54 protein-coding genes, 1 tRNA gene, 3 pseudogenes and 1 riboswitch (1 of these 59 running past the window's edge) are annotated in these 56900 nt (G+C 59.8%); of the genes and pseudogenes, 34 read left to right on the plus strand and 24 right to left on the minus strand.

Features of this window, described 5'->3' with window-relative positions; genetic code table 11:
• Positions 1-368 precede the first annotated feature (368 nt).
• The 7 genes from AAIH70_RS26360 to AAIH70_RS26390 form a co-directional block, all read right to left on the minus strand.
• Positions 369-1178, minus strand: a complete 810-nt coding sequence (locus AAIH70_RS26360) for an inositol monophosphatase family protein (protein ID WP_132279818.1) — start codon at positions 1176-1178, stop codon at positions 369-371.
• Positions 1175-2011, minus strand: a complete 837-nt coding sequence (locus tag AAIH70_RS26365) for a glycerophosphodiester phosphodiesterase (protein ID WP_132279821.1) — start codon at positions 2009-2011, stop codon at positions 1175-1177. Before AAIH70_RS26365 ends, AAIH70_RS26360 begins: the two co-directional genes overlap by 4 nt.
• Positions 2008-3048 (minus strand): ABC transporter ATP-binding protein, encoded by a 1041-nt coding sequence (locus AAIH70_RS26370; protein ID WP_132279824.1) that lies wholly within the window; start codon positions 3046-3048, stop codon positions 2008-2010. The genes AAIH70_RS26365 and AAIH70_RS26370 overlap by 4 nt, the downstream gene beginning before the upstream one ends.
• An 8-nt stretch (positions 3049-3056) precedes the next feature.
• Complete coding sequence (locus AAIH70_RS26375; protein ID WP_132279827.1) at positions 3057-3881, minus strand: ABC transporter permease; 825 nt, start codon at positions 3879-3881, stop codon at positions 3057-3059.
• A 1-nt stretch (position 3882) separates the two neighbouring features.
• A complete protein-coding gene (locus AAIH70_RS26380; RefSeq protein WP_245519374.1) occupies positions 3883-4704 on the minus strand; it encodes an ABC transporter permease in 822 nt (273 codons plus the stop codon).
• A 59-nt stretch (positions 4705-4763) separates the two neighbouring features.
• Complete coding sequence (locus tag AAIH70_RS26385) at positions 4764-5915, minus strand: extracellular solute-binding protein (protein WP_132279833.1); 1152 nt, start codon at positions 5913-5915, stop codon at positions 4764-4766.
• A gap of 220 nt (positions 5916-6135) precedes the next feature.
• Positions 6136-7149 (minus strand): LacI family DNA-binding transcriptional regulator, encoded by a 1014-nt coding sequence (locus AAIH70_RS26390; protein WP_132279836.1) that lies wholly within the window; start codon positions 7147-7149, stop codon positions 6136-6138.
• A 515-nt stretch (positions 7150-7664) separates the two neighbouring features.
• Between AAIH70_RS26390 and AAIH70_RS26395 the strand changes: the two genes are divergently transcribed.
• The 17 genes and pseudogenes from AAIH70_RS26395 to AAIH70_RS26475 all read left to right on the plus strand — a co-directional run bounded on the left by AAIH70_RS26395 (position 7665) and on the right by AAIH70_RS26475 (position 24827).
• A complete protein-coding gene (locus AAIH70_RS26395; protein WP_165932137.1) occupies positions 7665-8177 on the plus strand; it encodes an RNA polymerase sigma factor in 513 nt (170 codons plus the stop codon).
• A gap of 87 nt (positions 8178-8264) precedes the next feature.
• Entirely contained in the window at positions 8265-9248 is a 984-nt protein-coding gene (locus AAIH70_RS26400) for a FecR family protein (RefSeq protein WP_132279842.1), read from the plus strand.
• Positions 9249-9362: 114 nt separating this feature from the next.
• Complete coding sequence (locus AAIH70_RS26405; protein ID WP_132279845.1) at positions 9363-11801, plus strand: TonB-dependent siderophore receptor; 2439 nt, start codon at positions 9363-9365, stop codon at positions 11799-11801.
• Between the two features lie 5 nt (positions 11802-11806).
• A complete protein-coding gene (locus AAIH70_RS26410) occupies positions 11807-12712 on the plus strand; it encodes an ABC transporter substrate-binding protein (protein ID WP_132279848.1) in 906 nt (301 codons plus the stop codon).
• Positions 12705-14690 carry a Fe(3+)-hydroxamate ABC transporter permease FhuB gene (gene fhuB / locus AAIH70_RS26415; protein ID WP_132279851.1) on the plus strand — a complete coding sequence of 662 codons (1986 nt, stop codon included), beginning with the start codon at positions 12705-12707 and terminating at the stop codon, positions 14688-14690. Before AAIH70_RS26410 ends, fhuB begins: the two co-directional genes overlap by 8 nt.
• A complete protein-coding gene (gene fhuF / locus AAIH70_RS26420; RefSeq protein WP_165932138.1) occupies positions 14687-15397 on the plus strand; it encodes a siderophore-iron reductase FhuF in 711 nt (236 codons plus the stop codon). Before fhuB ends, fhuF begins: the two co-directional genes overlap by 4 nt.
• Before the next feature lie 138 nt (positions 15398-15535).
• A tRNA-Lys gene (locus AAIH70_RS26425) sits at positions 15536-15611 on the plus strand.
• 136 nt (positions 15612-15747) lie between these two features.
• The gene (locus AAIH70_RS26430; protein WP_132279857.1) at positions 15748-16236 is read left to right on the plus strand and encodes an ATP-grasp domain-containing protein; all 489 of its coding nucleotides are present in this window, start codon (positions 15748-15750) and stop codon (positions 16234-16236) included.
• A gap of 31 nt (positions 16237-16267) precedes the next feature.
• Entirely contained in the window at positions 16268-16855 is a 588-nt protein-coding gene (locus AAIH70_RS26435; RefSeq protein WP_245519365.1) for a metallophosphoesterase family protein, read from the plus strand.
• Positions 16856-16885: 30 nt separating this feature from the next.
• Positions 16886-17515: pseudogene (locus tag AAIH70_RS26440) on the plus strand (TetR/AcrR family transcriptional regulator); the annotation flags it as partial.
• A 619-nt stretch (positions 17516-18134) separates the two neighbouring features.
• A pseudogene (locus AAIH70_RS26445) lies at positions 18135-18299 on the plus strand (ring-cleaving dioxygenase); the annotation flags it as partial.
• 126 nt (positions 18300-18425) lie between these two features.
• Positions 18426-19118: a hydrolase gene (locus AAIH70_RS26450; protein WP_132279869.1), complete on the plus strand. Its 693-nt coding sequence runs from the start codon at positions 18426-18428 to the stop codon at positions 19116-19118.
• A gap of 64 nt (positions 19119-19182) precedes the next feature.
• Positions 19183-19473 carry a XapX domain-containing protein gene (locus AAIH70_RS26455; protein WP_132279872.1) on the plus strand — a complete coding sequence of 97 codons (291 nt, stop codon included), beginning with the start codon at positions 19183-19185 and terminating at the stop codon, positions 19471-19473.
• The gene (locus tag AAIH70_RS26460; protein WP_132279875.1) at positions 19473-21455 is read left to right on the plus strand and encodes an amidohydrolase; all 1983 of its coding nucleotides are present in this window, start codon (positions 19473-19475) and stop codon (positions 21453-21455) included. Before AAIH70_RS26455 ends, AAIH70_RS26460 begins: the two co-directional genes overlap by 1 nt.
• A 185-nt stretch (positions 21456-21640) precedes the next feature.
• Positions 21641-22084: a DoxX family protein gene (locus tag AAIH70_RS26465; RefSeq protein ID WP_132279878.1), complete on the plus strand. Its 444-nt coding sequence runs from the start codon at positions 21641-21643 to the stop codon at positions 22082-22084.
• Positions 22081-23679, plus strand: a complete 1599-nt coding sequence (locus tag AAIH70_RS26470; RefSeq protein WP_132279881.1) for an MFS transporter — start codon at positions 22081-22083, stop codon at positions 23677-23679. Before AAIH70_RS26465 ends, AAIH70_RS26470 begins: the two co-directional genes overlap by 4 nt.
• A 311-nt stretch (positions 23680-23990) precedes the next feature.
• On the plus strand, positions 23991-24827 hold the full coding sequence (locus tag AAIH70_RS26475; RefSeq protein ID WP_430036692.1) for an alpha/beta fold hydrolase: 837 nt from the start codon (positions 23991-23993) through the stop codon (positions 24825-24827).
• Positions 24828-24835: 8 nt separating this feature from the next.
• On the opposite strand, the gene AAIH70_RS26480 is transcribed toward AAIH70_RS26475, so the two are convergent.
• Complete coding sequence (locus tag AAIH70_RS26480) at positions 24836-25435, minus strand: hypothetical protein (protein WP_132279887.1); 600 nt, start codon at positions 25433-25435, stop codon at positions 24836-24838.
• Positions 25436-25676: 241 nt separating this feature from the next.
• Between AAIH70_RS26480 and AAIH70_RS26485 the strand changes: the two genes are divergently transcribed.
• Positions 25677-26480, plus strand: coding sequence for an AraC family transcriptional regulator (locus AAIH70_RS26485; RefSeq protein WP_245519366.1), 804 nt, complete (start codon positions 25677-25679; stop codon positions 26478-26480).
• Between the two features lie 403 nt (positions 26481-26883).
• On the opposite strand, the gene AAIH70_RS26490 is transcribed toward AAIH70_RS26485, so the two are convergent.
• The 4 genes from AAIH70_RS26490 to AAIH70_RS26505 form a co-directional block, all read right to left on the minus strand.
• Positions 26884-27051, minus strand: a complete 168-nt coding sequence (locus tag AAIH70_RS26490) for a hypothetical protein (RefSeq protein ID WP_165932139.1) — start codon at positions 27049-27051, stop codon at positions 26884-26886.
• A gap of 81 nt (positions 27052-27132) precedes the next feature.
• A complete protein-coding gene (locus AAIH70_RS26495; RefSeq protein WP_245519367.1) occupies positions 27133-29178 on the minus strand; it encodes a response regulator in 2046 nt (681 codons plus the stop codon).
• Between the two features lie 690 nt (positions 29179-29868).
• Positions 29869-30198 carry a hypothetical protein gene (locus tag AAIH70_RS26500; RefSeq protein WP_245519368.1) on the minus strand — a complete coding sequence of 110 codons (330 nt, stop codon included), beginning with the start codon at positions 30196-30198 and terminating at the stop codon, positions 29869-29871.
• Positions 30195-30371, minus strand: coding sequence for a hypothetical protein (locus AAIH70_RS26505; RefSeq protein ID WP_165932140.1), 177 nt, complete (start codon positions 30369-30371; stop codon positions 30195-30197). The genes AAIH70_RS26500 and AAIH70_RS26505 overlap by 4 nt, the downstream gene beginning before the upstream one ends.
• A gap of 291 nt (positions 30372-30662) precedes the next feature.
• Between AAIH70_RS26505 and AAIH70_RS26510 the strand changes: the two genes are divergently transcribed.
• The 3 genes from AAIH70_RS26510 to AAIH70_RS26520 all read left to right on the plus strand — a co-directional run bounded on the left by AAIH70_RS26510 (position 30663) and on the right by AAIH70_RS26520 (position 32539).
• Positions 30663-30848 (plus strand): hypothetical protein, encoded by a 186-nt coding sequence (locus AAIH70_RS26510; RefSeq protein WP_132279893.1) that lies wholly within the window; start codon positions 30663-30665, stop codon positions 30846-30848.
• Between the two features lie 468 nt (positions 30849-31316).
• Complete coding sequence (locus AAIH70_RS26515) at positions 31317-32126, plus strand: cyclase family protein (RefSeq protein WP_132279896.1); 810 nt, start codon at positions 31317-31319, stop codon at positions 32124-32126.
• A complete protein-coding gene (locus AAIH70_RS26520) occupies positions 32126-32539 on the plus strand; it encodes a carboxymuconolactone decarboxylase family protein (protein ID WP_132279899.1) in 414 nt (137 codons plus the stop codon). Before AAIH70_RS26515 ends, AAIH70_RS26520 begins: the two co-directional genes overlap by 1 nt.
• Positions 32540-32606: 67 nt before the next feature.
• On the opposite strand, the gene AAIH70_RS26525 is transcribed toward AAIH70_RS26520, so the two are convergent.
• Positions 32607-33620, minus strand: a complete 1014-nt coding sequence (locus AAIH70_RS26525; RefSeq protein WP_132279902.1) for an NADP-dependent oxidoreductase — start codon at positions 33618-33620, stop codon at positions 32607-32609.
• On the minus strand, positions 33617-33892 hold the full coding sequence (locus AAIH70_RS26530; RefSeq protein ID WP_132279905.1) for a hypothetical protein: 276 nt from the start codon (positions 33890-33892) through the stop codon (positions 33617-33619). Before AAIH70_RS26530 ends, AAIH70_RS26525 begins: the two co-directional genes overlap by 4 nt.
• Between AAIH70_RS26530 and AAIH70_RS26535 the strand changes: the two genes are divergently transcribed.
• The 8 genes and pseudogenes from AAIH70_RS26535 (at position 33891) to thiD (ending at position 42270) form a co-directional block, all read left to right on the plus strand.
• A complete protein-coding gene (locus AAIH70_RS26535; RefSeq protein WP_132279908.1) occupies positions 33891-35309 on the plus strand; it encodes a phosphomannomutase in 1419 nt (472 codons plus the stop codon). The genes AAIH70_RS26530 and AAIH70_RS26535 overlap by 2 nt on opposite strands.
• A gap of 63 nt (positions 35310-35372) precedes the next feature.
• Complete coding sequence (locus tag AAIH70_RS26540) at positions 35373-36800, plus strand: mannose-1-phosphate guanylyltransferase/mannose-6-phosphate isomerase (protein ID WP_430036700.1); 1428 nt, start codon at positions 35373-35375, stop codon at positions 36798-36800.
• Between the two features lie 72 nt (positions 36801-36872).
• A pseudogene (locus AAIH70_RS26545) lies at positions 36873-37982 on the plus strand (glycosyltransferase family 4 protein).
• 137 nt (positions 37983-38119) lie between these two features.
• A riboswitch (TPP riboswitch) is annotated at positions 38120-38222 on the plus strand.
• A gap of 136 nt (positions 38223-38358) precedes the next feature.
• The gene (locus tag AAIH70_RS26550; RefSeq protein ID WP_132279915.1) at positions 38359-39123 is read left to right on the plus strand and encodes an ABC transporter permease; all 765 of its coding nucleotides are present in this window, start codon (positions 38359-38361) and stop codon (positions 39121-39123) included.
• Between the two features lie 16 nt (positions 39124-39139).
• Positions 39140-40084, plus strand: a complete 945-nt coding sequence (locus AAIH70_RS26555; RefSeq protein ID WP_132279918.1) for an ABC transporter substrate-binding protein — start codon at positions 39140-39142, stop codon at positions 40082-40084.
• A 2-nt stretch (positions 40085-40086) separates the two neighbouring features.
• On the plus strand, positions 40087-40824 hold the full coding sequence (locus AAIH70_RS26560; protein ID WP_132279921.1) for a hydroxyethylthiazole kinase: 738 nt from the start codon (positions 40087-40089) through the stop codon (positions 40822-40824).
• Positions 40814-41473, plus strand: coding sequence for a thiamine phosphate synthase (gene thiE / locus AAIH70_RS26565; protein WP_132279924.1), 660 nt, complete (start codon positions 40814-40816; stop codon positions 41471-41473). The genes AAIH70_RS26560 and thiE overlap by 11 nt, the downstream gene beginning before the upstream one ends.
• Positions 41470-42270, plus strand: coding sequence for a bifunctional hydroxymethylpyrimidine kinase/phosphomethylpyrimidine kinase (thiD, locus tag AAIH70_RS26570; protein WP_132279927.1), 801 nt, complete (start codon positions 41470-41472; stop codon positions 42268-42270). The genes thiE and thiD overlap by 4 nt, the downstream gene beginning before the upstream one ends.
• A 21-nt stretch (positions 42271-42291) precedes the next feature.
• On the opposite strand, the gene AAIH70_RS26575 is transcribed toward thiD, so the two are convergent.
• Positions 42292-42693, minus strand: a complete 402-nt coding sequence (locus AAIH70_RS26575; RefSeq protein WP_245519369.1) for an ArsR/SmtB family transcription factor — start codon at positions 42691-42693, stop codon at positions 42292-42294.
• A gap of 124 nt (positions 42694-42817) precedes the next feature.
• Between AAIH70_RS26575 and AAIH70_RS26580 the strand changes: the two genes are divergently transcribed.
• The 5 genes from AAIH70_RS26580 to AAIH70_RS26600 are packed head-to-tail and all read left to right on the plus strand — an operon-like array spanning position 42818 to position 47353.
• Positions 42818-43687, plus strand: a complete 870-nt coding sequence (locus tag AAIH70_RS26580; RefSeq protein WP_430036706.1) for an ABC transporter substrate-binding protein — start codon at positions 42818-42820, stop codon at positions 43685-43687.
• Entirely contained in the window at positions 43684-44817 is a 1134-nt protein-coding gene (locus AAIH70_RS26585; protein ID WP_132279933.1) for an LLM class flavin-dependent oxidoreductase, read from the plus strand. Before AAIH70_RS26580 ends, AAIH70_RS26585 begins: the two co-directional genes overlap by 4 nt.
• Positions 44810-45649, plus strand: coding sequence for an ABC transporter permease subunit (locus AAIH70_RS26590; protein WP_245519370.1), 840 nt, complete (start codon positions 44810-44812; stop codon positions 45647-45649). Before AAIH70_RS26585 ends, AAIH70_RS26590 begins: the two co-directional genes overlap by 8 nt.
• On the plus strand, positions 45646-46350 hold the full coding sequence (locus AAIH70_RS26595) for an ABC transporter ATP-binding protein (RefSeq protein ID WP_132279936.1): 705 nt from the start codon (positions 45646-45648) through the stop codon (positions 46348-46350). Before AAIH70_RS26590 ends, AAIH70_RS26595 begins: the two co-directional genes overlap by 4 nt.
• A 49-nt stretch (positions 46351-46399) precedes the next feature.
• Positions 46400-47353, plus strand: a complete 954-nt coding sequence (locus tag AAIH70_RS26600) for an aliphatic sulfonate ABC transporter substrate-binding protein (protein ID WP_132279939.1) — start codon at positions 46400-46402, stop codon at positions 47351-47353.
• A gap of 75 nt (positions 47354-47428) precedes the next feature.
• Here the strand turns inward: AAIH70_RS26600 and AAIH70_RS26605 are convergent, their stop codons facing one another.
• The 9 genes from AAIH70_RS26605 to AAIH70_RS26645 all read right to left on the minus strand — a co-directional run.
• Positions 47429-48154 (minus strand): SDR family oxidoreductase, encoded by a 726-nt coding sequence (locus AAIH70_RS26605; RefSeq protein WP_132279942.1) that lies wholly within the window; start codon positions 48152-48154, stop codon positions 47429-47431.
• Positions 48155-48184: 30 nt separating this feature from the next.
• Positions 48185-49819 carry an FGGY-family carbohydrate kinase gene (locus tag AAIH70_RS26610; RefSeq protein WP_132279945.1) on the minus strand — a complete coding sequence of 545 codons (1635 nt, stop codon included), beginning with the start codon at positions 49817-49819 and terminating at the stop codon, positions 48185-48187.
• A gap of 72 nt (positions 49820-49891) precedes the next feature.
• Positions 49892-50623 carry an SDR family oxidoreductase gene (locus tag AAIH70_RS26615; RefSeq protein ID WP_132279948.1) on the minus strand — a complete coding sequence of 244 codons (732 nt, stop codon included), beginning with the start codon at positions 50621-50623 and terminating at the stop codon, positions 49892-49894.
• Between the two features lie 41 nt (positions 50624-50664).
• On the minus strand, positions 50665-51651 hold the full coding sequence (locus AAIH70_RS26620) for an ABC transporter permease (protein WP_132279951.1): 987 nt from the start codon (positions 51649-51651) through the stop codon (positions 50665-50667).
• On the minus strand, positions 51641-53143 hold the full coding sequence (locus tag AAIH70_RS26625) for a sugar ABC transporter ATP-binding protein (protein WP_132279954.1): 1503 nt from the start codon (positions 53141-53143) through the stop codon (positions 51641-51643). The genes AAIH70_RS26620 and AAIH70_RS26625 overlap by 11 nt, the downstream gene beginning before the upstream one ends.
• 67 nt (positions 53144-53210) lie before the next feature.
• The gene (locus AAIH70_RS26630; protein ID WP_132279957.1) at positions 53211-54122 is read right to left on the minus strand and encodes an ABC transporter substrate-binding protein; all 912 of its coding nucleotides are present in this window, start codon (positions 54120-54122) and stop codon (positions 53211-53213) included.
• A 108-nt stretch (positions 54123-54230) separates the two neighbouring features.
• A complete protein-coding gene (locus AAIH70_RS26635) occupies positions 54231-55115 on the minus strand; it encodes an AraC family transcriptional regulator (protein WP_430036715.1) in 885 nt (294 codons plus the stop codon).
• 429 nt (positions 55116-55544) lie between these two features.
• Positions 55545-56615: an ABC transporter ATP-binding protein gene (locus AAIH70_RS26640; RefSeq protein ID WP_132279963.1), complete on the minus strand. Its 1071-nt coding sequence runs from the start codon at positions 56613-56615 to the stop codon at positions 55545-55547.
• Between the two features lie 22 nt (positions 56616-56637).
• A protein-coding gene (locus tag AAIH70_RS26645; protein ID WP_132280142.1) for a carbohydrate ABC transporter permease crosses the window boundary here: on the minus strand, positions 56638-56900 show its 3' portion. It continues 535 nt past the right edge of the window; only the last 263 of its 798 coding nucleotides appear in the window; its start codon lies off the right edge, out of view — the gene reads right to left on this strand; it ends in the stop codon at positions 56638-56640.

Here is a 56900-nt window from a genome sequence, read left to right on the forward strand (position 1 = left end):
ACTTCGATCCGCTGCAGATCCCGCTCGCTCATCGCTATCAATCCCATCTGCTCGTCTCCGCGTTATCAAACGCGGGGGTGTGACACTCTAACTTTGCTAAAATAGGACATTCTAACTTTGCGGCTACAGATACAAAATTGATAATATATATTATGGAACAATTAAATCCTTATCGCATGTTCAATACTGGTTCCCACCGCGCTGGCATCCATGCTGATCGAGCGTCCTAGGATCTTCAATGTGGCGGGCCTGATCTTAATATTTCGGAGATAACGAGCGACGCCGCCGCAATGGGTGCGGCTGTCATGCCGTTTCGCCGGATGTTCTGTTAGAGCAGTTCCGTTTAACGATGAACAACCCGAAGTGTTTTAACCTGCATTTTTGGGTGGCGCGCTGCGCAGATGTTCCATCAGGTAGGCGTGTGTCGCGGGGTTTGCCACGATCAGCGTACCGGTTTTTTCATAAACTTCCGGCCCGCGGCCCCACCAGTCAGTCACGATGCCGCCCGCTTCCTGCACGAGAAGAATGCCGGCCGCCGTATCGATAAAGCCGGTTTCTTCGTAATAGCCGGTGAGCCTTCCGCAGGCGACATAGGCACAGGAATTGGCGGCACTGCCGACAATGCGCACAGCGCCGATGGGCGCGCGGATGGCATCGAGGCGCTGATAGGCGCCCGTATGCAGTGACAGGTTCGGCGTGGGGAGGCCCGTGCCGACGCACATCAGCGCGACATCAGTCGATGCGCTGACGTTCAGGCGTGTGCCATTGAGATAAGCGCCCTCGCCCTTGATAGCGGTGAACATCTCGTCGGATACGGGATTGTAGACCAGCCCGCACATCGTTTCATTGCCGCGACGCAGCGAGATGGTGATGGTGTAATGCTGGCCGTAGATGAAATTGGTGGTGCCATCGATCGGATCCACCAGCCAGCGATGCTCATCGTCGGCGCCTTCGACGGGGGCGAATTCCTCACCGGTCAACCCCCACGGATACTGGCTCAGCAGGCGGTCGCGGATCAGCGTCTCGGAATCCTTGTCCGCGTCGGACACGAAATCGCCCGGCCCCTTGATGCCGATCTCGATATCGCGAAACCGTGCAAAATGCTCGAGTGTCAGGGCGCCGGCCTCACGGGCGGTGGCCACCATGTGGTCGAGGATGCTGCTGTAGTTGACTGTCATGAACTGAATGCCCTGGCTAACCCTTCCGGGTCATCTGTGGTGATCTGGTCGACCTTGAGCGCCAGAAGGCGCTCGATCTGGAGAATGCTTTCGGGAGTAATGTGATTGATCGTCCAGGCATCGACCCGGCGGCCGGCGGCGTGGACGGGTGCGATGATGTCGATGCCGGCGTCATCAGCCGCAAGAACGATACGGTAATCCAGATAGATCATCGCAGCATTTGGTGCCGTAACGAGCGCCTGTTCGATGAAGGTACGATAGTCGCCCGTCGCGTTCAGTCTCGCCAGGCTTTCTCCGTAACAAGGATCATAACCCGTCGCGATGCCGGGAGCAGCCTTCGCCAAAGCATCGATGGCACTGAAATCGCCGCCCGACAGGATCAATGAACCGGCGATCGAAGTGGCACGCTTCCCGAAATTGGTAATTACCTGCGGAGTGAGCGCCGAAAGATCTTCCTTGTAATCTAGCTGCAGCAGAGCATCGGGATGCACGCCTTGCCCAACGAGAAGGGCGCAGAGATCTTCCAGCAACAGTACCCGGTCGGCGATGGGGTTGCCGTCATTGCCGCGCAGATGAAGATCGCGCAATGCGGCGGCAGACGTCTCGCGCACTTTGCCGCCACCGGTGGTTTCCCGTTCCAGCGTCAGGTCATGCAGAACCGCAAAGCCGTCATCGCCATGGACAACCAGATCGACTTCGACACTTGCGCCGAGGCGCATCGCTTCGAGAATAAGCTCTCCGGTAAAAACCGGATCGGTGACACGCCGACGGCCGCGATGCCACTTGATGGCGGTACGATGGCCGTCGCGATCGACATGGATGGGTGCACTCACATTCCGCTCCGGAATATCTGCTGGTTGTCACGATAGGCGGCCACGGCTTTTGGCAGAAGATCGACGCCCTGCCCTGCCCGAAACAGATCCGGATGGGCTACCATCGATTTCAGCCTGGTGCCATCGGCGAGATCAAGATCGACAAGCCCATGCGAGCCGTAATCGGTGACGCGGTGCACCTGTGCTTTCGGGGTATCCGAGACCGTCAGTTCGAGCGCTTCAGGCCGAATGGCAAGGGTTGCCGGTCCGTCGATGATGGGCAGCGCGAAGGTGAAATCCGAACGCACGAATTGGCCGTTTTGCACCTCGCCTTCGATCAGATTCATCGTGCCGATGAAGCCGGCGACGAAAGGTGTCTTCGGATCGCGATACACGACATCGGGGCGGCCGATCTGCTCGGTCTTGCCGTTGGCCATCACGACGATGCGGTCTGCCATCGAAAGCGCCTCGTCCTGACCATGCGTCACGAACAGGGTGGTGATGCCGAGACGCTGCTGGATATCGCGCACCTCTTCGCGCAGGCGCTCACGCAAGTGCTGGTCGAGGCTGGCAAAGGGTTCGTCGAGCAGCAGGATCTTTGGCTCCAGCACCAGCGAACGGGCGAGCGCCACGCGCTGCTGCTGGCCGCCGGAAAGCTGCGTGGTCATGCGGTCACCATAACCGGCGAGACCGACGAGTTCGAGCACGGCCTCGACCTTTTCCTTGATCTCTGCCGCCGGCATGCGGCGCAGTTTCAGGCCGAAGGCGAGGTTCTTGAAGACGTTCATATGGGTCCAGAGCGCGTGGCTCTGGAACACCATGCCGGTCGGCCGGCGCTCCGGCGGCAGATGCGTGACGTCTTCGCCATCGATGGTGATGCGGCCGCTGGTCGGCTGTTCAAAGCCGCCGACCATGCGCAAAAGCGTGGACTTGCCGGAACCGGAAGGGCCGAGAAGGCAGACGAGTTCGCCATCGGCGATATCGAGAGAGAAGCTGTTTACGGCGTGGGTGCCGCCGGAAAAGGTCTTGGTGACCTCGGAGATATGAAGAACGGACATGATAATTCCTAACCGCCGAAACCGCGGGCAAATGCGCCGCCACCGATGACACGGCGTGCGAACATGAGGGCGATGAACGAGGGCACCCAGAGAAGGACAGAGAGAACGGCACCGTACTGGATGACCATCTGGTTGTTGATGTAGCTGATCATCAGCACCGGCATGGTTCGGATGCCGGGCGCTCCGATCAGCCACGCGCCTTCGGTTTCATAAAAGGTGCCGACAAAGCTCAGCAGGACGGCGGCGAAAATCGTCGGCCCCGCCTGCGGCAGGGTGATTGACCAGAAGACCCGCAAAGGGCTGGCGCCGACATCGCGTGCCGCCTCTTCCATGCGGCGATCGACCGCCTGAAAGGCTGCGACCGGAATCCAGATCATGAACATCAGCGTACCGACGAGCTGGATCAGCACGACGCCCCAGAAGGTTCCGATGAGATTGAGCTGCAGGAAGATCGCGGCAATCGCCACCAGCAGGCCAAATTTCGGAAAGGCGTGGCCGGCCAGGAAGGAGAAGAATAGGATATCCCGACCCGGAAATTTCATGCGCGCGAAGGCGTAGGCTGCCGGAAGGCATATCAGTGCCGACAGAAGCGTCACCACTGTAGACAGTTTCAGGCTCAGCATCAGCGCGTTCCAGACATCCGGTCGCCCGAGCGTCTGCCCCCAGAAACGAAAGCCGAATTTCTGCGGAATGATGTTGGGATAACGCCAGACCTCGGTAAAGGCCCATGTGGCGACAACAACGAGCGGCCCGACGATAAGGAGTGTCAGAACGATTGCGAAGGCAATGCCCGACCAGTCGAGGCGCGCGCGTTTGAGGGGAAGCGAAGTCATGTCATTTCCCCCGGCTTCTGGCGACCGAACGCACATAAAAGAGCCCGAACAGGATGCAGAAGCCGAAGGCGACGACGGCCTGGGTCATGGCACCGATAGGATCCTGAAGATCGCGTAGCGTGCGCTGCATGAAGGGGCCGAGCATTTCCGGCGAAGCCGGTCCGAGCAGGTAGGGAAGCGTGAAGGAAGAAAAGATACCGAGCACCGAAAAGGAAAGCGCCACGAGGATGGAATTGGAAATGCGCGGCAGGATGATGTGCCAGAAAACGCGAAACGCGTTGGCGCCGACATCGCGCGCAGCCTCGATGGACTGGTTGGCGACACTGCCGAGACCCGAAAGCAGGATCAAAACGGTCAGCGGGATATTGTCCCAGACGAGACCGATCACCGGCCCCCAGGGGGTGAGATAGGGCGTGCGGATTTTTGGCAGCCCCACGGCATTCAGCAGGATATCGACCATACCGTTCGGACCGAGCACGCGAATGAAGGCGAAGGCCAGAATGATGGACGGCACGAACATCGGCAGAATGGCGAGCGCCTGAACATAGGCCGGCAGACGGCCATGAGCAAAACGCAGGTACAGCGCGATCGGCAGGCAGATGACCAGAAGCAGCACCGCGCAGATCAGCGTCGTCCAGAGCGTCACGGCAAGATTGTCGAGGCTGTAACGATCCGAAAAGAAGAATGCGTAGCTCGACAGATCGAAGCTGGAATTGCCGTCGGTGTCCGTGCGCCAGATCGTGCGGCTGATTGCGTTGATCGCCGGCCAGATAACCAGCCAGATCACCAGAAAAACAGGCAGGGCGACAAGCAGGAGGCCGATCGGCCTCCTGCTTGCTGCGGTTTCAGCGGGCGCTGAAACCGATCTTTCGACGAATTCGCTCACGCTTTGCGATCGACGTTCGGAGCCACGTGGCGATACCAGCCGTCGTTGATGGCCGCTTCCCACTTGCCGCCCGGGAAGGTCGGGATCGACTTCGGGATGATGTCGGCGAACTTCTTGCGCAGATCTTCCGAAACATGGTCCCAGGAAACGCCCGGGAAGCCGCCGAGTTCGGTGAGGATGGCGCTCTGCATTTCTTCCGAAAGCATGAAGTCCGCCAGTTTCAGCGAAGCTTCGCGGTTGGCACCGTTCTCGATGACGACGGAACGGGTGAAGCCGCCGCAAAGCGCCAGATCCTGCAGCTGCACCAGACCGGTTTCAGCCGGTAGAACGCCCTGCTCGATCGCCTGCAGAACCTGGTCGGACCAGACCGGGATCATGGTGACGACGCCCTGGGAGAGAAGCTGCAGTGACTGGGTGTTTCCGGAGGAATAGGCGCCCTTGTCATAGAGATGCGGGGCGATATCGGCCAGAAGCTTCCAGGCCTTGCCGAGCGCTTCATCACCGAATTCCTGGGTGTAGTTGTCGACCTTGAAGGCCTTCGGATCGAGGCCGTTCGCCTGATGAATGGCACGACGCACGAAATTGCCGCCGGAACCGCCCTTGTCGGGACGGTTATAGACGAACTGGCCCGGATTGGCCTTGATCCAGGTGACGAGCGCGTCCCAGGTTTTTGGCGCATCGGCCGGCTTCAGCTTGGTCGTGTCATAAGCGAGCAGCACCTGCGAACCACGATAAGGCAGGCTGTACTCGCTTTCGATGGCAAGCGGGTTGACCTTGGAATAGTTGGAAAGGCCGGCGGCCTTGATATTGGTGTAAACGCCGGCCTTGATGGCGCCGGCCGGCAGCAGGGCATCGGCGGATTCGAAATAATCTGCCTGCGGATCAGCCTTGGTCTGCTTTGCTGCAATGGCGCGCTCACCGATGGCGATGATGCCGGCACCATCGCCTGCGTCCACGAGATTAAGCTTCAGGCCGGCATGTGCTGCCTCAAAGGCCGGCTTGACCGTATTGGTCCAGAAATCGAGAATGTTGGTATCCGAGCTGGTGTACCAGTCGATCGTGCCCTTGGCTGCAAAGCTCATGCGGGGCGCAAGCGCGAGACCGGCGGCGGCGCCGGCAGCGGACATCATAAAAGTACGGCGTTTCATCTTTGTCTCCGATTCGGTCGGCGCGTTGAATTGGCTGAAGCGCGGACCCGATCGCGAAAAGACGAAGGGTCGACGCCAGCCCTGGCGATACACACGTGTGCATTCATCTGCAGGGTTGGCGGTGTTTCTAGTATCGGTACGTAACGCTTTCATGACAAGAAAGAGAATGGGCACGTGTGCAAGGCAATGCACAGCGACGCTCCCTTATGCGCGATAGCCGTTATCGCCCTGCAGGTCTTACGGAATTCCGCCACACCGGCATTGGTTCGAAAACGCGCCTTCCCTCTCCCGCAAGTGCCGGGTTGGCGATCAGTGCAACCACATGTTCAGCCATCTCTGCCAGCGGCTGAGAGAAGGTGGTCAGACGATAAGAGCGCCAGTCCGCCTCGGCGATATCGTCAAAGCCGATGACGCAAAGATCACCCGGAATATCGAGGCGGAACTCGTCTCTGGCGCCATCCATGAAGCCAAGGGCGAGGAGATCCGTGACGCAGAACACCCCGTCGGGCGCTTGCGACCGGCCGAACAGGCGCCGCGCCGCCTCCAGCCCGGAACCATAGCTGGTCGGCCCCGCCGCCGTGACCGACACCGGAATGCCGGCCTCTTGCGCCGCTTCGACAAAAACGCGCTCGCGCTCGATCAGGCTTGCGGTACGAGCAGTCGAGGTCACGATGCCAAGGCGCTTGCAGCCGGCCCGTTGCAGTAGAAAAAACGCCTCACGCCCGGCCATCGCATTATCCACACCGAGATTGTGACCGCCGGACAGCCGATCATCGCGATTGATCAGCACAACCTGCTGGCCATTGGCAAGGCATGTCTCGATCAGGGAGGCAGACGGCGTACCGGACAGGACCACTGTTGCATCGGCCCGGTAGTTGAGTGTCATGCCGAGTGCTGCTGACACGCTTTCCGTGTCGGTTTCGCTATTGATCACCATGGTGATCTTGCCAGCAGCCTGCAGCTTGCGGGTCAACTCATCGACCAACTTGGCGCGGATCGGCGTAGTGATGTCGGCGACCACAAGGCAAACGATATTGCTGCGCTCGCGCAGCCCGCGGGCCAGATGGTTCACGTGGTAGCCAAGTGTGCGCGCCGCTTCGAGCACCTTTTTCCGTGTTTCGTCCGAAACGCTTGCGCCATCGGTAAAAGTCCGTGACACGGCCGAACGAGATACGCCTGCCCGTTCGGCAACCATACGCGCGTTGACGAAAAGACGGCGTTCCTGCTCGCTCATGATTGGTCCCGCTCGTTTCGAGGTTTCGCGCGATAGTCACCATGACGGGATGCGGGTCAAGAGAAGGTTATAGAGACGCGCAGCCGACGGCCTTGCGAAAGCGGTCAGGGTTTGTTCTTTCGACATGAATATTGCGGGTGCCGGCAAGAGCGTCCGCAAGTCCGTTCTGATCCCGATCGAGAGCGGCGGTGACCAGAGTTTCGTCACCGTTGCTTTCGCAATCGGCTGGCCGGCATCTACAGCATTCCAGCCCTGCCCGATGGCATACGCGGGGCCAATCTCTCATTTCGCTGCCGGCCGTAAATCATAACTTTTTGCAAGTCCGCTAGCGCATTTGGTGACATTGAAAAATCCGAACACTTCGATGATGCAGGTTTGCAACGGCCACAAAAGAAGACAAATTCACTCAATTTAAATATTGGCGTCGGGCTAGCACCGACTTTGACCATGCTTTAGCGATCTCATGCGCACGTTGGCGACTTTCGCCAGCAACGGAAATGGCCGGCTTGATCCCGATGACGACTAAAATCGCTCGACTGCTGAATTCCTTTGTTAATCTGAAACCCCAGCTGATCGCCACCGCGCGTCAGCGCCGGATCGATCAGGCGCTGGCGGAAGATCTCATCCAGGATGCCTGGATCAAGGTTCAGACTGCGATGCCGGAACACCGTATCGAGAATCTTGCCGGCTACATTCACCGAACGGTTTCCAACACGACGATAGACCACCTGCGCCGGGAAAGACGTCGGCGGGAAATCGATGCCGAGGTTCAGGATATCCTCAGCGAGGAGATGGAAGACCGGTCACCGGAACGTGCCATCATGGCGCGGCAGACCCTCGATGCCGTCACGGAAACTCTTGAGGCCATGCCGGAACGCTCCCGCCGGATATTCCTGATGAACCGGATGGATGGCCTCAGCCACAGGCGAATAGCGGAACTCGAGAATATCACGGAGGAGGCCGTCTATTATCATATCAGGCGGGTTTTAGAACGTCTGGCCGTCTTGCGCGGCGAGATGGATGCATAAGATCGCTTCGGCGGATCGACCTTTGTTACCCGTGTGATAAGACCATCGATATTCAGACCCTTTCAAAAAACGTTTCGATATCTGAGCATGAGCGATACCGACCACGATCGACCGGACAACAATCGCGCGTCACACGATGCGCGTGACTGGCTCGTGCGCCTGACATCCGGCTCGCTGAGCGCTGGCGAGCTTGAACAGTTCAAGCTCTGGCGGGACTGTCGCCCCGAACATCGCGCGGCGTTCGAGCACGAGAAGCGGTTCTGGAAACAGCTCGACCGTCTGGCGCAGCCGGCCGGCAATGTCGCGCGACAGCAGAGTTCGGGGATGACGCGCCGGTCCTTGCTTGGTGGCGGGGCAGCCATTGCCGCTGCGTCCGCTGGCTTTGTTGCTGCTCCGCGCGTCTCGATCTGGTGGCAGGCCGATTTTATCGTGCCAGCCGGAAGCCAGCGCGAATTGCCACTGCCGGACGGCACGATCGCCGCGGTGAATACCGGCGGAGCAATCAAGGTCGATTTTCGGGTGGGCTTGCGTCTTGTCCATCTCCTGCGCGGCGAAGCGGAGTTTCGCATCCCACCTGCCGCCGATGGCAGCCCATTCCGGGTCGCCGCAGGTGGCGGCAACACGGATATGTCGGATGGTCATCTGACGATCGGCAATGCCGACGATCTGACGACCGTCGCCGTCGTTGCCGGGCACGCCGCCGTCTACAGTCCACTTGCGCCGGATGAAACCGTCCTGTCGCAAAGGCCCTATGTCGATCTCGCGTCATCCCAGCAAACGACATATCTGTCCGGGGCCAATCCCGGCCAGCCCGGTGCTGCCGATCTCGAAATGCTGCTTGCCTGGCGGCAGGGAAAGATCATCTTCGAAGGAAAACCTTTTGCCGCCGCCATTTCCGACATCGGCCGTTATGTTGCGGAACCGGTCATTTTGCGGCCCGGCATCGATCGCGATCTTGCCGTCAGCGGCATCTTCTCCACCGCCCAGCCTCTCGCGGCATTGCAGTCGCTTGCCAAGACGCAGGCGCTGTCGGTCCGCCGTATTCCCGGCATCGCGATCATTCTTGCCTGAAATCGAAAAATTTCTGCAAACCTGTTTAGGTGAAACCTTCCGTCAATCGTCAAGAATTCGAAAGCGGCAAAAAAGCCGGTGTCGGAATGATGATCTGTGCGTAGGGGCGACGGAATGAGGGACTATAATAACGGCAGACAGCATCAGGCGGTTGGGGCCAGGATGCTGCAGACGCTGATGGCGGGTGTGGCGATCACCGTTGCAGCCATGACAACTGCCGGCATCAGCACGCCGGCCATGGCGCAGACGAGCCAGACCGTCAGCTTCGACATCCAGTCCACCTCGCTATCGCGGGCACTGCGCCAGTTTTCACAGCAGTCTGGCATCCAGGTCGCCTACAGGACGGCAATTGCAGCCAATGCCACCGCACCGTCCGTGAAGGGACAAGTGACGCCACAGCAGGCGCTTTCGACTTTGCTCGCCAATTCCGGGCTGCGATACAGCTTCACCGGCAGCGGCGCCGTCACCATCCTTGCGGCGGATTCTGCAGCCGGTTCCAACGACAGTTCGGGATCGACTGTTCTCAATACCATCGTCGTTGCGGGTGCCGGCGGCGCCTTCGATCGCGTTGACGGCTATCGTGCCGACAGTTCGTCTTCCGGCGCGAAGACCGACACGCCGATCATCGAAACGCCGCAGTCGATCAGCGTTGTGACGGCGGATCAGATCGCCAACCAGCGTGCGACCTCGCTGTCCGAGACACTCGCTTACACGCCCGGCATCGCGACTCAGTCCGGCGGCTTCAGCCGCATGGTCGACGATTTCATGATCCGCGGTTTCAACACCGCCAGCGGCAATACCGGCACGCTGCGGGACGGCATGAAGTTCCAGTCGAGCGTCTATGACGGCGGCCAGGAGCCTTACGGGCTGGAACGTGTCGAGGTTCTGCGCGGCGCCTCTTCCGTCCTTTACGGCCAGGTCGCACCGGGCGGTATCGTCAACGCCATTTCCAAGCGCCCGACGGCGACGCCGCTGCACGAGGTCAATGTCGAATACGGCAGCTATGACAGGAAGCAGATTTCAGCCGATTTTGGCGGCCCGATCGATGCCGAAGGGGTTCTGTCCTACCGTCTCACCGGCCTTTACCGCGACGCGGACAACTGGGTCGACAACACGCAGGACAACAAAGCCTATATCGCGCCAGCGCTCACCTGGAAACCGGAGGAAACGACCTCTCTGACGCTGCTCGGCAGCTACCAGAATGTCGATACAGGTTTTGCACCGCCCTATTTTCTATCGGACATCACCTCCGGCAAGCTGTCGCGAGACACATTTACCGGTATCGACAACTTCGACACCTACCAGTCCGACACCTACACGATCGGCGGCATTTTCGAGCACGAGTTCGATAACGGCCTGAAGCTGCGCAACTCTGCCCGTTATTTCCATGCCGATATCCAGTGGAACTACATGATGCCCAACGTGGTGCCGATCAGCGCCGGCGGCGTCATGACACGCCTGGCATCGGAGCGTGCCGAAACCTCCTACGGCATCACCTCCGACAATTCGCTGGAATATACGTTCGATGCATTCGGGGCGGAGCACACCTTGCTGGCCGGTCTCGATTTCTACCGGCGCTCCTACGATAGCCACCGTTACCGTGGCACTGCCAGCACGCTCAACCTCAACACCGGCGTCAACACCGGCGGCCCGAATGTCAACTATGCGGTCGATCGCGGCTCCGACAGTATCGGTGATCAATACGGGATCTATTTTCAAGACCAGATCAAGTTCGACGATCACTGGATCCTGCTGCTTGGCGGCCGCCACGACTGGGCCGACAGCAGCACGAAGAGCTATCAGACCGGCAAGATTACTCCCCAGCGCGACAATGCCTTCACCGGACGCGCCGGCCTTGTCTATCTCTTCGATAACGGCTTTGCGCCATATGTCAGCGTCAGCCAGTCATTTCTGCCGCAGGTCGGCGAAGATGACAAAGGCAACCCTCTCAAGCCCAATGAAGGCCTGCAATACGAAGCCGGTGTCCGCTACCAGCCGGTCGGCACCAACCTTCAATTCAGCGCTGCCGTTTACGACCTCAATCAGAAGAATGTTGTTTCCTACAACGCATCGGGTGTCGCTTCCCAATTTGGCGAGGTCCATTCCCGCGGCCTCGAACTGGAAGCACGCGGCGAAATCGGCAATCTGGGCCTCGTTGCAGCTTATACCTTCACCGATGCGGAAATTCTCCAGAGCGCAAAAGCGACCGAGATCGGGCAGCAGGTGGCACTCGTTCCGCGGCACAGCTTCTCGCTCTGGGCTGACTACGGTCTCGATGACCTCGGACTGGAAGGCGTGCGGTTCGGCGGTGGCATGCGTTATGTCGGCAAGACGAACCTGACGGACAATGTGATCAATGGCCCGAGCTACGTTCTGTTCGATGCCATGGCCAGTGTCGATCTCGGCAAGCTCAATGCCGATCTCGATGGTCTGGACTTCAAGGTCAATGCCCGCAACCTGTTCGACCGCAAGTATTACACCTGCGTTTCGTCCGACGGTTGCCGTTTCGGCGAACCCATGACGGTTTCGGCGACCCTTTCCTACAAGTGGTAATCCGAGTGCGGATCACCAGACGCAATATGCTGGGAGCGGCCCTTGCCGCTCCCATTGCCATGCTGTCGCAACCACGGTCGCATGCACAATCCTCTCTCCCGGCATCACGGCAGCGCCTCGTCAGCCTCGATCTGCTGATCACCGAGCTGTTGCTGACATTGGGCGAGGTCCCGATCGCTGTCGCCAACATACCGCTGTACAGACGGCTGGTCGCCAGCCCTGCCCTGCCGGACAGCGTCGAGGATCTCGGGCCCCTCAACGAACCCAATCTGGAATTTCTGCAACGGCTTGCACCGACACGCGTGCTGGTCGCCGATTGGCAGGCCCCTGGCCTCATGCCCCTGACACGTATCGCACCGGTGCTGCCGATCAGGGTGTTTGCCGGACGGACGCCCGCACTCGACCATTGCGAAACCCTGCTATCCGACCTGGCCGAACTGACGGGCCGTCAGGCGGAGGCCGCTACAGCCATTGCAGCGACGGCGGCGGCTATCGATGCGGCGCGAACGCAGCTGAGTGGGTTTTCCCGGCCGGTCTATATCTGTCGTTTCAACCGCGATGGCCGCAATATCGCATTGTTCGGTGGCAATGGCATGCTGGGAGATGTGGCCGGCCGGCTGAACCTGCGCAACGCCTACAAAGGCCGGGTGAATGGCGCCGGCGTGACCAATGCGCCGCTGTCGCGCCTGGCGGACGAACCCGACGCCGTCATCGTTCATTTCGATCGTGGTGCGGAAACCGATGTCGCCTTGGCGCGGCTGGAGGAAAGCGCCCTTTGGCATGCCCTGCCCGCTGTGCGCAAAGGCCGTGTCGTGCGCATGCCGGTGATCTATCCGAGCGGCGGTCTGCGCTCGGCAGACCGTTTTGCCACACAGATCGGCAAACAACTGGCGAAGCTTGCCGATGGCTGAAACCATATCTCTCGCGTCTACGCGGCGTCGCCTGCTTCTGCCCTTGAGCCTGATGGTGGCAGCGGCGCTATTGTTTGCCGTTCACCTGCGCAACGCCGGACTTGCCGCAGCACTGCCGCTTTTCGACACGCCGGACGCCTCTCTCGCATCGGTGCAGCTTTTTTATGGGGTCTTGCCCCGCTTTATCGTCGCATTGGCGGCCGGCGGGCTGCTCGGCTTGGCCACCACACTCATGCAGCAGGGGCTTGGCAATCCTCTCGCCGAACCCGGAACGATCGGCCTTTTATCGACGAGCCGCCTGACCGTGGCTGCTGCACTAATCTGGCTTCCCGCCTTTGCGGGTGGTTTTGTCCTGCCGGTTCTGGCGGGCTCGCTCATCGGGCTTGTTATCCTGCTCGGCCTGTCTTTGCGCCGAAAACTGTCGCCGCTTTTTCTCATCTTGAACGGGCTGGTGCTCGGCCTTGTCTGCGATGCCGTCACCTCGATGCTCATCCTCACCCATTACGAAGAGATTGCCGATCTGCTTTTGTGGCAATCGGGATCGCTGGTACAGGACAATTGGCAGGTCGCACGCCTGTTGAGCGCATGCCTTGTTGCCACGGTGATCATCGTTTTCGTTTTGCGCAAACCATTGTCGCTGCTTGATCTTGATGATGCCGCCGCCAGAAGCCTCGGCCTTTCGCCGATGATGGCAAGGATTGCAGCGATCGGGCTTGCGGCAATCGCCGCGGCCGCAGTCACCGCCCATGTCGGCCTGCTTGCCTTTGTCGGACTGGCCGGTGCCGCCCTCGCCCGGTTATGCGGCGCACGCCGGTTTGCCGACCGCGCGATTTTCTCGGCACTTCTGTCTGCCGCGCTACTGTTGTTGACAGACCAGACCATGCAAATGGCCGAGATGGTCATGGCAATTCCCGCGGGCACGGTAACGGCGTTGTTTGCCGCACCACTTCTTTTGTATCTTCTGCATTCCGGGCGCACGCAGCCGCGAACCGCACGCGGTTTCGATCTTCACGTACCACACAGGCTGGCTCCTGGCCGGAAAATCCTGATTGCCCTTACGGCGCTGTCCGTCGTCGCCATCCTGATCGCGCTCGCGGTCGGCCGGATGCCGGAAGGTTTTACATGGGCGACTGTGAACGAGTTGCCGCGACTGCTGCCATGGCGCTGGCCGCGCGTGGCCGGAGCGCTGGCCGCCGGCGGCATGATCGCACTGGCTGGCTGCCTGATGCAGCGCATGACCGGCAACCATCTCGCCAGCCCCGAACTCATCGGTGTCTCGTCCGGCGCGACGCTGGTCATGCTGCCGGTGATCTTTTTCCTGCCGCCGCTCAGCCGCAGCCAGACCATGATGGTCGCCGCCGTCGGCGCCTTGCTTTTCTTGCTCATCGCGCTGCGCTTGGCGCGGCGCTCGCAATATGCTCCTGAAAAGCTGCTGCTCACCGGCTTGGCGATCACAGCACTCAGCGGCTCGCTTCTCTCCTCTGCGGTCTATTTCGGCGATATCCGGCTAACGCGTCTGATCGGCTGGCTATCCGGCTCGACCTATGCGGTGACCGAGGCCGACGCGCTGGTCGCGCTTTGCCTGCTCGCGACATCTGTGGCCGTCCTGCCACTGATACAGCGCTGGCTGGGCCTGATGCCACTCGGCGAACCGGTCGCCGCCTCCCTTGGCCTCGAAATCAGGCTCGCACGCCTCGGCATGATCATTCTCGTTGCTGTCCTGACCGGCATTGCCACGGTCATGACCGGACCTGTAACCTTTATCGGGCTCCTCGTTCCACATCTCGTCCGGTTGATCGGTTTGCGCAAGCCTCTGGCGCAAACCGTTGGCTGCGTGATTGCCGGCGCAACCCTGATGATCGTGTCCGACTGGCTCGGGAGGGCCATCGCCTTTCCATGGGACATCCCGGCGGGTCTCGTGGCAAGCGTCATCGGTGCGGTGGCCTACGGCATCACTGCGGGCCGCAGCAGCAGATGATCCCTGAACTTGCCCATATATTCAAAGGCCCGTTTGCCGCGCTCGGCGAAACGTTGAGTGTAAACCCCGCGCCGAACATAACCATAGACGCTTTCTTCACCTGCGGGCAGTTGCACGAGACACTCGATATATTTTCGCGGCGATGGTCGGCGCCGGATCCAAGGGTGGTGGCGACGCAGTGGTCGAAAACCTATTTTTCGACCCTCCTGCCTGCGGTCCTGTTGCCGGCCATGTTGTGCAACTGGCATCTGCCACTCGGCACGGACACGATGGGCCTTCAGCTGTCGCCAACCTGCGCTGTCGCGGGGTTCGTGTTTTCCTCGCCAGGTGGCCGTTGCGACATATCGAGAGGAACCCCGCGGCTCTTCGATTTTCTCGTGGAAGGTCATCTGCGGCCCGTCGTGGAAATGTTGACGGCGGCGACGCCATTGCCCGCAAAGGTGTTGTGGAGCAATGCCGGAAACGTCTTCGAAACCGTTGTCGGACGAGCATCCGCAATGCTCGGGAACGATCATCCGGCGGTGCAGGAGGGCATGGAGATCATGGCAGACCGCCGCGACGCCACCGGTCGCGCCAATCCGCTTTTTCAGCCCGTCCGTTATATCGACAATGGCAATGAACGCATAAGACAGCGGCGAATTTGTTGTCTGAGGTATTTCACGCCGGAATTGGGATACTGCAAATCCTGCCCGAAACCGGACATATGACCGGCATGCGGGAGGGAATTAAAGGGCTGATACCAATCCTATTTTCCGTCATCCGCATCGCGTGTGAGTATTTTCAAACTCATCTGGACAAGCAGCCGCGCCCGGGCTATACGCCCCTTGCCGCAAGCATGGCAGCGTGGGTGATTAGCTCAGTTGGTAGAGCAGCTGACTCTTAATCAGCGGGTCGTAGGTTCGAGCCCTACATCACCCACCAAAACACCGCTCATATTTCAGATTTAGTGATGCATGGATGGACGGCGGCTGAAACGCGCCCTTGCCTGAACGATATCCGTGGCGTCATGCAATTCGTGTCTTGCACCGGTGTCTGAAAGATAAATGAAGCGCCGAGTATGGGCGATCGGGCCGATGCGTTCGAGGAGTGCCGCGCGGACATCGGGGTAACCTTGATGGCGCAGCGTTTGGTCGGCACGGACCACGAAGAGTTCACGATTGCCGCTTTCGGAGATGGCGATGGTGGTTTCCATGCGGCCATGGCCATGCGCCGCAGCCTGTCGAGCGAGGGCTTTACAGGCATGGCGGAGGTCGTGGCCATGGATGCGTTTTCGCAAACCGTGCAGGCACTTTGCCGATTGCTCCGGCCCGTCGGACCGACCAACTTTCAGTTCCGCACGGAAGGGGATGCGGTAAGACTGCTGGAAATCAATCCGCGCATTTCTTCCTCAACCTCATTGCGCACCGCCTTCCGCTACAATGAATGCGTCATGGCGGTGGACGATTTTCTTTTTCACAAGACGCCTTCCCAACCGCGCATCCGCGGCGGAAAGGCAATCCGCTACACGGATGATCTGGTCTTTTACGATGATAGCATTCATTTCTGACATTCACGTCAATTACGAAGCGCTGAAGGCCGTGCTTGCCCGCATCGATGCGATGGGCATTTCTCGCATCTATTGCGCCGGCGACGTTGTCGGCTACTACGCTCAGGTCAACGAATGCTGTGGGGAATTGCGCCGCCGCAACATCCCGACGGTGATGGGCAATCACGACTGGTATATGGCCGGTGGCGGGTTTTGCGCCCGCTCCCGCAGCGTGAACGACTGCCTAGTGCATTTGCGCAGGATCATTACTGCCGACAATCTGAACTGGCTTCGCACCTTCCCGGTCCAGATGTATGTGGATGGCGTGCATGGGGGGTGGTCTGATCCGATCGACGAGTATCTGGAGCCAACATCGGATTATTTCGATCGGATCGAGGGAAAGCTGTTTCTGTCGGGCCATAATCATCTGCAGGTCCTGCATCAATTCGGCGAGAAAACCTATTGCAATCCGGGTTCGGTCGGACAGCCGCGCGATGGCGATCCCAGAGCGGCATTCGCCACCTTCGACGGCACGGCGTTCTCGCTCATTCTTTTCTCCCACACTCGTCATGTTCTGCATTCTTGCAATAAGTTGATCCAGGACCGCTACACTCTGTGCGCCGGCGGGCATATGGCATAGCAGGAGACTTCAATCCTCGGGACGAAAGGCATGGACGGAAAAATGGCATCCGCGCCGGAAACGAAGCGCCCAAGAGGGCGTCCGAAAATGCAAAGCGACGAAGAACGCCGCAAGACGATTGTCGATGAGGCGCGGCGGACTTTCATCGAGCTGGGTTATCGCGGCACCACAACAGGTATCGTCGCAACCCGTTGTCGTATCTCCAAGCAGACGATCTACAGGGTCTTTGTCAGCAAGACGGATCTTTTTCTTGCCGTTGTGGGTGAGCACCGGCAGATGATGCTGGCGCTACCGCGACCGGTCGGCGAAGACAGGCCGCCAGCAGACGTACTCGAAGAGATCTTCATGATCGACATCGATGAGGCAGCCGAACAGGAACGCGAAGCCTTCATCTCCTTCGTCATTCAGGAATCGGCGCATGTGCCGGAACTGACGGATATCCTGCGACGCGAGGGCATAGACCAATCCCGGCGCATGTTGGCGGATTGGCTGGACCGGCAGGTCGCAGACAGGAAACTTGCCCTGGATGATACGATGAGCGGCGCCCGCATGCTGATGGATCTGCTGTTTGGCGGTATGGGACCAGCCAGTCACGATTGGGAAAACCGGAACGATCGTCGGCGACATTTACGCCGCTGCATCGATTTGTTTGTTCGTGGAGCACATCCGAACCGCGATCCGGATGTCGTCAAACCGGAACTCTTTCGCGCAACCAGTGAAGTTTCTGGCAAGCCTTCGAATGCCGGATTTGCGTTCATTGAAGAAAAGATTACGAGCTCAGAGCAGGTAAAGCCGTGAATTGACCCGTATTTCGGGTGGCCGAAAGCGGGAAACCACACTCATCCCATTGTCGTCATGAAAAACGGCACCTGTTGCCCGAAAAACCTTGAGAAGGTGGCAATCCTCGGTGGGAAAGCCTGATATGGCCGACAGTAAAGCCTAAACCACGGATCGGGCGGCGGCAGTCCTTGAGAACATTAACGAGCCTGCCGGATCTCAGATATTCGCGAGGTGAACCTTCGGCAATATGGCGATGCCTGCACGCTCGCTGCCACATCGGCCAGCCCGCCGCCGGGGCATGTCGAGTTCTCGCGCCACCTGCGCAAATTTGCGCTTGCCCCTCGCGGGCAAAAAGTCATCAGGCCCCTACGATCGCTCATGGATTATTGCGTACGACGCAATTCATTCGAAATCTTTATTGCAATTCTTAAGCGTCTGCGAAGGCGGTAGTTTCATTTCAGACGAAACGACACACCGCAAGGCAGCAAGGATGCAGATCATGATCAAGGACATCAGGGGCCTCCACCACATCACCTCCATGTCTTCCGACGCTCGGAAAAACAACAGCTTCTTCACCGAAGCGTTGGGGTTGCGCCACGTCAAGCAGACGATGAATTTCAACGATCCCAACGTCCTTCCCCTTCATTACGGCAATGAAACCGGCCTGACGCCGCTCGCGGCCTGACGCGGTCCAATATCACTTTCAGACAAGGCGGCACCCTAACGTTCAAGACTTGCCGCCTTCCCTGCCCCATTCCCGAACCAATCCAATTCAAAAGGAAAATTCCAGATGTTCAGCAAGCTCGAAGTCCTGACCCCGAAGAACAGCCAGCTCATCTTCATCGACCAGCAGCCGCAGATGGCCTTCGGTGTTCAGTCGATGGACCGCCAGACGCTGAAGAACAATGTCGTCGGTCTCGCCAAGGCGGCCAAGATCTTCAACGTTCCGACGACGATCACCACGGTCGAAACCGACAGCTTCTCCGGCAACACCTTCCCGGAACTCCTTGCCGTTTACCCGGAAAACGACATCCTCGAGCGCACCTCGATGAATTCCTGGGACGACCAGAACGTTCGCGACGCGCTTGCAAAGAACGCCGCCGAAGGCCGCAAGAAGATCGTCGTTTCGGGTCTGTGGACCGAAGTCTGCAACACCACGTTCGCGCTTTCCGCCCTGCACGATGTGCCGGATTACGAGATCTACATGGTGGCCGATGCTTCTGGCGGAACCTCGTCGGATGCCCACAAATACGCGATGGACCGCATGGTGCAGGCTGGCGTCATTCCCGTCACATGGCAGCAGGTCCTGCTCGAGTGGCAGCGCGACTGGGCGCGCAAGGAAACCTATGACGCCGTCACCTCGCTGGTGAAGGAACATTCCGGCGCCTACGGCATGGGCATCGATTATGCCGTCACTCACGTTCATGGCGGCGCCGAGCGCGTCAGCCATGGCAAGCGTATCGGCCCTAACCCCGCAAGGTAAGGCCCGATAGGCCGCTCCGATGCCCCCAATGTCGGAGCGGCCCCCGTTCATCGAGGAGGTTTCCATGAAAATCTATCTTCTGTCTCTCGGCGCCGGTCTTCTGGTCGGTATTGTCTATAGCCTTTTGAACGTTCGCTCACCGGCACCGCCGGTCATCGCTCTGGTCGGTCTGCTCGGTATCCTTGTCGGTGAACAGATCATCCCGCTGGCAAAAACGCTCTGGAGCAAGGAGCCGGCAGCGATGTCATGGCTGCACCAGATCAAGCCGCACATGTTCGGCCATATGCCGAAGGGTAGTGCCAAGCCGGTCGATATCGCCACCAGTGATCAGAGCCAGACAGGGGAGCGTGGCTGATGACGACGCGACGTACCTTTCTCGGCGGGGCGTCCAGCCTCGCATTCTCCAATCTCTTTTCGCCGGCCAATGCCGCCGATCCCGTTCAGACCGGAGCCGCCACCATGCACGCCGATCTCATTCTTCATCATGGCCTGATCACCACGCTTGATCGCACCAATCCGAATGCCAGCGCCGTCGCCATCAAGGATGGAAAATTCCTCGCAGTCGGCACGGATACCGAAGTCATGGCCCATGCCGGCCCGGACACGAAAATCGTCGATCTCAAGGGCAAGCGTGTGCTGCCCGGCCTGATCGACAACCACACCCACGTGGTGCGCGGCGGCCTCAACTACAATATGGAACTGCGCTGGGATGGTGTTCGTTCTCTGGCCGATGCGATGGACATGCTCAAGCGCCAGGTGGCGATCACGCCCGCGCCGCAATGGGTTCGCGTCGTCGGCGGTTTTACCGAGCACCAGTTTGCCGAGAAGCGTCTGCCGACCATCGAGGAGATCAATGCGGTCGCGCCCGACACGCCGGTCTTCCTCCTGCATCTTTATGATCGTGCGCTGCTGAATGGCGCAGCCGTTCGCGCCGTCGGTTACACCCGCGACACGCCGAACCCGCCGGGCGGCGAGATCACCCGCGATGCCAACGGCAATCCGACAGGCATGCTGCTCGCCAAGCCGAATGCCGGCATCCTTTACTCGACACTTTCGAAGGGCCCGAAACTGCCTTTCGACTACCAGGTCAATTCCACCCGTCATTTCATGCGCGAGCTGAACCGGCTGGGCATTACCGGTGTCATCGATGCCGGCGGCGGCAATCAGAACTACCCCGACGACTACCAGGTCATTCAGAAACTGTCGGACGAGAACCAGCTCACCGTGCGGCTTGCCTACAATCTCTTCACCCAGAAGCCGAAGGAAGAGAAGCAGGACTTTCTCGACTGGACGTCGTCGGTCAAATACAAGCAGGGCAACGACTATTTCCGCCACAACGGCGCCGGTGAGATGCTCGTCTTTTCCGCCGCCGATTTCGAGGATTTTCGCCAGCCGCGCCCGGAAATGGCGCCGGAAATGGAAGGCGAGCTCGAGGAGGTCGTCCGCGTTCTGGCCGAGAACCGCTGGCCGTGGCGCATGCATGCGACCTATGACGAGACCATCTCGCGCTCGCTCGACGTTTTCGAGAAGGTCAACAAGGATATTCCGCTTGAAGGCCTCAACTGGTTCTTCGACCACGCAGAAACCATCTCGGAACGCTCGATCGACCGCATCGCCGCACTCGGCGGCGGCATCGCCACCCAGCACCGCATGGCCTATCAGGGCGAGTATTTCGTTGAGCGCTACGGCCATGGCGTTGCCGAAGCCACGCCGCCGATCAAGCGTATGCTCGACAAAGGCGTCAACGTGTCGGCCGGCACCGATGCCACCCGCGTCGCCTCCTACAACCCGTGGGTGTCTCTGTCATGGATGGTGACCGGCAAGACGGTGGGCGGCATGCAGCTTTATCCCCGCGCCAATTGCCTCGATCGTGAAACCGCACTTCGCATGTGGACCGAAAAGGTCACCTGGTTCTCCAACGAGGAAGGCAAGAAGGGCCGGATAGAAAAGGGCCAGTTCGCCGATCTTGTCGTGCCGGACAAGGATTTCTTTGCCTGCGCCGAGGACGAAATCTCGTTCCTGACCTCGGACCTGACCATGGTTGGCGGCAAGATCGTCTACGGTGCCGGCGATTTTTCGGCTCTCGATGAAAGCAACATTCCGCCGGCCATGCCCGATTGGTCGCCGGTGCGCAAGTTCGGCGGTTATGCCGCGTGGGGAGAGCCGGAAGGTGCGGGCGCACGCTCGTTACGCCGTACGGCCATTTCCACATGCGGCTGCGCCAGCGATTGCGGCGTCCATGGCCATGATCACGCCGGCGCCTGGACATCGAAACTGCCGATCGCGGACCTGAAAGGCTTTTTCGGCGCGCTTGGCTGCTCCTGCTGGGCCGTGTGAGGCATCCCACCACGCTTTGTATTGCGGGCGATAATCGCCGCCCGCAATACCTCAATAATTTCGATTATCGCAATTAAATAGAAATGATTGGTGCAATTGTTGGCGGCAATCTTTCCGGTCAATATCGCTCCATCAGACCACAACGGCGCCGCTCGGTTCGACCGGCCAGATCTAGAGGTGCAGACATGACCACCCGTTCTCAATCCCAAACTCGCCGGAGCGCTTTGCTGAAAAGTATCGTCACCGCGCCGGCGACCCGTACTGTTGCGCTTCTGGCCCTTTGCTCAGCCTATATCCAGGGCCCGCTGACAAAGATTGCCGACTTCAATGGCGCGATCGCCGAGATGGAGCATTTCGGTCTTCATCCGGCCGGACTCTTTGCAGTTGCCGTCATCGCCTTCGAACTGACGGCTTCCGCCATGGTGGTGTCCGGCTTCCTTCGTTGGGCCGCAGCTCTCTCGCTTGCGGGCTTTACGCTCATGGCCACATTCATCGCGCTCCGCTTTTGGGAAATGGCGCCAGGCATGGACCGCATGATGGCGACCAATGCCTTCTTCGAACATCTCGGCCTCGCAGGTGCGTTCGTCTTCGTCGCTGCTGTCGATCTTGCCAAGGGAGCAGCCAAATGAGCCCCACGAAAACATCCGGGGGCACTTTCGCACCCCTTGCACAGCCCGTCTTCGCCGTCCTCTGGATCGCCACCGTTCTAGGGAATACCGGCAGCTTCATGCGCGACGTCGCGAGCTCCTGGTTGATGACGGATCTTTCCGCCTCTCCCGCCGCTGTTGCCATGGTTCAGGCCGCCGGCACCCTGCCGATCTTCCTTCTCGCCATTCCGGCCGGCGTGCTCACCGACATTCTGGATCGTCGCAAGTTTCTGATTGCAGTCCAGTTTCTGCTCGCCTCCGTCAGCATCTCGTTGATGGTCCTTTCCCAGACAGGAATGCTCTCCGTCAGCGCGTTGATCGGGCTTACCTTCCTCGGCGGCATCGGCGCAGCCTTGATGGGGCCGACCTGGCAGGCGATCGTGCCTGAACTGGTCAAGCGCGAGGATGTGAAAAGCGCCGTCGCTCTCAACTCGCTTGGCATCAATATCGCTCGGTCGATCGGACCGGCCGCTGGCGGCCTGCTGCTCGCCGCCTTCGGGGCGGGCATAACCTACGGCGCCGATGTCGCGAGCTATATCGTCGTCATCGCGGCTCTCGTCTGGTGGCCGCGCGCCAAGAATGCCAATGATGCCCTGCAGGAGAATTTCTTCGGCGCATTTCGGGCCGGCCTTCGCTACACCCGCGCCAGCAAGCCGCTGCATGTCGTGTTGCTGCGGGCTGCGATCTTCTTCGCGTTCGCCAGCGCGGTCTGGGCACTGCTTCCGCTCGTTGCCCGTCAGTTGCTCGGCGGAGATGCCAGCTTCTACGGCATCCTGCTGGGTGCCGTGGGTGCCGGTGCGATCGGTGGTGCGCTGATCATGCCAAAGCTGCGTGAACGCCTGAGTGCCGATGGTCTGCTTCTCGGCGCCGCACTGATCACCGCTATTGTCATGGGCATTCTGTCCCTTGCACCGCCGAAGGCCGTTGCCATCATCGCCCTTCTGTTCCTTGGTGCAGCATGGATCACTGCGCTGACAACGCTCAATGGCGCGGCGCAATCCATCCTGCCCAATTGGGTGCGTGGCCGCGGCCTCGCCGTTTACCTCACCGTATTCAACGGCGCCATGACGGCCGGCAGTCTGGGATGGGGTGCCATCGGCGAGGCTGTCGGCATACAGGGTACGCTTTTGATCGGAGCCGCAGGCCTTCTTGTTGCAGGCTTCATCATGCACCGCATCAAGCTTCCTGCCGGCGATGCGGACATGGTTCCTTCCAACCATTGGCCCGAGCCGCTTGTTGCCGAACCCGTTGCCCACGATCGCGGACCAGTTCTCATCCTGATCGAATACCATGTCGAAAAGCATAACCGTCGTGCCTTCCTGCATGCGCTCGATCGACTTTCCCAGGAACGCCGCCGTGACGGTGCCTATGGCTGGGGTGTGACCGAAGATTCAGGCGACCCGGAGAAGATGGTCGAATGGTTCATGGTTGAATCCTGGGCCGAGCATCTACGCCAGCACAAGCGCGTCTCCAATGCCGATGCGGATCTGCAGGGAAAGGTGCTCGCCTATCACTCCGGCCCGGAAAAGCCAGTGGTTCGTCACTTCCTGACGATCAACCGGCCGGGAAAAGCCTGAAAACAGAGGAGGCGGCAACCTCCGCCTCCTGCAATAATTCCATTTTCCGCAATTATATCGACAGCATTAATGCAATTGTATCCACCATTTTTTGCGGCCAGTATGCCTCCAACAAACGATATCAAGCGTCTCTTTTACGAGACGTGCAAAGTTCCAGGGAACTAAAAATGAAAAACAACGATTTCCCCATCACGCGCCGCAGTACTTTGCTCTCCGGAGCTGCCATCGCCGCCAGCTTTGCAGTTCCCGCCTCGTTTACCCTCGCAGCCGAGACATCATCCACCCCGCATCCAACCAAAGGAAACAAGACAATGGCTTACGTAACCACCAGAGACGGCGTTGAAATCTTCTACAAGGACTGGGGTCCGAAGGACGCACAGCCGATCGTTTTCCATCACGGCTGGCCGCTGTCGTCCGACGACTGGGACGCACAGATGCTGTTCTTCCTCTCGAAAGGTTTTCGCGTCGTTGCCCATGACCGCCGTGGCCATGGTCGCTCGGCTCAGGTCTCCGAAGGCCACGACATGGACCATTACGCCGCCGACGCCTTTGCCGTTGTCGAGCATCTCGATCTGAAGAATGCCATCCATATCGGACACTCCACCGGCGGCGGTGAAGTGGCCCGCTATGTTGCCAAGCACGGCCAGCCTGCCGGCCGCGTTGCAAAGGCCGTCCTCGTGTCCGCCGTGCCGCCGCTGATGCTCAAGACTGCTACCAATCCGGGCGGCTTGCCGATGGAAGTGTTCGACGGGATCCGCAAGGGGGTGGCCGAAAACCGTGCGCAGCTTTTCCTCGATTTCCCGACCGGCCCGTTCTACGGATTCAACCGCGAAGGCGCGAAGGTATATCCCGGCGTGATCCAGAATTGGTGGCGCCAAGGCATGATGGGCAGTGCCAAGGCGCATTACGAAGGAATCAAGGCCTTTTCCGAGACCGACCAGACGGAAGATCTCAAGGCAATCACCGTTCCCGTTCTCGTCATGCATGGTGACGACGACCAGGTGGTGCCGATCGACAATGCAGGCAGACTGTCCGTCAAACTGGTGAAGAATGGCACGTTGAAGGTCTATGCGGGCTACCCGCATGGTATGCTTACCACCCATGCCGACGTTCTGAACGCCGACCTCCTGAAGTTCATTCAGGAATAGCACAGACCCTAGGGCATGACCGACGGTCCGTCTGAGATCGTCGGTCGTCCATAGCGATGCATCAGATGAGCGCCGAACGCGATGACGATATGCGTCAAGGCCTGCGGCTCTGTCTCAGCCGGCATGTCGAACATGTCGGCGAAGGCGGCACCCAAGCTTTCAACCACCTCGTCATCGGCCCCGCGGCAGGTACGAAGTTCGCCAACAGGCGCCTCGCCGGCATGCGCCGACAACTCGTCGAGATAACGGCGGGGAATATGAAACGCCAAGGCTTCGAATGATCCCCGGATCTCGATCGCGGCACCGGGCCTGAGGTCGATGAGACAGATCGATCTTTTCTGATAGATCCTGAACGCGGTCGCAGCACCTCCCTGATAAACATCCCGGTGTTCAACATCCACGAGATAGAGCGTGATCAGATAGGCATCGTCCGGCGCAAACCTGACCAACCTTCGCTGGTTGGCCGGCGCAGTCGCATGGAGATATACGATGGAAATCTCCGCGTCACGAAACGGGCGAACGGCCAAAGACTTCGGGTTGCTGATCCCGAAGCAGGCTGCGATTGTTGCAGATACCGGCAGAACTTCACCCAGTTGTGTTTCGTTCATCTTACTCAAAGGCTTTAAAGGGTGGTAACGCGTTTGACCCGAATAAAGTTTCTAACCGTCTTCATCAGCGCGATCTTGCACAATAACGATGCCGCCGACATAAACTTGAGGTCGCAATGAGAGAAACCACGTGATCCCAGCGTCCCCCACTCGTGACCAACACAAGACGGAGATCAAGACCGACGGGTTTGGTTGCACTCTTAACAGGCTGTCCATCAACCAGGCTCTCAGGGCTCCCGGCATGGCCATTCTGCGCAAGGGGACCCCCGGCATCGACCTTGACCAGGTCGAGATGGAGGGCAGCGACCGTGGGTTCGTCGTCGGCCTGTCTCTCATGGGTGGACACAGCCGACGCATTTTCCACGAGCACCATTCGACGGCTCATGCTTTCTCCGACAGCTCCATCTACATCCGGGATCTATCCTGCGACTACAAGGCCGATCTGGGTGGTCCCTTCGAATTCATGCTGTTCGAGATGTCCGCCGCCGCCCTTGCATCCTTCTCCGAGCATGCAAGCGTGCCCTCGGTTCGCTCTCTAAGCCCTCGAACCGCTGTCGAGGACAAGGTTCTCGCCAACCTCGGCCGTGCCCTGCTTCCCGCTCTCGAAAATCCTGCCTTGGCAAGCCCGCTTTATATTGAACACTTGAGCGCCGCGATCGGCACCCATCTGGTGCAGTGGTATGGCGGTCAGCCGGTGACCGTCGTCCAGCGTAGACTGAAGCTCTCACCTGCGCACGAGCGGCTGGCCAAGGAACTGCTGTCGGAAAATCTTGGCGGTGAGGTTTCTATTGCGGACGTCGCGCACGCCTGCAACCTGTCCCGCGGACATTTCACCCGCATGTTCCGCGAGACGACAGGGGTAACACCTCACCAATGGCTGATCGGCGAACGGTTAGCCCGCGCCTGCGACCTGCTGCGACGTTCCGAGTTGAACCTTGCGGAAGTGGCGATCGCTTGTGGTTTTTCAGACCAAAGCCACTTCACGCGTTTTTTTTCGAGGATCAAGGGCGTATCCCCTGGATCCTGGCGTCGAAGCTCGAGCTGAGTTTTGACCCTAGAGTATCCGTTTTGCAGCTTCCGGTGTGGACGATGTGCAGCCGACAGCGGGTTCATCCCAGTCTCTGATTACGTCTTTTTGCCGTATCGAGCCTGAGAGCAAACGTCCTTAGTGAAATCGCCTCCTGCGTGCGAATTCCAGACTGAGAGGATGGCTTTGTCTCCATGCTTGCCAACCGGCTTTCACGAGAAGACTGATCCTGATCGATCTCAGCGGTCTTGCTGTCCCGCAGTTCCAGTATCATGCTTACCAGGCCCATACGCATTACCATCCTGTTCTTGGGTTCAGGAAACATATCACCGCAATTGCCTAAGCAAAACCTCCGAAAACGCAAATCTTCTTTCGACGCCCATTACGATTTTCGATCTGCCTGCTGGATTTCCGCCCACCTTTACCGGCGATCATTGTCGACGCGAGGCTGGCACCGTTTCATGATCTTGTCGATCGAAGCCTTATCCGAACCGAACCGTTTCAAAAGGTCGGAGGCCTGGGAAAGATTGAGCGTGTAGGCCTGCTGAAGCGCTTCCAGGCTGTAACGGGGTCGGGTGATCTGTTTCATTGTCGCATCTCCTTTTCTGGACAATGCGACGGCCTCTCAGATGTTCCGACAATCAATCGGCCATCGATGCCACAGAGGCCTTCAGCTTTTTGAATGAACGTCCAGCTTGATGATGTTGGTAAGATCGGGTGCGGATAGATGGGCAGACGTCAGCGCCTTGACGATCTCCGACTGCTCGAATGGTTTCATCACGATCGGCCACACGATTTTCGCTCCGGCCTCCAGCTTGTCGCTGTATCCGGTCATCAAGACGACCGGAAGACGTGGGCGGAGCTGACCAATCCTGTCCGCAAGCTCTATTCCCGACATGCCGGGCATCATGATATCGCTGAGAACGGCATCGATCTGCGGATGCTTTTCAATCAGCGCAAGCGCTTCCGTTCCGTCCTTCGCGGTGCGGATGGACGTCACGGCATCCTCGAGAGCGGTCCTTGCCGCCTCCAGCGAAGCCGGTGTGTCATCGACGATCAGTATGTGGGCAGGCATGCCGGGAATGTTGGCTTCTGCAACTTTCGGTGCACGTTCGACCAAAGATTTTGGCAGGTAGAGCGTGACCGCGCTGCCCTGACCGGCCAGGCTCGTCGCCCTCGCCGTACCACCATTGCCCTCAGCAAAGCCGAGAACCTGCGTCAGGCCCAGACCCGGACCTCCATTGTCCTTGGTCGAATAGAAAGGCTCGAATATTCGCGTGAGTTCCGCCGCAGCCACGCCTCTGCCGGTGTCCGTGACTGTCAGCGCCACGACTGGCCCCTTGAGCCGCTTATCCTCGACCACCCCGTCGTCGACGTTGCGGGCGCTGATCACCACATTACCGCCGTCTGCCATCGCTTCTCGGGCATTGGTAAGCAGATTGATCAGCGAAATCTCAAGGCCGACCGGATCGGCATGGACGCCCCAGACATCGTTGGGGATCCGAATATCCAGCAAAACGCTGTCGTTCAGCGCCTGCTGCAGGAGCGGCGTCATTTCAGCGATCTTGGCTTCCAGATCCAGATGTTCCGCACCCTGGTTTGAACGTCTGGCAAAGGATAGAAGACGCCGGGTAATGGTTTTGCCGCGGTTTACGCCCTGCCGCATATTGCCGAGAAGACGCGTCACGCGCTCTTCATCGCCGCGGCGACGTTCGATGCCATCAACACCCGCCTGAAACACCATCAGAAGGTTGTTGAAATCGTGGGCAGCCTGACCCGTCAGTTTTCCGAGCGCATCCATGCGCTGCCAATTGGCAAGGCTTTCCCGTTCGGCGGCACGCGAGCGCATTTCCCGATAGAGCAGCACCGCGACAATGCCGGATAGCAGGATCGTTATCAGGCCGGCGCCGACGAGAAAGATCACCGCATGCATGGCTGGTCGATTGTATTGAGACGCCGGCAATCCAATCTTGACCCGCCATGTCGTCGCACCGATCTGCGCTTCGGCCACACGCACAGCGTTGCCGTTTGACAGCATGAAGAGATCATCCTGCGGCCGCGCAAATTCCGTCGCCGCCATGGCGGCAAGTTCCGGCGAACTGGTGGTCGCCACCAGCCGCTCCTGGCTGTCCACCACCCAGGCAGACCAGTCGTTTGGCAAACCGCTCGCGTAAAGCATCTGCGTAATCGTTTCCGGCCTTATAACCACCGACAGCACGGCCCGCAGGCGATCCTTTCGACGGACAGGAACGCGAACGGCAAAGGCCGCCTTGCCACCCTTGCCGATGGCAATATTGCCGACGACCGGCATGCCGGTCTCGATCACACGTTTATGGCTTTCGAGATCGACAACCTCGCGAGAAGCGGACACCGACAGCGGCGGATAGGCCAAAACGACCTCGCCCTCGTCATTCGAAACGCGAATCTGTTGCCACGCGGCAACCTGATCCTTGAGCCTGCGCGCGGTTTCGGCAAAGCTGGTGCGGGAAACCGGCAGGTCCAGGCGTGGTGAATCGGCAACGATCGAAAGAAGCTGGATCTGGGTATTAAGCTCGCGGTCAAGGGCGCCGGCCAGAATGGCGGCGCGGTCGCGCAGATCGGCATCGAGCCCCTGTTGCTGCTCGTTGATGAAGAACCACCCCATCACGCTGGCCAGAACCAGAGCAGGCAGAAGTGAGGCAGTCACGAGAAGAAGCGCCGGCCTTGCGTTGTTCAAGTTCATTCCTCAGAAAATCGCAGCAGTAAAATTTTCATGGTTGTCTCTAAAGGAACTGACGCGTTCGCATCAAGCCTTTCAGGCTCAGCCGCCTGCACTCTATAGCATCGAAAGCCCGCGTGCAGTGCGCAGATCCTGCTCGGTCAAGTTTTCCTTTGGATAAGGTGTGTCATAATTTCCACTATCTGCTTCCGTTTGCCTTCGGGCAAGCGGTCAAGAGCGATACGAACCGGATTGCCCTACGAAGTTCTTCGCTATGTGGCATCCATGACGACGATCAGCTGCTGCTACGCGATGCAGATGCACTTCAGGCGCTGAGCGACGCGACCCTGAAATGCCCGACTCACGCACGCCTTCGGCCGAACCTTGCGCAATTTACACGCATATTCGGATTACAATGCTGGCAATAAAAAACCGGAATGATGTTTGTTTGGTCCAAACGAAAAAGCCTGCCGCGGGAGGAGGTGCGGCAGGCTTTTCCAAAAGAACCGAACAGCGACTGGGAGGAGGAGTGCCGCTGTTCCCTCAGGCTTCCCTTGGGAGGAGGAGTGGGTCGCCCGAAACACGAAGCTTTGCGGGAGGAGGTGCATCGCTTCGTTGAAAAGATAGATACCGTGTTTTTTTGACATAGATAAGACCGCAGTTTGCAGCACAGCCATGCACTTAACGCATCCCTCTTGACCCAACTGCCTAAATCGACGCCGCGTGTTTCCCAAGAGATCGATTATCAACAAACTCACATCGATCCGGTTGGAACTTCAGGACGAAATCGATGACCTTGTCCGAGGACATTTCGCATGGCTTGAGGACAGGACGTCCATCGGCGAGGCGATATAGGTTGAACGAGACAATGTCGCTTCCGGCAAGATCCTCGGCAAACAGCCAGATACGGCGACTGTCGACCGAGCGATTGATCGTCATCCCCCATCGCCGGCCGGAAAATTCTCCTTCGCTATAGCCAGTGGCATACGTTTCAAGCGCCATTTCGAACGCCCTCAAATCATCCGGCGTGATGCTCATGGCGACAGGCACTCTTCGCATATGCCGCAGCCATCATCGTCCATAGCAGATGCGGGCCGGCTTTGCTCGCAACAGATACAGATCTTCGCGCCAGCTCTGCACCGAACCTGTGGTTCCGGCGGAATGATTTCGATCAGCTTTTCAGGTGTATGTTTGTTGGTTTTGGCATCCATTTCAAAACTCCGTACATGGAATATGAGATGGGATGCCTGCCGGCGAGCAGCAAGGGTCGGGCGATTGGTCGGCGATCCACCACTTGCCAGGTCGCGGCAATCAGATAAGCAGGCCCTCTGACCTTGAGCTGTGATCGAACTCTGTTTGCGAGAAAAATAGCCTTCCGGTCACGCACCTGATAGACCGGCTGCACAAGATACGGCGCAGGGAAATTATAATAAGACAAGCGCCTTGGATCGGCGCACCGCCTTACATCCGAAAGATACCGGACTTTTAACAGGAAACGCACAATGGGTTGGAAAACACCTCAGTTCGAATACGTCAACGGCTATAAGATTGTTGAACTCGACGGCCCCACCTTCAAGGTTTACGACGGTGACCGGCAACTCGGGGAGGACTTTCCCTATTCCGGCGAGGCTGCGGCCTATGCAAACTCCCTGCCGAAGAAGGCCACTCCGCCGCCGCCGCGTTTTTGATAGGCGGGGATATAGGCGGTAAAGAACCGATTTCGGGCAGGACGTCGTTCCTGATCACATTAAAAATTAGCGCTGCGAACGCAGAAGGATCGCAGCGTCCTGTTTGGCAGCAGACAGATTTGTCTTTACACGCTCCCCCGGCAGCAATTGCGCCGCCATGCGTATGGAACTCCGCACAGAACAGCGCTTCCGCTGCAAACGTGTTGACGACGAGAATGCCGATGAACCCCGTGAGTTCAAGCGGCAGGTCTCTCACCGACGGCATTCAGAACAGCCTTGCCATATGAATCAGCGGTTCAGCCTGATGCACATCGGCTTGCCGAGGTAGAGATTGCTTCCCGACACGATGACTGGGCCATGGTCGTCCTGTGTTCTTACCACAACGCAACCTGCGAACGATCTTTTCTTGCTCCATTCCGTGTTTGGAGTACCGTCATGACGAGGTGTTTCAACGGAGGGACGAGTTGGATGTGCAATCAATGCGTGATTGAAGACGTGAAGCGAAACATGCTGTCGCGGCGCCTGCTGTTCAAAGGCGCAGCACTCGCGGGTGCGGCGATGGCGGCCGCAAGCCTGCCGACACCTGTGCTTGCGCAGACAGCCAGGCAAGTTGTCGATCTCACCCATGTCTACGATTCAACATTTCCGACATTCGATGGACAACCGGGAATAGAGTTCGAATGGGCTGCCGAAATCGCCAAGGACGGCTATCAATTGCATAAGCTGACGATTTTCGAGCATACCGGCACCCATATCGATGCGCCTTTCCACTTCAGTGCCGATGGCGCCAGCGTTGACCGGCTGGAACCGCAAAAGCTGGTCGCACCACTTGTCATCATCGACGTAACGGATCGCGCCAGGGAAGAAGCCAATACGTCAATCGAAGCCGCCGATATCGAGCGCTGGATCAGCGCAAACGGCGATCTTCCCGCAGGCGCAGTCGTGGCTTTGCGCTCGGGATGGGCGACCAAGGTGAAAAGCCCGTCCTTCCGGACCGACGACGCTGGAAAATTCGCCTTTCCCGGTTTCGGGAAATCGGCAACCGATCTTTTGCTGCAACGAGACACGGTGGCCATCGGCGTCGACACACTTTCGCTGGATCCGGGCAACTCCGCCGATTTCGCGGTCCATAACTCCTGGTTGCCGGCGGGTCGCTACGGTATCGAGGGCTTGAACAATCTTGAAGCGCTGCCGGTCAAGGGAGCAACGATCATCGTGGGGGCGCCGACACATCGCGGCGGCACAGGTGGCCCTGCCCGCATTCTGGCGCTTATCTGATGGCGGTGGTTCCATTGTTAACGGATGAGGATGCAAGCGCGGAAGCGCTTGCCGTCTTCAACGAAATCCGCGAGCGCCGCGGCACCGATTATGTCAACAACTTCTGGCGTGCTCTCGCGCATGATGCCGATCACCTGAAGGCAATCTGGGAAAAGGTGCCGACAGTCATGGCGCCGGGAGAAATCGATCCCCTGGTCAAGGAACTGATCTACATTGCCGTATCGACAGCCAATAATTGCGGCTACTGCATACACTCCCACACCGCAGCCGCGCGGGCGAAAGGCATGACGCCTTCCATGCACGCCGAGCTTTTGCAGGTCATCGCACTTGCCAGCCAGACCAACGCCTTGGCGACCGGGCTGGCCGTGCCTGTCGATGATCGGTTTGACGTTTCGAGCAAAAGTTCAAAGTGAAGCCGTCAGGGGCGGACAATTTTGGCTACGACCGCGGCTGACGGAAAGGGCATCTCCTCTTTGCCCCTTACGACAGCTGGACGATCAGTTTGCCGAAATTGCCGCCCGTGAGCATCGATATGAATGCTTCCGGAGCATTCTCGAAACCGTCGACAATATCCTCGCGGTATTTGATCTCGCCGGATGCAACACGCGGACCGATGTCGCTCAGGAATTCATCGAAATGGTCCGGCGCGAATTCGGTCTGGATAAAACCCCGGACAAGCAGGCTTTGCCGCAAGATCGCCGACATGGTTTCCGGCAGACGATCGCTCTCCGACGTCGATGTTCCGTTGTAATGGGCCACGAGCCCGCATACGGGAACGCGGCCATAGGTGTTCAGCAGTGGCAGAACAGCATCCCAGACATGGCCGCCGACATTCTCGAAATACACGTCGATACCGTCGGCGCAGACCGTTTTAAGTTCGGATGGAAGGTTTTCGCTACGATGGTCGATGGCGGCATGAAAGCCGAGTTCGTCCTTCACGAAAGCGCATTTGTCCGCGCCGCCGGCAATACCGACTGCCCTCGCTCCCCAGAGTTTTGCAAGCTGTCCAACCATGGACCCCACAGGGCCGGATGCGGCAGCTACGGCAACGGTTTCACCGGGTTTTGGCTTGCCGATGAATTTTAACCCGCTCCATGCGGTAAAGCCCGGCATGCCGAGAACACCGATTGCGGTTGTCAGCGGTGCGCCATGCGTTTCCACATGCCGGAGCCGGTCACCACGGATGACCGCATGCGTAACCCAGCCGGTGCGACCGCGAACGATATCGCCCGGCGCAAAATCGTTGTGCCGCGACTTGAGCACCTCGCCGATGGTTTCGCCTTCCATCACGCCATCGACCGGAACCGGCGCCGCATAGGACTTGGCCTCGCTCATGCGCCCGCGCATGTACGGATCAAGGGACAGATACAAAATGCGGACAGTCACCTCGCCTTCATCGGCCTCCGGCAACTCGGCATCCTCGACGCGGAAATTCTCGGGCTTCGGCGCCCCTGTCGGACGGCTGGCGAGGACGATTCGCTTGGCAGTGATCATGTCGAACCCTTGCGATTGGCTGGGTGGGATTTGGAAATTTCGGGGACAGTGTTACCCATCGGAACGGATGAGCCAAGCCCGGGTTCCAATGTTGATGACAGCGCCACCGTCGGCTTGCGACCATAGCCCGGGTCTTCCCCTGACAGACCGGCCGCCGATAGAACACCTACTTGCAGTTGCTGAAGGACGAGTTTCATCGTTTGGATATTGACTCGCGCGCGTGACAGCTTACCCAGAGTAACAGCAACTATTTCCAGCTGAGGAACTTTCATGAAATTCGGCACCAGTGGACTTCGCGGCCTTGTTACGGACCTTCAAGGTCACGCATCGGCTTTGTATGCCACTGCCTTCGCACAGCATCTGCTCGCTGCCGGGCACGCGAAGACCGGGGATCGCATCTTTGTTGCAGGTGATTACCGCCCCTCCAGCCCGGATATCGCTGCGACCTGCATCGGAGCACTTCAGCGCGCCGGCCTGACAGCTGTCGATTGCGGGTCACTCCCGACGCCGGCGCTCGCGCTTTATGCGATGACGCAAGGCTGCGCCTCACTGATGGTCACGGGATCTCATATTCCGGCAGACCGCAATGGCATAAAATTCTATCGACCTGATGGTGAAATTGACAAGGCGGACGAACTCGAAATCACACACATCGCCGCAGAGATCAGCGACAGCATTTTCGACCTGACGCCCGGCTCCGCACGGAGCGAGGAAAAAGAGGCGCTGGCGCTTTTCGCGGCACGCAATTCGCGCCTGCTTCCGGCTGATGCCCTGTCCGGGCTGAAGATCGGCGTCTACCAGCATAGCACTGTCGCCCGCGATGGTTTGATCGATGTGATCACTGGCTATGGCGCAACGACCGTAGCACTCGGACGATCCGATCATTTCATACCGGTCGACACCGAAGCCGTATCGGCGCAGACAATCGAACTCCTGCGCGGCTGGGCAAAGGAACATCATCTCGACGCGATCGTATCCGCCGACGGCGATGGCGACCGGCCGCTGGTGGCCGACGAAACGGGAACGCCTTTGCGTGGCGACCTGCTCGGGCTCATCGTCGCCCGGTTTCTCGATGCCGAGGTTGTCGTGACACCCGTTACCTCCAATTCCGGCATCGAAGCGGCCGGTGGCTTTCGCGTGACCCGCACGAAAGTCGGCTCCCCTTTCGTCATCGACGGCATGAACGCGGCCAGTGCGGCAGGCGAGACGGCGGTGATGGGGTTCGAGGCCAATGGCGGCGTACTGACACAGTCGGATTTTGCCGTTGCGGGCACGACACTGACCGCCCTTCCGACCCGAGACAGTTTTCTGCCGGTCCTCGCTACGTTGCTTCTGACACGACGCGAGGGCAAGCCGTTGTCCAGCATCGCTGCCGATTTCAATCTGCCTGTCGCCGCCGCCGACCGATTGGAGAATTTTGCTGTCGAAACCAGTGCGGCGCTGATGGCGCATCTGCGAGAATCGCCCGAAAATCTTGCAGCTTTCCTTGCACCGCTTGGTGACGTCGGCTCCATCAGCGATATCGATGGCCTGCGGGTAACGCTACTCGATCACTCCATCGTTCATCTGCGCCCATCCGGCAACGCACCGGAAATGCGCTGTTATGTCGAAGCAGAAAACGAAGCCGCGGCCTTGGCGCTTCTCGAAAAAAGCCTTTTGCGCGTCCGCGACTGGGCCAAAGCACATTGAACTGATTGCCTATTCCCGGTTGCCGCTCTACAAAACAATCCGCCCGACCCTCGGAGATATTTTATGACCCAGAAGATCATTCCCGTCATCATGGCCGGCGGCAAAGGCACCCGTCTCTGGCCGTTGTCGCGTTCGAGCGCACCGAAACAGTTCATCCAGGTCGTTGATGAAAAGACGCTGTTTCAGGAAACCTTGGAGCGCGTCGCAGACAGCGCTGTCTATGAAGCACCGGTCGTCATCACCAATCAGGACTTTCGCTTCACGGTCGCCGAGCAGGCCCGCGAAGTCGGCGTCGAACTTTCCGCCATCCTGCTCGAACCCGTCGCCCGCAACACCGCAGCCGCCATCGCTGCAACTGCATTCCACCTGAAGAAGACGTTTGGCGAAGACGCCATTCTCCAGCTTCTCGCCTCCGATCACGAGATCGACGCTGGCAAGGACTGGAACGAGGCGATCGCGACTGCGCGTCAGACGGCCGCCTCGGGCAAAATCGTCACCTTCGGCATCAAGCCGACCGAACCGGCCACCGGTTACGGTTACATCGAGCAGGGCGAATCGTTCGCGTCCGGCGCTCACAAGGTCAAGCGCTTCGTTGAGAAGCCACAGCTTGCTGCAGCCGAACAGATGCTGGCAGCAGGCGGATTCTTCTGGAACTCCGGCATATTCATGTCCCGCGCCGATCTGCTCCTGAGCGAACTCGAGGCGTTTGCGCCCGCCGTTCATGAAGCCGCCAGCGCTGCCGTCGACAAGGCGGTCGTCGATCTCGATTTCGTCCGCCTCGACGAGGCAAGCTTTGCAGCGAGCCCGGACATTTCCATCGACTATGCGGTCATGGAAAAGACCTCCAATGCCGCCGTCGTCACCTCGGCCTTTGCGTGGTCGGATCTCGGCAGCTGGGATGCGGTGTGGAAGCTCGGAGAAAAGGATGACAAGGGTAATGTCGTCATCGGCAATGCCACAGTCATGAACACCGAAAATTCTCTGGTTCTGTCACGCGCCTCGCACCTTGCGGTGCAGGGCCTCAAGGACGTCGCGGTTATCGCCAGCGAGGACGCGGTTTACGTCGGTCGCCTCGATGAAGCGCAGGAAGTCGGCAAGCTGGTGAAGTACCTCGCCAAAGCCAAAGCGACATCGAGCCTGACGGAAACCCACCCGACCTCCTATCGCCCCTGGGGCGGCTACACGTCGCTTCTCAACGGCGACCGTTTCCAAGTGAAGCGTCTGTTCGTGTTGCCGGGCAAGAAGCTGTCGCTGCAGAAACATTTCCATCGTTCGGAACACTGGATCTGCGTCAAGGGCACGGCAGAAGTGACCGTCGGCGACAAGGTTACCTTTGTGCGTGAAAACGAGTCAGTTTACATTCCGCAGGGCGACCTTCATCGCCTCTATAATCCCGGCAAGATCATGCTGGAAATGATCGAGGTGCAGACCGGCTCCTATCTCGGCGAAGACGACATCGTTCGCGTCTCCGACGAATTCGGTCGCGGGTAAAGCCCGAAATCAAGGCTCGGCGCCGTCGTTCTGGTGAACGGCGTCGGGCAACGATGCATTCGAGGCTTTGAAATGCGCGTTCTCCACGTCTTCAAGACGTATTATCCGGATACTTTCGGCGGCGTCGAGCGGACGATCCATGCGATCGCCAAGGGCGCAGGTCTGCACGACATACAGTCCGATGTGCTGTCGCTCAGCCGTGAGCCGATCGCCAACAGCGTGGAATTCGACGACCATATGGCGCACAAGGCAAAACTCGATTTCGAGTTTGCCTCTACCGGCTTTTCACGCGCCGCGGTCACCAAATTCAAACAGCTCAGCGCTGGTTCCGACATCGTCCACTACCATTTCCCCTGGCCGTTCATGGACCTTCTGCATGTGCTGCATCCGCCGGGAAAGCCGACGGTGGTCACCTAGCATTCCGATATCGTCAAACAGAAGACGCTGTTGCAGCTCTATCGGCCGCTGATGCACCGCTTCCTGTCGCGTGTCGATCGCATCGTCGCGACCTCGCCGAACTATCTGGCGAGCAGCGAAGTACTGCAGCGCTACCGGGACAAGACCGAGGTCATTCCGCTGGGCCTCGACGAGGCGGATTATCCGCATGCATCTGCGCAACTGAAAGACGGGTGGAAGGCACGCTTCCCAAGACCGTTCTTTCTGTTCATCGGTGTGCTGCGTTATTACAAAGGCCTCCACACGCTGATCGAGGCGGCAAAGCATGTCGATGCCGACATCCTGATCGCCGGCGAAGGACCTGTGGAAGGCGACCTGAAAAACCAGGCGGCCCGCGCCGGCCTGTCCAATGTGCATTTTCTTGGTCCGATCAGCGATCTCGACAAGGCGGCGTTGCTGCAGCTTTGCACCGCTTTTGTGTTTCCCTCGCACCTGCGCTCCGAGGCCTTTGGCCTTTCGCTCGTTGAAGCAGCCATGTTCGGCAAGCCGATGATCAGCTGCGAAATCGGCACGGGAACGAGTTTCGTCAACAGGGATGGCGAAACAGGCATCGTCGTGCCGCCCAATAGCCCGACAGGTCTCGCTGACGCCATGAGGCGCTTGCAGTCAGAGCCGCGAACAGTGGCCGTATTCTCGGCGAACGCGCGACAGAGATACAATCAGGAGCTGAGAGCCGAAGTGATGGTGGACAGGTACTGCCAGCTCTATCGGTCTTTGACACGTTAGACGAAGCAGCTTTTCGCAAACATTTTGCCGCCACGCCGATATGGGCTGGATGCGTCTGTAAATCATGAAATCGCACAGGACCTGACACAGAATGCTTGCACCGGATTGACAAAGGCAGTTTCCCGGTCCAGCTTCATCGCCATTCCGAGGGGAGCACCGAACGGTGCTGAGATGGCGGTGAGCCGGACCCTTGAACCTGATCCGGGTCATTCCGGCGTAGGAACGGAAACGGCGCGTTTGTGCACCTCTTTCTTATTCTCCGCTCGCCTGGATCTCCATGATATCGCTGTCAGGAGATCAGCCATGCCACACGTTTTGAGAGATTTTCGAGCCCGTCGACCATCGCGGTCCGGTGGCTGCATGTCACGTCACTGACATGCAGTTCCGGTTCGCGGCCTTCGGGCTTTTTCTGCTGCTGGCAATCTGGCTGGCAGCCGTGGAGCTGTTTTCACCACCACGCTATCTCCTGCCATCACCGTTCGCGGTGGTGCAGGCCTTGGCGCGTCAAAGCGATTTCCTTGCCCATCACACGTTAGTCACGCTCGGGGAAATTTTCGCGGGCCTGCTTTTCGGCAGCGTCTTCGGCATAGCGGTGGCGTTTCTGGTGATGGCGCTGCCGCGCACCGGCAGGCTTGTCTGGCCAATGGTGCTTGTCCTGCAGACCTTTCCCGTCTTCGTGCTCGCGCCGCTTCTGGTTCTCTGGCTGGGTTTCGGCATGGCCTCGAAAGTGGCGATGACGACGATCGTCATCTTCTTCCCCGTCGCCTCGTCCTTCGCAGATGGACTGAGGCGCACCGAACCGGTGCTGATGGAATCGGCCGCACTGACGAAGGCGACGCCGTGGCAGGTGCTGGTGCGGCTGAGGGTGCCGCTTGCCCTGCCCGCGCTGATATCGGGCCTGCGAGTCGCCGTGCCGCTTGCGCCGCTTGGCGCCGTCATCGGCGAATGGGTGGGGGCTTCGGCCGGGCTGGGTTTCGTCATGGTTCAGGCCAATGCCCGCATGCAGACCGACATCGTGTTTGCCGCCATGGCCATTCTGGCGCTGACCAGCGTCAGCCTGCGGATGATCTTCGACCGCCTGACACGCGGACATCCGCATTGGGCGGCAGAGACCGATCCCGACACACTGTTTTCATCCTGAGGAGAGACGACAAACAATGAAACGAACCCTGCTGGCAATCGCCATTGCCATGTTCACCAGCCTCAATGCCTCCGCTGCCCATGCCGCCGACAAACTGACGGTCATGCTCGAATGGTTCGTCAACCCGGATCATGCCCCGCTCGTCATTGCTGCACGCAACGGCTATTTCGAAGCCGCCGGCCTCGACGTCGAGCTGGTGCCGCCGGCCGATCCATCGACGGTGCCGCGTCTTGTCGCGGCGGGTCAGGCCGATATCGGCATTCATTACCAGCCGAACCTCTATCTCGACCGCGCCGCCGGCCTGCCGCTCAAGCGCATCGGCACACTGGTCGAAACACCGCTGAACACCGTCACCGTACTCGCCGATGGTCCGATCAAAAGCCTGAAGGATCTGCGCGGCAAGAAGATCGGCTTTTCCGTCACCGGGTTCGAAGACGCCATGCTGAAACGCATGCTGGAGGGCGAAGGGCTGAGCCTTGAGGATGTAGAGCTCATCAACGTCAATTTTGCGCTGTCGCCTTCGCTGATCGGCGGCAAGGTCGATGCCACGCTTGGCGGCTTTCGCAATTTCGAGCTGACCCAGATGCGTATCGAAGGCCATGAAGGCCGATCGTTCTTTCCCGAAGAACACGGCGTGCCCGTTTATGACGAACTGATTTTCGTCGCGAACGACAGGCTGACGGCCGATCCGCGCCTGCCGCGTTTTCTCGAAGCTGTCGAGAAGGCCGCAATCTTCCTGACCAATCATCCCGACGACGCCTGGAAACTGTTCATCGCCGCCTATCCCAATCTCGACGATGCGCTGAACCGTCAGGCCTTCACCGATACGCTGCCGCGGTTTGCCAAACGGCCGGCGGCGCTCGATCGCGGCCGGTACCAGCGATTTGGCGATTTCATGCAGGCAAGCGGGCTGATCCAAAAAGCGCCGCCCGTCGAAGACATCGCACTGGAGATCCGCTGACCATGACGCAGACATTCCCGACAGCAGAACAAGCCGCCGACCTACTACAGCGCGTACGCGCGCGGCGCCCGAGGGTGCATTGCCTGATGAACACGGTGGTGCAGAAATTCACCGCCGACGGAATTACCGTGATCGGCGCCATCCCGTCGATGACATCTTCACCGGACGAGATCGCCGATTTCGTATCCAAGGCGGATGTGCTCACCGTCAATCTCGGCACGCTGGATGCCGAACGCCGCAACGTCATCGAACGGGCGGTCGAGATCGCCAATGATGCGGGAAAACCCTGGATCCTCGATCCGGTCCATTGCGACTATTCGCCGTCACGTCTGGCCTTTGCCCGGACGCTGATTGCGCACCGGCCCACCGTCGTTCGCGGCAACAGGGCGGAGATGGCACTGATCGGCGATACCGGCGCCATTCTGAACATCGAGACCGGCGCGGCAGACCGGCTAACGGATGGCAGACGCAGCGTCACCGTGCGCAACGGCCATCGCTGGATGGCGGAAGTCACCGGCACGGGCTGCCTGTCCGGCGGGGTGATTGCCGCCTTCCTGACCGTCGAGCCGGATGCGCTTGCCGCCGCCACCGCGGCACTGGCAGCAACCGGCGTGGCGGCCGAACAGGCTGCCGAACTCGCACGCGGCCCCGGCAGTTTCGGCGTCGCCTTTCTGGACACGCTCTCGGCGCTCACCCCGGAAGCACTGCGCAAGGCTGCAAGGATCGACCATGACCATTGATTACCGACTGAACCCGATCGTCGATGCCGGCCTTGCCGATATCGGCAACCTGCCGGAACTCGCCGCTATCGCCGCAAAAAATGGCGCGACGCTGATCCAGTACCGCGACAAGACCGGCTCGACCGGCGCCATGATCGAGCGCGCCAAGGCCATTCTCGAAGCGCTGCGGGGAACCGGCGTGCCGCTGGTGGTGAACGACCGCGTCGATGTGGCACTGGCGGCCGGCGCAGACGGTGTGCATCTGGGCGCCGACGACATGGATGCCGCAACCGCGCGTCGGCTGCTTGGCCCTGCGGCCATCATCGGCCTCACCGTCAAGACACCTGCCGATGCCGAACGGGCCGGACGGGCGGCGGCAAGCTATGCCTGCATCGGCGGCGTGTTCGAGACGTTGTCGAAGCACAATCCCGATCCGCCGGTCGGGCTGGATGGCTTTCGCCGGCTGCGGGCGCAATTGCGTACACTCGATCCCGGCCTGCCGGTCGGCGCCATCGCCGGTATCGGCCTGCGGCAAGTGCCGGATGTGATCGCCGCCGGTGCCGATGGCGTCGCCGTCATTTCGGCGATCTTTCGCGCACCCGACATTGCCACCGCCTGCCGTGATTTTCGACACGCCGTCGATCACGCCTTGAAGGGAGTGCCGCAATGACAGCCACCGCCATGACGATTGCCGGATCCGACAGCGGCGGTGGCGCCGGCATCCAGGCTGATATCAAGACGTTCTCGGCGCTGGGTGTCTACGCCACCAGTGTGATCACCGCCGTGACCGCGCAAAACACGCTTGGCGTAACCGCGGTGGAGGATATCTCGTCACAGACGATCCGAGCGCAGATCCGGTCGGTGCTTGCCGATATCGATGTGCATGCCATCAAGATCGGCATGGTGTCACGCAGCGAAACCATCCTCGCAATTGCGCAGGAACTGGAAGGCTATCAAGGTCCGGTTGTTCTCGATCCGGTCATGGTCGCGACATCGGGCGACCGGCTGTTGCGCGAGGATGCGATCGAGGCCCTGATCGCCGGCCTCGTGCCGAAGGCGACGATCGTCACGCCAAACCTGCCGGAAGCCGCCCTGCTCACCGCCACGCCCATCGCCGAAACGCGGGCGCAGATGATCCGTCAGGCGGAAATCATCCTGACCGCCGGTGCCGCTTCCGTGCTGATCAAGGGCGGTCATGCCGGCGGCGATGACAGCGTCGATCTTCTTGTCGATCATGCGGGTGTCAGGGAATTTTCGGCACCCCGCGTGGATACGAACAATGACCACGGCACCGGCTGCACGCTGGCAGCGGCAGTGACCGCTGGTCTCGCCAGTGGTATGGCGCTCGGCGATGCGGTGGATCACGCCAAAACCTATCTCCAGCAGGCCCTTATCGAGGGAAAGACCTTGAAAATCGGCGGCGGGCACGGCCCGGTTCATCATTTCCATCAATGGTGGCGCGCATGATGCCCGCCATCTCCCGCAGGATCAACCCATCTCGCCCGGCAGCGTTTCGCCGAACTGCGCACCGCGCCAGATCGCCGAAGCCTGCGGGTTGGCAAACAGAAGACGCAAATGGCCGATGATCTGGCCTGCGCGGGGATCGGCCAGCCGGTAGACGACCGCTTTGGCGGCACGTTCGCCGGCAATGATGCCCGCCTCGCGCAGTTCGCCGATCTGCTGCGACAGGGTCGGCTGGTGCACGTCGAGGATCTTTTCCAGCTCACCCACCGTCCGCGCGCCCTCCATCAGCACGCACAGGATCGACAGGCGAACCGGGTTCGACATCGATTTCATGAAATCGGACGCCTCGCCGATCGCCTGGCATCTAATTTTCGGCACATGCGGCTTGCGATTTCGTTCATCCGCGCCGTTTTGGTCTTTCGTCATTCTGCGTCCTCCAACGCTGGAATATTTTTCTTCCTCATCAGGCAATTTCAGCGTCGCATTTCTCGCCGAGCCTGTTACCTTCATTATATAAATTTATATAACAACATTCAATGAGGTGAACGTTTTGGTTTTGAGGATTGGCCACCACCCCAACAATCTGCACCTTCGGCTGGCGTCTTTATGGCCCGGCGCCTTCGCATCGTTCAAGCCGGAATTCGTCAGTTACGTCGAGGGCCGCGAGACGGCAACACGGCTTCAGGCAGATGAATTCGATATCGGCGGCACCGGCTCCACGCCGCCCATTCTGGCCGCCGCATCCGGCCTGTCGGTTGCCTATGCCGGCGCATCGGCGCCGCGCCCGACGAACGGTGCCATCTTTGTTGCCAAAACCGCCGACATCGAAACCATCGCCGACCTGAAGGGCAAGCCGATCGCCCTGGTGGACGGTTCTTTCCTGACCTATCTCCTCGCCAAGCGCCTTGAAGAGGCGGGGCTCACGCTGAACGATGTCGAGCGCAGGGATATCGCGCCCGTGCCCTCCCGCGAGGCTTTGCAGGAGGGAACGGTTGCCGCCTGGATCGCCATGGCACCGCATCTCGAACAGTCCCTCGTCAGCGGCGAGTTCCGTGTTCTGGCCCATTGCGGCGATCTCATTCCCAATCGCTCGACCTTCTGGACGATCAAGGATCGTGGCCTGTCGGCCGAGACGCTCGACGCCTTCGCAGGCGAGTTGCAACACCTTGGCCAGCAGATCGCTGCTGATCCGGAAAAGGCTGCGGCATTGCTGTCTGTCGATGGCAACGAGGCGGAGCGCCGCGCCTGGACACGCATCGTCTCCGAGCGGAACTGGGACGTGATTACTGCCGATACGCGGCTGTTGCGTGAACAGCAGGCGGAGGCCGACACGCTGTTTGCCCATGGCGACCTCGCCGCCAAACTCACCATCGATACCAATACTGCCGACACGAACAACGGCAAGGAGATCGGACCATGAACGTTCTCTGGTACATGTGCGCTCCCGATGGTGCCTATCCGTGGAAGCCGGAAGGCTCCCGCACCATCGATTACGGTTATTACAAGCAGCTTGCCCAGGCCTATGACCATCTCGGTTATACCGGCGCCCTGTTTGCCACCGGTGCGCACGATGTCTGGCCGCTGGCCGGCGCGTTGCTGCCCTATACGGAACGGATGAAATTCCTGATCGCCTTCCATCCCGGCCTGATTGCCCCGACGCTTCTGGCCAAGATGGCGGCGACGTTTCAGGAATTTTCCAATGGCCGCCTGATGCTGAACGTCGTTTCCGGCGACGCAAAGATGCTCGGCGCCTATGGCATGATGCTCCCCCATGACGAACGTTACGTCATGGCCGATGAATACCTGACCATCTGGCACCGGCTGATGGCGGGGGAAAGCGTCACCCACAAGGGCAAATATTTCCAGACCGAAGGCGCAAAGCTGGCGCTGCCGGCCGGCACCGACATCCAGCCGCCGCCGCTCTGGTTCGGTGGTTCGTCGGACAGCGCCATCGAAGTGGCCGCCAAGCATGTGGAAACCTATCTCTCATGGGGCGAAACGCCGGAGCAGATGGGCGAGAAGGTCAAGCAGGTAAAAGCCCGCGCGGCCGAACATGGCCGCGAACTCACCTATGGCATCCGCCTTTACGTCATCGTCCGCCAGACCGACGCCAAGGCCTGGGAAGCGGCCGCCGATCTCTACGACCAGATGGACGAGACGGCGATTGCCGGCAACAAGCGTTTCGTGTCCAACACGGATTCGATCGGCCAGCAGCGGATGAGCGCCATGCATGGCGGCATCAAGCCGACCAATCTCCGCGACCTCGAAATCGCCCCCAACCTGTGGGCGGGCATCGGCCTCGTGCGCCCCGGCCCCGGCACCGCCATTGTCGGTTCCCCCGACACCGTGATCCGCACGCTGGAGGCCTACCGCAAGGTCGGCGTCGATACGTTCATCCTGTCCGGCATGCCGCTTCTGGAGGAAGCCTATCGTTTCGGCGAACTCGTGCTGCCCAAACTGCCGGTCGAACGGCTGGTGCCGGAACGCAAGCAGTTTACATGGTCGACGCTGTTCGATCGCGATCTGTCCGGGAAACCCGCCAATGGCTGATACCAGCACGGCCGGTCAGACCAACGCGACTAACCCGGTGGCTGGCCCGGCACCGGGCCGACGTAGCGGCCGCAAACTGGCCAACACCGCCATGCGGCTGGCCTCACCGCTTGCCATCATCCTTGTCTGGCAACTCGCCAGCATGACTGGCCTGCTGTCGCCGCGCATCCTTGCCGGGCCAAGCGACATCATCGCGACTGCCGGACGCCTCGTTGCGTCCGGCGAGCTGATCAACGGCCTGATCGTGTCCTTCCTGCGCGTACTGGCAGGTTTCTCGATCGCGCTGATCCTCGGCATTCTTCTGGCCTTGGTCTCGGGCCTGTCGCGGCTGGGTGAAACGATCATCGACCCACCGATCCAGATGCTGAAGGCCATGCCGTTCCTCGGCCTCTTGCCGCTGTTCATCCTGTGGTTCGGCATCGGCGAAGCGCCAAAGATCGGGCTTGTCGCCTTCGGCACCGTCTTTCCGATCTACCTCACCCTGCATGGCGGCATTCGCGGTATCGACAAGAAGTTGATCGAGGCTGGGCAGACGCTGGAGCTCGGCACATTCGGCATCATCCGCCATATCGTCATTCCCGGCGCGCTGCCATCGCTTCTCGTCGGCGTGCGTTATGGCCTCAGTGTCGCGTGGTTGAGCCTTGTCGTCGGCGAACAGATCAACGCCTCCAGCGGCATCGGCTACATCATCACCTATGCCCGCGATTTCCTGCAGACGGACGTTATCGTCGTCTGCCTTCTCGTCTACGCCATCATGGGCCTGCTGACCGATGGTCTGGTGCGCATGATCGAAGCCTATGCGCTGCGCTGGCGCCCGGAGGTGATCGCATGAGCACTCTTGTCGATATCCGCAAACTGCACCGCTCGTTCGGCGGCCCGGCCGTTCTCGATGGCATCGATCTGACCATGGCGCCCGGCGAATTCGTTGCCCTGCTCGGCCGCAGCGGCTCTGGGAAATCCACCCTGCTGCGTGTTCTCGCCGGTCTCGACACCGCACCGGCGCAGAAGCTGGAACTTCCCTCCCGCCGTTCGGTGGTTTTTCAGGAGCCGCGCCTTCTGCCCTGGAAAAGCGTGATCGACAACGTCGCGCTCGGCGTACGCCGCGCGGATGCGCGATCCTTGGCGACGCAGGCGCTGGCTGACGTTGGCCTGTCGCACCGGGTCGATGCCTGGCCGCTGACGCTTTCGGGCGGCGAGGCGCAACGCTCGGCTCTCGCACGGGCTCTGGTTCGCGAACCGGAACTGCTGCTTTTGGACGAACCCTTTGCCGCACTCGACGCCCTTACCCGGCTGCGCATGCATGATCTGGTGTTCGAACTCTGGCGCAAACATCACCCGGCGGTGCTGCTCGTCACCCATGACGTTTGGGAGGCGGTGGCGCTTGCCGACCGTATACTGGTGCTCGACCAGGGTCGTTTCATCAAAGAAATCCGCGTCGATATCGATCACCCGCGCCGCCGCGACGATCCCCGAACCAGCCGTATCGAAGCCGAGCTTCTCAGGGAACTCGGCGTCGAACCCCTTCATGCTTGAACACCCGCATGCCCGAACCCCACGCCAGAATGGCAGATTGGACACATTGATGATCACCAAGCGCACATTCCTTGCAGCCGCGGCCTTCGTCACCGCCGCCGCCACCTTCGCACCCTCCGTTCAGGCCGCCGACGATGTCGTGCGGATCGGCTGGCTGCGCGGTCCCAACGACATCACGCTCGCCAAATCCCGCGGCACGCTGGAAAAGGCGCTGTCCGAAAAGGGCATCAAGGTGGAATGGGCCGGCCCCTTCCCGGCCGCCGCCCCCGCCTTCGAGGCGCTCAATGCCGGCAGCATCGACATCACGGCCGGCAGCTCGACATCGGCAATCGCAGCGCTTTCGGCCAAAATCCCGCTCGTCGTTTTCGCCTACCAGAAGATGGCGCCCGGTTCCGAAGGCATCGTGGTGAAAAAGGATTCCGGCATCGCCTCGATCAAGGACCTCGCCGGCAAGAAGGTCGCGGTCAACCGTGGCGGCACCGGCGAATATCTGCTGATGCAGGGCCTTGAAACCAATGGCGTCGATCCGAAAAGCGTCGAACGCGTTTATCTCAGCCCCAGCGACAGTGGCCCGAGCTTTACCCAGGGCCATGTCGACGCCTGGGCAACCTGGGACCCCTTCCTGACGATCGCGGAAAAAGCCTATGACGGCAAGGTCGTTGCCGATGGTGCTGCCATCAAGTCCGACAATGCCGTGGTTCTGGTCGCAAGCAGCGCCTTCGCCAAGGAAAAGGCCGATCAGCTTCAGCTCGTTTTCGACGTCATCAAGTCGGAAAACGCCTGGGCCGTGGCCAACAAGACGGAAGCCGGCGCCATCTGGGCCAAGGAAATGAACGTTCCGGCAGATCTCGGCGCCAAGATCGGCGAAAACAATGCCGTTCCGACCACCGGCGTTTCGGAAGCCAATGTGAAGCAGATCACCGCCGTGGCCGAATGGTATGCCAAGAGCGGCATCATTCCGGCCCTGCCGGATGTCGCTGCCGGCGTCGTGTCGCTGAAGTAGAACACTGCCCAAGTCTCGATGTTTGCGCCATGCATCCATGGCGCAAACACCGCAGGCAATCGCGACAGCTGCAGATCAGACGGCGAGAAAGCCACCATCCACACTGAGCACAGCGCCATTGACCATCGCCGTATCCGGTGACAGCAGTGTCGCAATCGTGCGCGCCACATCCTCCACTTCCGCGAAACGCCCGATCGGGTGACGCACCATCATGGGGGCCGATTTTGCCGGATCGCTCCAGGCCGCAAGTGCAAGTTCGGTCAGCGTGATGGTCGGCGCGACGGCATTGACGCGAATACCGTGCGGGCCGAACTCCTTGGCCAGAACGCGGGTCGCACCTTCGAGACCGGCTTTCGAGGCAGCATAACAAAGATGCTCGGTAAAACCGCGATGCCCGGCAATCGAGGTAATGTTGACGATGGCGCCGCCCCCCCCGGCAGCCACGCGAGCACGGCCAAATTCTTGGCAGGTGATAAGCGCTGCCCGCAGATTGATGCCCATCACGGCCTCATAACCCGCTTCCGTCATATCGAAGCTCGATTCCAGCACGTTGATGCCGGCGCTGTTGATGAGGAAATCGGCGGTGCCAGCCTGCGCCATCGCCCTGCGTGTAGCAGCCGGATCGGCGAGGTCCACGGCAATCGAGCGGCCACCGATTTCCTCGCGCAGACTGTCCAGATCGGAGACGGTGCGGCTGAGTGCAATGACTTCGGCGCCCCGTTGCGCCATGATCCTGGCACAGGCGCGGCCGATGCCCTTGCCGGCGCCGGTGATGATGACGGATTGTCCTGAAAACTGCATGATGTCCTCCCTGATATGAATGGTGACGCGCTAGTTCGAAACCGCGGTCAGCAATGGTTCGATCTCGTCGCGCATCTCGCGAGCGAGTGTCTGTGTTTTCAAAAATGCCCGGTAACGCGCCTCGTGCAGCGCCCGGACGGCCCCGTCAGCAGGTTCGCTACGCCCCGCAACCGAAGACATGGCGGGCATCGCGGTCTGCAGATCGACGTAGGTTTTGGCGGCCACCGCTGCCAGCATGGCAGAGCCGAGCAGAACCGGCTCCGGGCAGGCCGTGACCTCAACCGGAAGGCCGGTCGCATCGGCAAGGATCTGGCGGGTGAGCGGATGAGTGCCCGCGCCGCCGGACACCGAGATCGTCGAGACGGAAACGCCGTTTTGCGCCTGTGTATCGATGATCTGGCGCAGGCCATAACCGAGGCCGCACAGTCCGGCGACATACAGTGCGACGAGACTTTCGGGGCCATTTTCCATGCCAAGGCCCATCACGACGGCCCGCGCCGACGGATCGGCGAATGGCGCGCGGTTGCCAAGAAATTCCGGCAGGACCTGCATCTGCCCCGCAAGCCGGACAGCACGAGAAGGATGGCTGACGGTCGCCAAGGCTCTTTTGGCCAGCCATTGCGGCAGCCCCAAACCTTCGCCCCTCGCAATCTCCGTCGCCTTTTCCGCATGGGGATGCAGGCTGAGCAACTGGTCGATGGCGGCACCGGCGGCCGATTGTCCACCTTCGTTCAACCACATGCCGGGGACCATCGCAGAAAAATACGGCCCCCAGACGCCCGGTACGAACTTCGGTTCGACTGTCGTTGTCATGGTGCAGGAGGAGGTGCCGAAAACGTAGCCCAGGCAGGCGGAAGCATCCTGCGCGCCACCGCTTGCCGCGACCGTTCCAATGCCACCGGCATGCGCATCGATCAAACCTGCGGCGACGGCGATACCGGGGCGCAAGCCCATGGCTTCGGCGGCATCTGCGCTCAAGCCGTGACCAAGCGCCGTGCCCGGATGGACAATTTTCTCCCCGATCTTGCGAAAACCATCCGCGGCGAGATCCTCAAGGCCAATCGCACGAAAGTAGCTTTCGTCCCAGCGATCCTCGTGGGCGAGATAGGTCCATTTACAGGTGACCGTGCAGGATGAGCGCTCCAGCGCACCGGTGGATTTCCAGGTGAGGAAATCAGTCAGGTCAAAGAAGTTTTCCGCGCTGGCATAAACTTCCGGGCGGTTTTCCTTGAGCCACAGCAGTTTTGGGGTTTCCATCTCCGGCGAAATGACGCCGCCGACATAGGAAAGCACAGCATGGCCCATGGCATTGATGCGTCGCGCCTGATCGAGCGCGCGATGATCCATCCAGACGATAATATCACGCTCCGGATGTGCGGGATCGCCCACGCCACCGGACGCACCCTCAACGACCAGAGAGCAGGTGGCATCGAAACCAATACCGGCAACCGCTGAAGGATCAACGGCCGCATCTGCGACGGCAGCGCGGATGGAGGCGCAGACAGCATCCCAGATCTGGGCACTGGATTGCTCCACATGACCGTGGTCGTCGCGGAAAATGGTGATGTCATGTTTCGCCGATGCCAGCATGGTGCCGGCCGCATCGAAAACGCCGGCGCGCGCCGAGCCCGTACCGACATCGACCCCGATAAAATAACTCATCATACCATCCTCCATTCGGCTGCAATGGTCGCGCCGTGCCTTCAGGCTGCGGCGCGACCGGATATCGAAACGATCTCAGACGCGATCGAAATTGGTCGGCAGGACCAGCATGTCGCGGATCGTGACGTTGCGGTTGCGGGTGAGAATGTATTCGACGGCATCGGCCACTTCGGCCGGTTCGATGATGCTGCCGGATTCCTTGGCCTTGCGCAGGTTCTCTTCCGGCCAATCCGCCAGCAGCGCGGAAAGAACCGGGCCGGGAGACACCTGCGAAACGCGCACGCCGTGCGGGATCATCTGGCGGCGCATGGTCTGCACGAAGCAGGTGATCGCCCATTTGGAACCCGCATAAACCGGCTCCCAATGGGTCGGGTAATGCCCGGCGATCGAGCTGGTGACGATGATATCGCCGGTCTTGCGCTCGCTCATATGCGGCACGACGGCATGAACGTTCTTCATCACGGCATTGATGTTGAGGTTGAGCATGCGGTCGATTTCTTCGGCCGTCGTTTCGGTCAGGTCGCCGCCGATATAGGTGCCGGCATTGCAGTAGAGAATGTCGATATGATCGACCTTCTTGAGGATTTCCGGGATCATCGCGGCGCAGCTGTCGGCATCGAGCAGGTTGGTTACCTGCGGGATCGCCTTGCTCCCGAGCCTGGCGACGAGTTCGTTCAGCGCCTTCTCGTTCCAGTCGACCATGACGACCGTGCAGCCGTTTTCCAAAAGCTTTTCGGTGGTGGCGAGGCCGATGCCGGAAGCGGCACCGGTGATGACGGCAATCTTGCCTTCGAGTGATTGAGCCATGTCTTTCTCCTGTGGCTTTGAAGATGGATTGGTTGGTTGCGTCAGCGCCATTCGCGGGCGATGTAGATGGCAAGCAGGATGATGAAACCGCGGATGATGTCCTGCAGGTATGGATTGATGCCCATCAGGTTCAGGCCGTTGTTGAGAATGCCGAGCAGCACGGCGCCGATCAGCGTACCGAGGATGAGGCCACGGCCACCCGCGATCGCCGTGCCGCCAAGAACCACGGCGGCAATGGCATCCAGTTCGAAACCGACACCGGCATTCGGCTGACCCGACATCAGCCGACCGGTGAGAATGATGGCGGCAAGGCCTGCCGTCAGGCCCGAGATGACATAGACGGCAATCTTGATCCGACCCGTCTTGACGCCTGAAAGTTTGGCCGCCGTCTCGTTGCCGCCGATCGCATAGACATGTCGTCCGAAAGCGGTGCGCTCCAGAAGGACCCAGGCGAGCGCATACACGATCACCATGGCGATGACGGGGACCGGAATGATGCCGATGCGACCGACGCCGAACCAGGAAATCCATGAGGGCAGGCCCGAGATCGGATAACCGCCGGAATAGATGAGGCCGGCACCGCGGGCGATGCCCATCGTGGCAAGCGTGACGATGATCGCCGGCATGCGCCCGAACGAAACCAACAGTCCGTTGAACAGACCAAGCCCGGTGGCAATGCCGACACCGGCCAGAAGACCGGCCCAGCCGGGCAGACCGAAATGCACCATCACCCCGGCCGCCATCGTGCCGGCCAGCGCCATGACCGCGCCGACGGACAGATCGATACCGCCCGTGAGGATGACAAACGTCATGCCGACAGCGAGAATTGCAACGATCGATACCTGCCTCAGAACGTTCAGGATGTTCGATACGGAAAAGAAATTATCCGAAGCAAAGCCCATCAGGACGGAGACGACGATCAGACCCGCCAGTGGCAGAGCCAATGGAGAATGGATCATCGATTTCCAGAACGGTGTGGCGGAGGTTTCCGCCTGCCCGCCGGTAATCGCGTTCGCATCATGCGACATGGTGTGTTCTCCCGGTTGTTGCATGGGTCATGATCTGCTCGGAGGTGATCGCGTCGCCTTCGACGGTCGCGACGATGCCTCCGGAGCGGAAGACGCAGACCCGGTCGGACATGCCGATGACTTCCGGCAGTTCCGACGAAATCATGATGATGGAATAGCCCTTGGCGGTGAAATCGCGCATGAGCTGGTAGATCTCGGTCTTGGCGCCGACATCGATGCCGCGTGTCGGCTCATCGAAGATCAGCACCTTCATGGTGTGGTTGATCCAGCGGGCGATCACGACCTTTTGCTGGTTGCCGCCCGACAAGGTATCGACGCGGGCATGCGGGCTCGGCGCTTTCACGCGCACCTGCTGCATGGCCCTTCGCGTATCATCCAGCTCACGCGTACGGTTAATGAAGAAGTGGCCGAGCAGATACTTGCCATAATTGTTGAGCGAGACGTTGTGCAAGATGGGGAAGCTGGTGATCAGCCCCTGTTCCTTGCGACTTTCCGGCAGAAGGCCGATGCCGGCGGCAAGCGCTTCGGAAGGATCGGCAAAGCGGATCTCGATACCATTCATCCGCAGCTTGCAGCGCGCGGCGGAATAGGCGCCCAGCATGGCCAGCACCGTTTCCGTGCGCCCCGAGCCGACAAGCCCGGCGAAGCCCAGAATTTCCCCCGCTCTCAGGGCGAAGCTGGAAACCGGCCCACCCTTGGCAAGCTGGACCTCCTCAACCTCGAGCACTGTCTTTGCATCGGAAGGAATGTCCGGCTTCGGCGGAAAGCTGTTCTCGATCCGGCGACCGACCATCATTTCGACAAGCCGTGCCTGATCGACCTCGCTGACGACGCAGGAGGCGACATATTCACCATCACGCAAAATGGTGATGCGGTCGCAGATCTCGAAAATCTCTTCGAGGTGATGCGAGATGAAGATGATCGCGACACCCTGGGCGCGCAGGCTGCGCATGACGCGGAACAGGTGTTCCACTTCCGCCGGTGTCAGCGTCGCGGTCGGTTCGTCCAGCACGAGAATACGCGCGTCCAGCGCCAAAGCCTTGGCGATTTCGACAAACTGCTGCTCAGCCACGGAGAGATTGCGGATCGGCACATCGAGAGGGATTTTGATGCCCAGCTGCGTCATGATCTCGGCGGCGCGGCGATGCATCGCCGCGCGTTTTATGAAACCCAGACGGCTGCTGAGTTCTCGCGCCAGAAACATGTTTTCGACGGCGTTAAGATAAGGAACCAGCGAAAACTCCTGAAACACGACGCCGATGCCGGCATCGATGGCTTCGTTGTAATCGCTGAAATGACGAACCTCGCCATCGATCCGGACGTCTCCCTCGCTCGGCTTGATAAGCCCGCACAGGATCTTCATCAGTGTCGATTTGCCGGCGCCGTTTTCGCCGAGAAGCGCATGCACCTCGCCTGCCCGCACCGACAGATCGACGCCATGCAGAACCTCGATCTTGCCAAAGCTCTTCTTGATACCACTCAATTCCAGCATCGCTTCCTCCCATGTTCGAATTGGAAAAGTCGCCCTCGCCAAATTGGCGAGGGCGCTCGGGAGGCGCTTACCAGCTGAATTCGGCAGCGTTTTCCTTGGTAACCGGGCGAACGTCGATCGGCACTTCCTTCGGCACGACGCGGGCGCCCCACTTCTGGGCAAGTGCCATGGCAAGACCGACGCGCACCTGGTCGCGCGGGAACTGCGCCGTCGTCTGGATGAACGGCGTACCGTCGGCGATTGCCTTCACCGCTTCCGGCGCACCGTCGACAGACGTCAGTTTCACATCGCGACCGGAGCCCTGGATTGCGGCGAGAGCGCCCATCGCGCCACCGTCGTTGACCGAGAAGATGCCCTTCAGGTTGGGGCGCGACTGCAGCATGTTTTCGACGACGCCGAGAGCGACGGAGCGGTCCTGCCGGCCGTTCTGGGTATCGACCAGCTTGATGCCCTTGAATTCGGCAAGCGCTTCCTTGCAACCTTCGACACGCTGCAGGATCGGAACGACGGGAATGCCATCGAGGATGGCGACTTCGCCTTCGCCGTTCAGGGCCTTGCCGAGCGCCTGGCACGACTGGTAACCGGCATCCTTGTTCTTGGAGCCGACAAACGTATCGACCGGGCCATTGGCATTGGCATCGACGGCAACGACGATGACATTCTGAGCCTTGGCGGCATTGACGGCAGCCTCGACACCGGCGGAATCCGTCGGGTTGAGAAGCAGGATATCGATCTTCTGCTGCAGCATGTCCTCGACGTCGGAGATCTGCTTGGCAACGTCATGGGCGGCATCGGTGACGACGACTTCGGCGCCGAGCGACTTGGCGGCCTCGTCGAGCGCTTCCTTCATCGACACGAAATAAGGGTTGTTCATTTCCTGAAAGGTCATGCCGATCTTGAGTTTCGCATCCTGCGCAAGCGCCGAACTTGCAGCAAGCGTGGCGACGGCAATCGACAGCATGGTCAGAGTCTTTTTCATCCCAGTATTCCTCCCTTTGGACGACATCAGGCACAGCCCGGCCGTTTCCGGAAAGCACCACGCTTTCCGAATTGCATTTCCCCGAAACGGGGGATTCAGTTGACTGCTCTATTCCGCGGCTTTGAACGCTCCGTTGGCCGCAAAGGTCGCGCGGAATTGCGAGGGCGACATTCCCTTGGTCTTCTGGAAATGCCGGTTGAAATTCGAAAGATTGGAGAAGCCGATTTCGTAGCAGATCTCGGCAATCTTCACTTCGGGCCGTGTCAGCAGCGCCAGGCAGGCGAGATCGATACGCAACTGGTTTCTGTAGCGGACCAGCGTCGTGCCCGTATGGCGCTTGAAGGCCCGCGAAAACGAGCTCGGACTATGGCCGACCATATCCGCCAGATCACGCTCATCGACCTCGTCGGTCAGATGTTCGCGCAGATGGGCGATGGCGCGGTTGATGCCGCTCTCGTTGATGTTGGACAGATCCAGTTCATAGCTGAGGCTTGCCAGCACCTCCGGCTCCGGCGCGGTCGCCAGCACGTCGAGGATTTCCCAAAACAGCGCCAGCCGCCTTATGCCCCGCGTTTCGATCAACCGCTCGATTATAGGACGCACCGTGTTGCTGGTCGCCTTGTCGAACAGCAGGCCACGATGGCTGCGCTCGAGAAGCGGAACCATAGCCTCCATTTCCACCATGCCGGCAATGCTGTTGTCTATGAACTTCTGCGGAAACTGGATGACAAGCGAGCGGGCCGGCACAATCTCATCCGGCTCGATTTCGGAAATCCAATTCTGCGGCAAATTTGGGCCGGTGACGATCAACTGGCCGGGTTCGAAGCGACCGATATGGTCGCCGATATAAAAGCGGCCGGAGGTCGCGACGACGAGGTGAATTTCATATTCAGGATGATAGTGCCAGCGAACCGTCCGAAAAGGATAGCCGTGCGTCCACGCGGCGAAGGATTCGCCTTTGCGGATATGGACGAGTTCCAGATCGGGTTGCACAGCGTCTCCTCCTACCGAGCGCACACATTAGCGACCGAAATCTGCAAACCTCCGATTTTGCAAATTTGATCGTTGCCAGGATCATAAGCACTGAAACACCGGCATCTCTACATCAGTGCGCAAATTAAGATGATACTTTTTTGACGCTCTCGCAGCTATCATTGCACATCTTTATCCGATGCTGCGGCGCACCCGTTGACGGGTCCGCGTGCCATGTGGCCAAACGAAATCGACGGTAGATCAGGTTAAAAAACGAGGGATTTCATCGCGAAGGTGGATGCGTCGGAACACGATCCGACGGCACGAGAAGCGCGTTGCGATGCGATAAATTGGGGGCAGTGCTGTCCTGCCGACAGTGTATGTCAAACATGCGCCGGCAGACGCGACAGCCCGCCGACTTCAATCGACAATCCGGTTCGATCAAACGAATTACAGAGCTATTCCAGTTTCCCGATCGAACACATGCACCTGTTCGGCAGCAATGCTTGCCTTGAACAGCGAACCATAACGCTGCGGATATTCTCCATCGACGATCGCGGTGACCGGCTGGCCGGCAAGGTCGAAGATCACGTGTGTCTGGGCGCCTGTCGGTTCGACAAGCAGGGTTTGGCCCGTCAGTGCCGTGCCGGTTTTTCCTGGAGCCAGATGTTCAGGCCGCAGGCCGATCTTGATCGACTGACCACGCTGCACCTTGCGATCCTGAGCAATGCGAATTGCCGTGCCGTCCGACAGTCGTGCGGCGGCCTCCCCACCCTCGGCATCGATCGTGCCATCAAGCAGGTTCATGGCGGGCGAGCCGATGAAAGCTGCCACGAAAAGATTGGCAGGGTTCTTGTAAAGGTCCATCGGCGTGCCCTGTTGCTCCACCCTTCCCTGATTGAGCACCACGATACGATCTGCCAGCGTCATCGCCTCGATCTGGTCGTGGGTGACGTAGATGGACGTGGTTTTGACCTTCTGGTGCAGGGTCTTGATCTCGGATCGCATCTGCACGCGCAGCTTGGCATCGAGGTTCGACAGCGGTTCGTCGAACAGGAAAACGGCGGGGTTACGAACGATCGCCCGTCCCATTGCCACGCGCTGGCGCTGGCCGCCGGAAAGCTGGGCGGGCTTGCGCTCCATCAGCGGCAAAAGATCGAGCATGCGGGCGGCTTCGTTGACCCGCTCGGCTATTTCAGCCTTGGCTGCGCCGGAGAGCCGCAGGTTGAAGCCCATGTTTTCGGCCACCGTCATATGCGGATAAAGCGCATAGGACTGGAACACCATGGCGATGTTGCGCTCGCGCGGCGTCAGGTCGTTGACGACGGCATTGTCGATGATGATGTCGCCACCGGAAATATCCTCCAGCCCGGCGATCATGCGCAAAAGGGTGGACTTGCCGCAGCCGGACGGGCCGACCAGCGCCACGAACTCCCCCTCCTCGATGGACAGCGAAACGCCGTGAATGACTTCGAGTGCACCAAAAGCCTTGCGGACCTCTGAAAGTTCTACGGATGCCATGGTTGATCCTCCGGTCCGATGATCAGGATTTGACGGCGCCGGCGGTGAGACCGGCGATAATGTGTTTCTGAGCCAGGAAAAACACGATGATGGTGGGCAGGATGGTGAGCGTGATGAAGGCCAGCACCAGCTGCCATTCGGTATTGAACTCGCCACGATAGATCATGATGCCGAGCGGCCAGGGGTAACGGCTCTCCGAATTGAGCATGATCAGCGGCAGGATGTAGCTGTTCCAGCTGCCGACGAAGGAAATGATGCCGACCGTGGCGATGATCGGCCGCGACA

This window comes from Neorhizobium sp. BT27B (assembly GCF_050455485.1).
In the GTDB taxonomy this organism is placed as follows: Bacteria; Pseudomonadota; Alphaproteobacteria; order Rhizobiales; family Rhizobiaceae; genus Neorhizobium.

Coding starts and splice junctions, on each gene's coding strand:
- AAIH70_RS26610 (WP_132279945.1), bottom strand. CDS start 49,819: ATGATGAGTTATTTTATCGGGGTCGATGTCGGTACGGGCTCGGCGCGC.
- AAIH70_RS26370 (WP_132279824.1), bottom strand. CDS start 3,048: ATGTCCGTTCTTCATATCTCCGAGGTCACCAAGACCTTTTCCGGCGGC.
- AAIH70_RS26525 (WP_132279902.1), bottom strand. CDS start 33,620: ATGATCACTGCCAAGCGAATCGTCCTCGCCAGCCGTCCGACAGGGGCG.
- AAIH70_RS26480 (WP_132279887.1), bottom strand. CDS start 25,435: ATGAACGAAACACAACTGGGTGAAGTTCTGCCGGTATCTGCAACAATC.
- AAIH70_RS26395 (WP_165932137.1), top strand. CDS start 7,665: ATGACGACTAAAATCGCTCGACTGCTGAATTCCTTTGTTAATCTGAAA.
- AAIH70_RS26390 (WP_132279836.1), bottom strand. CDS start 7,149: ATGAGCGAGCAGGAACGCCGTCTTTTCGTCAACGCGCGTATGGTTGCC.
- AAIH70_RS26500 (WP_245519368.1), bottom strand. CDS start 30,198: ATGAGCATCACGCCGGATGATTTGAGGGCGTTCGAAATGGCGCTTGAA.
- AAIH70_RS26360 (WP_132279818.1), bottom strand. CDS start 1,178: ATGACAGTCAACTACAGCAGCATCCTCGACCACATGGTGGCCACCGCC.
- AAIH70_RS26530 (WP_132279905.1), bottom strand. CDS start 33,892: ATGAAAGTTCCTCAGCTGGAAATAGTTGCTGTTACTCTGGGTAAGCTG.
- AAIH70_RS26575 (WP_245519369.1), bottom strand. CDS start 42,693: ATGACGAAAGACCAAAACGGCGCGGATGAACGAAATCGCAAGCCGCAT.
- AAIH70_RS26470 (WP_132279881.1), top strand. CDS start 22,081: ATGAGCCCCACGAAAACATCCGGGGGCACTTTCGCACCCCTTGCACAG.
- thiD (WP_132279927.1), top strand. CDS start 41,470: ATGACAGCCACCGCCATGACGATTGCCGGATCCGACAGCGGCGGTGGC.
- AAIH70_RS26590 (WP_245519370.1), top strand. CDS start 44,810: ATGGCTGATACCAGCACGGCCGGTCAGACCAACGCGACTAACCCGGTG.
- AAIH70_RS26615 (WP_132279948.1), bottom strand. CDS start 50,623: ATGGCTCAATCACTCGAAGGCAAGATTGCCGTCATCACCGGTGCCGCT.
- AAIH70_RS26595 (WP_132279936.1), top strand. CDS start 45,646: ATGAGCACTCTTGTCGATATCCGCAAACTGCACCGCTCGTTCGGCGGC.
- AAIH70_RS26405 (WP_132279845.1), top strand. CDS start 9,363: ATGAGGGACTATAATAACGGCAGACAGCATCAGGCGGTTGGGGCCAGG.
- AAIH70_RS26400 (WP_132279842.1), top strand. CDS start 8,265: ATGAGCGATACCGACCACGATCGACCGGACAACAATCGCGCGTCACAC.
- AAIH70_RS26640 (WP_132279963.1), bottom strand. CDS start 56,615: ATGGCATCCGTAGAACTTTCAGAGGTCCGCAAGGCTTTTGGTGCACTC.
- thiE (WP_132279924.1), top strand. CDS start 40,814: ATGACCATTGATTACCGACTGAACCCGATCGTCGATGCCGGCCTTGCC.
- AAIH70_RS26490 (WP_165932139.1), bottom strand. CDS start 27,051: ATGAAACAGATCACCCGACCCCGTTACAGCCTGGAAGCGCTTCAGCAG.
- AAIH70_RS26605 (WP_132279942.1), bottom strand. CDS start 48,154: ATGCAGTTTTCAGGACAATCCGTCATCATCACCGGCGCCGGCAAGGGC.
- AAIH70_RS26505 (WP_165932140.1), bottom strand. CDS start 30,371: ATGGATGCCAAAACCAACAAACATACACCTGAAAAGCTGATCGAAATC.
- AAIH70_RS26515 (WP_132279896.1), top strand. CDS start 31,317: ATGTGCAATCAATGCGTGATTGAAGACGTGAAGCGAAACATGCTGTCG.
- AAIH70_RS26520 (WP_132279899.1), top strand. CDS start 32,126: ATGGCGGTGGTTCCATTGTTAACGGATGAGGATGCAAGCGCGGAAGCG.
- AAIH70_RS26620 (WP_132279951.1), bottom strand. CDS start 51,651: ATGTCGCATGATGCGAACGCGATTACCGGCGGGCAGGCGGAAACCTCC.
- AAIH70_RS26385 (WP_132279833.1), bottom strand. CDS start 5,915: ATGAAACGCCGTACTTTTATGATGTCCGCTGCCGGCGCCGCCGCCGGT.
- AAIH70_RS26560 (WP_132279921.1), top strand. CDS start 40,087: ATGACGCAGACATTCCCGACAGCAGAACAAGCCGCCGACCTACTACAG.
- AAIH70_RS26475 (WP_430036692.1), top strand. CDS start 23,991: ATGGCTTACGTAACCACCAGAGACGGCGTTGAAATCTTCTACAAGGAC.
- AAIH70_RS26585 (WP_132279933.1), top strand. CDS start 43,684: ATGAACGTTCTCTGGTACATGTGCGCTCCCGATGGTGCCTATCCGTGG.
- AAIH70_RS26465 (WP_132279878.1), top strand. CDS start 21,641: ATGACCACCCGTTCTCAATCCCAAACTCGCCGGAGCGCTTTGCTGAAA.
- AAIH70_RS26485 (WP_245519366.1), top strand. CDS start 25,677: ATGGCCATTCTGCGCAAGGGGACCCCCGGCATCGACCTTGACCAGGTC.
- AAIH70_RS26555 (WP_132279918.1), top strand. CDS start 39,140: ATGAAACGAACCCTGCTGGCAATCGCCATTGCCATGTTCACCAGCCTC.
- AAIH70_RS26625 (WP_132279954.1), bottom strand. CDS start 53,143: ATGCTGGAATTGAGTGGTATCAAGAAGAGCTTTGGCAAGATCGAGGTT.
- AAIH70_RS26375 (WP_132279827.1), bottom strand. CDS start 3,881: ATGACTTCGCTTCCCCTCAAACGCGCGCGCCTCGACTGGTCGGGCATT.
- AAIH70_RS26600 (WP_132279939.1), top strand. CDS start 46,400: ATGATCACCAAGCGCACATTCCTTGCAGCCGCGGCCTTCGTCACCGCC.
- AAIH70_RS26455 (WP_132279872.1), top strand. CDS start 19,183: ATGAAAATCTATCTTCTGTCTCTCGGCGCCGGTCTTCTGGTCGGTATT.
- AAIH70_RS26450 (WP_132279869.1), top strand. CDS start 18,426: ATGTTCAGCAAGCTCGAAGTCCTGACCCCGAAGAACAGCCAGCTCATC.
- AAIH70_RS26510 (WP_132279893.1), top strand. CDS start 30,663: ATGGGTTGGAAAACACCTCAGTTCGAATACGTCAACGGCTATAAGATT.
- AAIH70_RS26535 (WP_132279908.1), top strand. CDS start 33,891: ATGAAATTCGGCACCAGTGGACTTCGCGGCCTTGTTACGGACCTTCAA.
- fhuF (WP_165932138.1), top strand. CDS start 14,687: ATGATCCCTGAACTTGCCCATATATTCAAAGGCCCGTTTGCCGCGCTC.
- AAIH70_RS26630 (WP_132279957.1), bottom strand. CDS start 54,122: ATGAAAAAGACTCTGACCATGCTGTCGATTGCCGTCGCCACGCTTGCT.
- AAIH70_RS26540 (WP_430036700.1), top strand. CDS start 35,373: ATGACCCAGAAGATCATTCCCGTCATCATGGCCGGCGGCAAAGGCACC.
- AAIH70_RS26550 (WP_132279915.1), top strand. CDS start 38,359: ATGCAGTTCCGGTTCGCGGCCTTCGGGCTTTTTCTGCTGCTGGCAATC.
- AAIH70_RS26460 (WP_132279875.1), top strand. CDS start 19,473: ATGACGACGCGACGTACCTTTCTCGGCGGGGCGTCCAGCCTCGCATTC.
- fhuB (WP_132279851.1), top strand. CDS start 12,705: ATGGCTGAAACCATATCTCTCGCGTCTACGCGGCGTCGCCTGCTTCTG.
- AAIH70_RS26430 (WP_132279857.1), top strand. CDS start 15,748: ATGGGCGATCGGGCCGATGCGTTCGAGGAGTGCCGCGCGGACATCGGG.